Source organism: Providencia sp. PROV004, from assembly GCF_011045615.1.
Lineage (GTDB): Bacteria > Pseudomonadota > Gammaproteobacteria > Enterobacterales > Enterobacteriaceae > Providencia > Providencia rettgeri.
Genome location: NZ_CP042859.1, coordinates 920,852 through 978,522 on the forward strand (window position 1 = coordinate 920,852; position 57,671 = coordinate 978,522).

55 protein-coding genes (2 of these 55 running past the window's edge) are annotated in these 57,671 nt (G+C 40.4%); 22 read left to right on the plus strand and 33 right to left on the minus strand.

Annotated features, from left to right (window positions below):
• The 7 genes from FVA69_RS04010 to fbaA form a co-directional block, all read left to right on the plus strand.
• On the plus strand, positions 1 to 821 hold the 3' portion of the coding sequence (locus FVA69_RS04010; protein ID WP_164528450.1) for a TcfC E-set like domain-containing protein. 1,678 nt of this gene lie to the left of the window's left edge; the window shows 821 of its 2,499 coding nt (coding positions 1,679-2,499); its start codon lies beyond the left edge, outside the window; its stop codon occupies positions 819 to 821.
• A gap of 7 nt (positions 822 to 828) precedes the next feature.
• On the plus strand, positions 829 to 2,445 hold the full coding sequence (locus FVA69_RS04015; RefSeq protein WP_227024218.1) for a fimbrial protein: 1,617 nt from the start codon (positions 829 to 831) through the stop codon (positions 2,443 to 2,445).
• Complete coding sequence (locus FVA69_RS04020) at positions 2,432 to 3,154, plus strand: fimbrial protein (RefSeq protein ID WP_231136947.1); 723 nt, start codon at positions 2,432 to 2,434, stop codon at positions 3,152 to 3,154. The genes FVA69_RS04015 and FVA69_RS04020 overlap by 14 nt, the downstream gene beginning before the upstream one ends.
• A gap of 578 nt (positions 3,155 to 3,732) precedes the next feature.
• Positions 3,733 to 5,727, plus strand: a complete 1,995-nt coding sequence (tkt, locus tag FVA69_RS04025; RefSeq protein WP_164528451.1) for a transketolase — start codon at positions 3,733 to 3,735, stop codon at positions 5,725 to 5,727.
• 312 nt (positions 5,728 to 6,039) lie between these two features.
• On the plus strand, positions 6,040 to 7,059 hold the full coding sequence (epd, locus tag FVA69_RS04030) for an erythrose-4-phosphate dehydrogenase (protein WP_004914418.1): 1,020 nt from the start codon (positions 6,040 to 6,042) through the stop codon (positions 7,057 to 7,059).
• A 92-nt stretch (positions 7,060 to 7,151) separates the two neighbouring features.
• Positions 7,152 to 8,315 carry a phosphoglycerate kinase gene (pgk, locus tag FVA69_RS04035; protein WP_004914415.1) on the plus strand — a complete coding sequence of 388 codons (1,164 nt, stop codon included), beginning with the start codon at positions 7,152 to 7,154 and terminating at the stop codon, positions 8,313 to 8,315.
• Between the two features lie 59 nt (positions 8,316 to 8,374).
• Positions 8,375 to 9,451 (plus strand): class II fructose-bisphosphate aldolase, encoded by a 1,077-nt coding sequence (gene fbaA, locus FVA69_RS04040; RefSeq protein WP_109911909.1) that lies wholly within the window; start codon positions 8,375 to 8,377, stop codon positions 9,449 to 9,451.
• Positions 9,452 to 9,516: 65 nt separating this feature from the next.
• Here fbaA and FVA69_RS04045 read toward each other — a convergent pair whose 3' ends face one another.
• Entirely contained in the window at positions 9,517 to 10,398 is an 882-nt protein-coding gene (locus FVA69_RS04045; protein ID WP_164528452.1) for a LysR family transcriptional regulator, read from the minus strand.
• Between the two features lie 282 nt (positions 10,399 to 10,680).
• Here FVA69_RS04045 and FVA69_RS04050 point away from each other — a divergent pair, with 282 nt between their 5' ends.
• Both FVA69_RS04050 and FVA69_RS04055 read left to right on the plus strand, forming a co-directional pair.
• Positions 10,681 to 11,901: a sodium/glutamate symporter gene (locus FVA69_RS04050; RefSeq protein ID WP_164528453.1), complete on the plus strand. Its 1,221-nt coding sequence runs from the start codon at positions 10,681 to 10,683 to the stop codon at positions 11,899 to 11,901.
• A 50-nt stretch (positions 11,902 to 11,951) separates the two neighbouring features.
• Entirely contained in the window at positions 11,952 to 12,914 is a 963-nt protein-coding gene (locus tag FVA69_RS04055) for an agmatinase (protein ID WP_109911912.1), read from the plus strand.
• Between the two features lie 74 nt (positions 12,915 to 12,988).
• On the opposite strand, the gene FVA69_RS04060 is transcribed toward FVA69_RS04055, so the two are convergent.
• A complete protein-coding gene (locus FVA69_RS04060; protein ID WP_109911913.1) occupies positions 12,989 to 13,339 on the minus strand; it encodes a DUF4440 domain-containing protein in 351 nt (116 codons plus the stop codon).
• Positions 13,336 to 14,193: a LysR substrate-binding domain-containing protein gene (locus tag FVA69_RS04065; RefSeq protein ID WP_164528454.1), complete on the minus strand. Its 858-nt coding sequence runs from the start codon at positions 14,191 to 14,193 to the stop codon at positions 13,336 to 13,338. Before FVA69_RS04065 ends, FVA69_RS04060 begins: the two co-directional genes overlap by 4 nt.
• A gap of 84 nt (positions 14,194 to 14,277) precedes the next feature.
• On the opposite strand from FVA69_RS04065, the gene FVA69_RS04070 reads away from it, so the two are divergent.
• From FVA69_RS04070 to FVA69_RS04105, 8 genes are all read left to right on the plus strand, one after another.
• On the plus strand, positions 14,278 to 14,964 hold the full coding sequence (locus FVA69_RS04070) for an ankyrin repeat domain-containing protein (RefSeq protein ID WP_164528455.1): 687 nt from the start codon (positions 14,278 to 14,280) through the stop codon (positions 14,962 to 14,964).
• Positions 14,964 to 15,431 carry a nucleoside deaminase gene (locus tag FVA69_RS04075; RefSeq protein ID WP_004914393.1) on the plus strand — a complete coding sequence of 156 codons (468 nt, stop codon included), beginning with the start codon at positions 14,964 to 14,966 and terminating at the stop codon, positions 15,429 to 15,431. Before FVA69_RS04070 ends, FVA69_RS04075 begins: the two co-directional genes overlap by 1 nt.
• Complete coding sequence (locus tag FVA69_RS04080; RefSeq protein WP_123382483.1) at positions 15,428 to 16,609, plus strand: cyanate transporter; 1,182 nt, start codon at positions 15,428 to 15,430, stop codon at positions 16,607 to 16,609. The genes FVA69_RS04075 and FVA69_RS04080 overlap by 4 nt, the downstream gene beginning before the upstream one ends.
• Positions 16,610 to 16,705: 96 nt before the next feature.
• Positions 16,706 to 17,575 carry a helix-turn-helix transcriptional regulator gene (locus tag FVA69_RS04085; protein ID WP_004914388.1) on the plus strand — a complete coding sequence of 290 codons (870 nt, stop codon included), beginning with the start codon at positions 16,706 to 16,708 and terminating at the stop codon, positions 17,573 to 17,575.
• A 107-nt stretch (positions 17,576 to 17,682) separates the two neighbouring features.
• Complete coding sequence (locus FVA69_RS04090) at positions 17,683 to 19,821, plus strand: TonB-dependent siderophore receptor (RefSeq protein WP_109911919.1); 2,139 nt, start codon at positions 17,683 to 17,685, stop codon at positions 19,819 to 19,821.
• Positions 19,821 to 20,072 carry a hypothetical protein gene (locus tag FVA69_RS04095; protein WP_164528456.1) on the plus strand — a complete coding sequence of 84 codons (252 nt, stop codon included), beginning with the start codon at positions 19,821 to 19,823 and terminating at the stop codon, positions 20,070 to 20,072. The genes FVA69_RS04090 and FVA69_RS04095 overlap by 1 nt, the downstream gene beginning before the upstream one ends.
• Positions 20,069 to 21,502, plus strand: a complete 1,434-nt coding sequence (locus FVA69_RS04100; protein ID WP_117162843.1) for a PepSY-associated TM helix domain-containing protein — start codon at positions 20,069 to 20,071, stop codon at positions 21,500 to 21,502. Before FVA69_RS04095 ends, FVA69_RS04100 begins: the two co-directional genes overlap by 4 nt.
• Entirely contained in the window at positions 21,480 to 22,703 is a 1,224-nt protein-coding gene (locus FVA69_RS04105; RefSeq protein WP_117162842.1) for a RhtX/FptX family siderophore transporter, read from the plus strand. The genes FVA69_RS04100 and FVA69_RS04105 overlap by 23 nt, the downstream gene beginning before the upstream one ends.
• A gap of 17 nt (positions 22,704 to 22,720) precedes the next feature.
• Here FVA69_RS04105 and FVA69_RS04110 read toward each other — a convergent pair whose 3' ends face one another.
• The 29 genes from FVA69_RS04110 to FVA69_RS04250 all read right to left on the minus strand — a co-directional run bounded on the left by FVA69_RS04110 (position 22,721) and on the right by FVA69_RS04250 (position 50,462).
• On the minus strand, positions 22,721 to 23,113 hold the full coding sequence (locus FVA69_RS04110) for a hypothetical protein (protein ID WP_109911923.1): 393 nt from the start codon (positions 23,111 to 23,113) through the stop codon (positions 22,721 to 22,723).
• Positions 23,114 to 23,247: 134 nt separating this feature from the next.
• Entirely contained in the window at positions 23,248 to 23,775 is a 528-nt protein-coding gene (locus tag FVA69_RS04115; RefSeq protein WP_110732251.1) for a LemA family protein, read from the minus strand.
• 1 nt (position 23,776) lies between these two features.
• A complete protein-coding gene (locus tag FVA69_RS04120; RefSeq protein ID WP_181937081.1) occupies positions 23,777 to 24,820 on the minus strand; it encodes a hypothetical protein in 1,044 nt (347 codons plus the stop codon).
• Positions 24,821 to 24,849: 29 nt separating this feature from the next.
• Entirely contained in the window at positions 24,850 to 25,407 is a 558-nt protein-coding gene (locus FVA69_RS04125) for a LemA family protein (protein ID WP_109911925.1), read from the minus strand.
• 152 nt (positions 25,408 to 25,559) lie between these two features.
• Positions 25,560 to 25,823 (minus strand): helix-turn-helix domain-containing protein, encoded by a 264-nt coding sequence (locus FVA69_RS04130; protein ID WP_109911926.1) that lies wholly within the window; start codon positions 25,821 to 25,823, stop codon positions 25,560 to 25,562.
• A 59-nt stretch (positions 25,824 to 25,882) separates the two neighbouring features.
• Positions 25,883 to 27,328 (minus strand): O-antigen ligase domain-containing protein, encoded by a 1,446-nt coding sequence (locus FVA69_RS04135; RefSeq protein ID WP_238789283.1) that lies wholly within the window; start codon positions 27,326 to 27,328, stop codon positions 25,883 to 25,885.
• Positions 27,329 to 27,346: 18 nt separating this feature from the next.
• Entirely contained in the window at positions 27,347 to 28,399 is a 1,053-nt protein-coding gene (locus tag FVA69_RS04140; protein WP_109911927.1) for an adhesin, read from the minus strand.
• Positions 28,400 to 28,414: 15 nt separating this feature from the next.
• The gene (locus tag FVA69_RS04145; protein WP_004905345.1) at positions 28,415 to 28,924 is read right to left on the minus strand and encodes a fimbrial protein; all 510 of its coding nucleotides are present in this window, start codon (positions 28,922 to 28,924) and stop codon (positions 28,415 to 28,417) included.
• Positions 28,925 to 28,935: 11 nt separating this feature from the next.
• Positions 28,936 to 29,463, minus strand: coding sequence for a fimbrial protein (locus FVA69_RS04150; protein ID WP_164528457.1), 528 nt, complete (start codon positions 29,461 to 29,463; stop codon positions 28,936 to 28,938).
• A complete protein-coding gene (locus FVA69_RS04155) occupies positions 29,456 to 29,806 on the minus strand; it encodes a hypothetical protein (protein ID WP_102139510.1) in 351 nt (116 codons plus the stop codon). Before FVA69_RS04155 ends, FVA69_RS04150 begins: the two co-directional genes overlap by 8 nt.
• Positions 29,807 to 29,834: 28 nt before the next feature.
• Positions 29,835 to 30,563: a fimbria/pilus periplasmic chaperone gene (locus tag FVA69_RS04160; protein ID WP_109911929.1), complete on the minus strand. Its 729-nt coding sequence runs from the start codon at positions 30,561 to 30,563 to the stop codon at positions 29,835 to 29,837.
• A gap of 13 nt (positions 30,564 to 30,576) precedes the next feature.
• Positions 30,577 to 33,066 (minus strand): fimbria/pilus outer membrane usher protein, encoded by a 2,490-nt coding sequence (locus tag FVA69_RS04165; protein WP_164528458.1) that lies wholly within the window; start codon positions 33,064 to 33,066, stop codon positions 30,577 to 30,579.
• Positions 33,067 to 33,100: 34 nt separating this feature from the next.
• On the minus strand, positions 33,101 to 33,670 hold the full coding sequence (locus tag FVA69_RS04170; protein WP_109911931.1) for a fimbrial protein: 570 nt from the start codon (positions 33,668 to 33,670) through the stop codon (positions 33,101 to 33,103).
• Positions 33,671 to 33,712: 42 nt separating this feature from the next.
• Positions 33,713 to 34,264, minus strand: a complete 552-nt coding sequence (locus FVA69_RS04175; RefSeq protein ID WP_109911932.1) for a fimbrial protein — start codon at positions 34,262 to 34,264, stop codon at positions 33,713 to 33,715.
• A gap of 401 nt (positions 34,265 to 34,665) precedes the next feature.
• The gene (locus FVA69_RS04180; RefSeq protein ID WP_109911933.1) at positions 34,666 to 35,148 is read right to left on the minus strand and encodes a FidL-like protein; all 483 of its coding nucleotides are present in this window, start codon (positions 35,146 to 35,148) and stop codon (positions 34,666 to 34,668) included.
• Positions 35,138 to 35,956, minus strand: a complete 819-nt coding sequence (locus tag FVA69_RS04185; RefSeq protein ID WP_164528459.1) for a winged helix-turn-helix domain-containing protein — start codon at positions 35,954 to 35,956, stop codon at positions 35,138 to 35,140. Before FVA69_RS04185 ends, FVA69_RS04180 begins: the two co-directional genes overlap by 11 nt.
• Before the next feature lie 364 nt (positions 35,957 to 36,320).
• The gene (hpaC, locus tag FVA69_RS04190; RefSeq protein ID WP_109911935.1) at positions 36,321 to 36,839 is read right to left on the minus strand and encodes a 4-hydroxyphenylacetate 3-monooxygenase, reductase component; all 519 of its coding nucleotides are present in this window, start codon (positions 36,837 to 36,839) and stop codon (positions 36,321 to 36,323) included.
• 19 nt (positions 36,840 to 36,858) lie between these two features.
• The gene (gene hpaB, locus FVA69_RS04195; protein ID WP_004914324.1) at positions 36,859 to 38,421 is read right to left on the minus strand and encodes a 4-hydroxyphenylacetate 3-monooxygenase, oxygenase component; all 1,563 of its coding nucleotides are present in this window, start codon (positions 38,419 to 38,421) and stop codon (positions 36,859 to 36,861) included.
• Positions 38,422 to 38,943: 522 nt separating this feature from the next.
• Positions 38,944 to 39,834: a 4-hydroxyphenylacetate catabolism regulatory protein HpaA gene (gene hpaA / locus FVA69_RS04200; protein WP_004914320.1), complete on the minus strand. Its 891-nt coding sequence runs from the start codon at positions 39,832 to 39,834 to the stop codon at positions 38,944 to 38,946.
• 170 nt (positions 39,835 to 40,004) lie between these two features.
• On the minus strand, positions 40,005 to 41,372 hold the full coding sequence (gene hpaX / locus FVA69_RS04205; protein WP_004914317.1) for a 4-hydroxyphenylacetate permease: 1,368 nt from the start codon (positions 41,370 to 41,372) through the stop codon (positions 40,005 to 40,007).
• A 163-nt stretch (positions 41,373 to 41,535) separates the two neighbouring features.
• Entirely contained in the window at positions 41,536 to 42,342 is an 807-nt protein-coding gene (gene hpaI, locus FVA69_RS04210; protein WP_110732249.1) for a 4-hydroxy-2-oxoheptanedioate aldolase, read from the minus strand.
• Between the two features lie 9 nt (positions 42,343 to 42,351).
• Entirely contained in the window at positions 42,352 to 43,155 is an 804-nt protein-coding gene (hpaH, locus tag FVA69_RS04215; RefSeq protein WP_004914311.1) for a 2-oxo-hept-4-ene-1,7-dioate hydratase, read from the minus strand.
• Positions 43,156 to 43,347: 192 nt separating this feature from the next.
• On the minus strand, positions 43,348 to 44,811 hold the full coding sequence (locus tag FVA69_RS04220) for an NAD-dependent succinate-semialdehyde dehydrogenase (protein ID WP_109911937.1): 1,464 nt from the start codon (positions 44,809 to 44,811) through the stop codon (positions 43,348 to 43,350).
• Positions 44,808 to 46,034, minus strand: coding sequence for a Bcr/CflA family multidrug efflux MFS transporter (locus FVA69_RS04225; protein WP_164528460.1), 1,227 nt, complete (start codon positions 46,032 to 46,034; stop codon positions 44,808 to 44,810). The genes FVA69_RS04220 and FVA69_RS04225 overlap by 4 nt, the downstream gene beginning before the upstream one ends.
• Before the next feature lie 55 nt (positions 46,035 to 46,089).
• Entirely contained in the window at positions 46,090 to 46,473 is a 384-nt protein-coding gene (locus FVA69_RS04230; RefSeq protein ID WP_004914298.1) for a 5-carboxymethyl-2-hydroxymuconate Delta-isomerase, read from the minus strand.
• 9 nt (positions 46,474 to 46,482) lie between these two features.
• Positions 46,483 to 47,364 carry a 3,4-dihydroxyphenylacetate 2,3-dioxygenase gene (gene hpaD / locus FVA69_RS04235; protein WP_004914293.1) on the minus strand — a complete coding sequence of 294 codons (882 nt, stop codon included), beginning with the start codon at positions 47,362 to 47,364 and terminating at the stop codon, positions 46,483 to 46,485.
• Positions 47,365 to 47,587: 223 nt separating this feature from the next.
• Positions 47,588 to 49,054: a 5-carboxymethyl-2-hydroxymuconate semialdehyde dehydrogenase gene (gene hpaE, locus FVA69_RS04240; RefSeq protein ID WP_004905295.1), complete on the minus strand. Its 1,467-nt coding sequence runs from the start codon at positions 49,052 to 49,054 to the stop codon at positions 47,588 to 47,590.
• The gene (locus FVA69_RS04245; RefSeq protein WP_004914288.1) at positions 49,054 to 49,833 is read right to left on the minus strand and encodes a fumarylacetoacetate hydrolase family protein; all 780 of its coding nucleotides are present in this window, start codon (positions 49,831 to 49,833) and stop codon (positions 49,054 to 49,056) included. Before FVA69_RS04245 ends, hpaE begins: the two co-directional genes overlap by 1 nt.
• Positions 49,833 to 50,462 (minus strand): fumarylacetoacetate hydrolase family protein, encoded by a 630-nt coding sequence (locus FVA69_RS04250; protein WP_164528461.1) that lies wholly within the window; start codon positions 50,460 to 50,462, stop codon positions 49,833 to 49,835. The genes FVA69_RS04245 and FVA69_RS04250 overlap by 1 nt, the downstream gene beginning before the upstream one ends.
• A 430-nt stretch (positions 50,463 to 50,892) precedes the next feature.
• Here FVA69_RS04250 and hpaR point away from each other — a divergent pair, with 430 nt between their 5' ends.
• The 5 genes from hpaR (at position 50,893) to FVA69_RS04275 (ending at position 57,055) form a co-directional block, all read left to right on the plus strand.
• On the plus strand, positions 50,893 to 51,348 hold the full coding sequence (gene hpaR / locus FVA69_RS04255; protein ID WP_004905292.1) for a homoprotocatechuate degradation operon regulator HpaR: 456 nt from the start codon (positions 50,893 to 50,895) through the stop codon (positions 51,346 to 51,348).
• Between the two features lie 974 nt (positions 51,349 to 52,322).
• Entirely contained in the window at positions 52,323 to 54,143 is a 1,821-nt protein-coding gene (locus FVA69_RS04260) for a colicin-like bacteriocin tRNase domain-containing protein (RefSeq protein WP_164528462.1), read from the plus strand.
• 2 nt (positions 54,144 to 54,145) lie between these two features.
• Entirely contained in the window at positions 54,146 to 54,406 is a 261-nt protein-coding gene (locus FVA69_RS04265; protein ID WP_123382475.1) for a bacteriocin immunity protein, read from the plus strand.
• 118 nt (positions 54,407 to 54,524) lie between these two features.
• Positions 54,525 to 56,453, plus strand: coding sequence for a hemagglutinin repeat-containing protein (locus FVA69_RS04270; RefSeq protein WP_238789284.1), 1,929 nt, complete (start codon positions 54,525 to 54,527; stop codon positions 56,451 to 56,453).
• A complete protein-coding gene (locus FVA69_RS04275; protein WP_164528463.1) occupies positions 56,450 to 57,055 on the plus strand; it encodes a hypothetical protein in 606 nt (201 codons plus the stop codon). The genes FVA69_RS04270 and FVA69_RS04275 overlap by 4 nt, the downstream gene beginning before the upstream one ends.
• A 138-nt stretch (positions 57,056 to 57,193) precedes the next feature.
• On the opposite strand, the gene FVA69_RS04280 is transcribed toward FVA69_RS04275, so the two are convergent.
• A protein-coding gene (locus FVA69_RS04280) for a BCCT family transporter (protein WP_004914264.1) crosses the window boundary here: on the minus strand, positions 57,194 to 57,671 show its end. Its footprint extends 1,529 nt past the window's final position; the window shows 478 of its 2,007 coding nt (coding positions 1,530-2,007); the start codon falls outside the window, past its right edge; it ends in the stop codon at positions 57,194 to 57,196.

Here is a 57,671-nt window from a genome sequence, read left to right on the forward strand (position 1 = left end):
TATCAACATGGTTGAGTACAGGTCTTTCATCGAGCAATGGTAATGTGAAAGCCAATATTTATGCGAATAAGAGCTTTGATGATTCGGTTATTACAAGTGTCGGAGGTTCGGTGTCAAAGCTAGTTAAAGATAAAAATAACGGTGAGTCTAATATTTCAACAATGGGCTATGCCTCTTACGAGACTAAATATAACTCAGGTATGGTGACACTTAACCGGCCCGATAGTAATAGGCTTAATGGTAATTTGACCTCAAGAGGCTCAGTCGCTTATAGCAATGGAACTATTATGCCAAGTGGGCAGCAAGGGAAATCAGGCGTCATTATTAATTCGGATATTTATGGGGCTGGGAGTATGACAGCACGTGTTAATGGGCAAAATTACCCTATTAGTGGAGCAAATACCTTTATTCCATTATCCCCTTATTCGGATTATGACATTCAATTAATGAATGATGCGAAATCTAAAGACAGTTTTGACATTGTATCGGGGCGAAATAAGTCTGTCACATTATACCCTGGGAATATTGCTATTTATAAACCTGAAGTTAGGCAGCTCGTGACGGTATTTGGTCGTTTGAAATCGCCAACTGGCGAATTTATTAAATATGCGTCTATCCGTAACCATATTGGTCGCACAAAAACAGATCACAATGGTGAGTTTTCGATGGATGTCGATGTTCGCTACCCTGTTATTTCACTTCTACAAGAAGATGAGCAAACTATTTGCGAAGCTGATTTGAATCTAGAGGGAGCCAGAGGTGCGTTATGGCTAGGGGATGTTACCTGTGACCCGCAAAGAACAGTCGCATTAAGGCAATGAGAGTTTCATGATGAATAAAAAATATTTCTTACTATTTTTGACGAGTTGTTTGTTGAATGGCGTCTTTAGTTCTTCTGGCTTAGCTGTGGCTCTGAGTAACTCTTATGTATTTATTGAAAATGGTGTTGATAATGAGTTTTTTGTAACACCAAGGTCTTTAGATCCTCGATTCACTGGCGCAAATAAATTTTCCCGTTATTCAGCAAGAAACCAAGAAAGCTTAGGTTATATGGGCTACACCAATACCTCGATTCGGGCCAACCAGAATGTAGATATTTGGTTTGAAAATTCACCGATTGATAGCCCATTTATTGGTAACCGCTGTATGCGTAATTACTGTAATCGCGATACGGGTTATTGGCCTGCACAATATGTTGGTCGAAATGGCGCGTATAAAATTGTACAGGATAATACCTTGGGGGAAGGGGCATATGCGCGAGGTATTTTTAGTGAGTCAACATACCAATATTTTCAAAAACTGCCTATTGGTACAGTAGAAACTTATAGCTATCGTGCATGTATGACTGACTTGGATTATGACCCTGCAAAAGGGGAAAGTTGCCAAAGTGTTGGTGGACGAATTATCGCATCTCATGAGTTTACAATGACGAAATCAGGGCATATTAAACTGAGTTCAACAGGCGCAATGCAAGAAGTTTACATTGATAGTAATGGTAACCCAAGCCTAGGTCCCGGGGAGCAATTTTGTCGTATTGGTATTGTTGCCAACGTGAACGGTTTAATTTGCCAAGTGGTAAAACATGAAACATCGGGGGATATTTTTGCGAATGTGTTGCTAACATTAAAAGTAAATTCAACATTAATTCCATTTACCCCTGCTGCTGCGTCAATAAAAATAGGCCCTGACGACGGTTCTAATGTTTGGCAAAATTACAACTCATCTTATGCAGCGAACTCATATTTTAAAAGTTCAAATAACTATGTTTCTATCTTTTTTTCTAATACGTTTTTCAAACAATTAGTGACAAATAATATTGATTTCACCAATAGCCAAGACTTTTTTACGTTTTCGTTTACGAACCCTGCCGCTGCCCCACAGTCAGGCTATTATGAATTCACGCCATCGAACCAGTTAGTGATAAAGCCTAGGGACTACAGCATTAGTATTGTGCCTGCGGATTATATTCCTAACCCGTCAAAAACTGGGAAAATTGGCCCAGCGGAACCACCAATTGAGTTTAATTATATTGTGACGACAAGCGGCCCTCGACAAGCGGACGCGATCACTGCAAGAGTCGAGGGGCCGACAGTGAATGTTAACGGACAAAACTTTTGTTTGTTCAGCTCCGATGATGACAAATTTCGTGTTCCGTTTTCAGCTTACTTGTCATTTAAAAATGCTTCAGGTATCGAAGAGTCTTATCGCTCAAGTTGTGATGGTACGGAAATATCGATGGATAATGCCTTGTGGACGGAAACACCATGGGATATCCCTAACCAAGATTTAGGTTCTTTTTATCGCACTAATTTGGATTTACGTTTCCCAATGAATGATTCAAACTCATTATTTACGTTAGATGGCATCGATTGGTTAGGAACGGTGTCTGCGAGTGGAACGGTTGTCGTGAAAGCGATTTGGACGGGGCCAGATGTCCATTTATAAGGTTGGCGCGATTTATATTGATAAACTGAAGCGTATAGCGACTCAACTATTGATTAGCTCGCTGTTATTATTGCTTTTTTCATGTTTTGGTAAAGCCTATTCACTTTATTTGAGCTCAGATATTTCATCTTTAGAGCCCAATAAAAGCTTTTTTTCAAAGTCCTATATCAATGATACGAAAAAGGTGAATTTATATACATTTAGCGCATACCAAATAGATAAGCCTGATAATAAAGAACAAGGGAAGCCAATAGAAGAAGGGGAAATTATTTTTACCCCATTAAAAAAAATCGTATTACCCGGTGAGCAAGAGTATTTTAAGATTTTTTATCGCGGTAAAGCGGATGATAAAGAACGCTATTATAAGATTGTGATCAGTGAAACGGCACTTGATGTGGAAACTGACTCTTTTCAGAATCAGCAACCGTTATTTTACCCCACAGTTAGTTTAGAAACCTATTTTGTGGTTAGGCCGAAAGATATTGCATTTAAATATGCGATGGATGTGGATGCGGGCATATTAAAAAATACGGGCAATACTTATTTTAGGGTGTTAATTCATGAAAGCTGTGAAGTAAAGGATGATGAGCAGCCCTTAGTTCTTTATCTTTTACCACAACAAGAATTTCACCATGAAGCTTTAAAGAAAAAAAGCCGTAAATACATTGTTATATTTGATAAATACTATTCTATAGGCAATTGCGATTAGCTGATTTAAAATTTTATATTATATGATTAGCCAGTAATATTTGTTGTTACTGGTTTTTTTCAATTCATGTTACTTCTATCTATTAATAGTCATTAGAAAGGCTAGGTCTTTTACTCAACTCAAACAAAAATATTCGGGCATATTGCGCTTTTTTTGTCTAAAACTTTGCCAATTATCACTAATGTGGCAGCTAAATGTGCTAGAAGCATAAATCACCTTGATCCCAGACACTGAACTCAGGTTTAATAAGGTTAGTCACTTGCGCAAAAATGTAAGTCTTAAGGGATATTTTGCGCAATGGAATGGATTCAGCTTTGCGGCAGTTCAATTTATTAGCGATCTGCTGCCATGAACATAGCAAATATTGCGGTATGGGTAGAATTGGGTTACTTTCAATCGCTCTATTCATGAAATGCTCAGTTTGTTGTCGATGTGTTGTGGTTTCTTAGATAAGGAGACCGATGGCGATACCTCGGTAACTTGATACTTTCATGTTGCAGCGAAATTAAAGTAGCACTATCCGTATTGCGTTGTAAAAATTGGTTTAAGTACGTTTTTATCCTACCTGGAGTATACTGATGACGACTCGTAAAACCCTTGCTAATGCTATCCGCTTTCTAAGTATGGATGCGGTTCAAAAAGCAAAATCAGGGCATCCTGGCGCGCCAATGGGCATGGCTGATATCGCTGAAGTACTGTGGCGTGACCATATGAATCATAACCCAGCAGACCCTCACTGGGCAGATCGTGACCGTTTTGTACTGTCAAACGGCCATGGCTCAATGTTGATTTATAGCTTACTGCACCTCACTGGTTATGACTTACCTATCGAAGAGTTAAAAAACTTCCGCCAATTACACTCTAAAACACCGGGCCACCCAGAATATGGCTATACTCCAGGTGTTGAAACAACAACTGGTCCTTTGGGGCAAGGCATTGCAAACGCAGTGGGTTTTGCGATCGCAGAACGCACATTAGCCGCGCAATTTAACCGCCCTGGCCATGACGTTGTTGACCACCACACTTATGTATTCATGGGTGATGGCTGTATGATGGAAGGTATCTCGCACGAAGCATGTTCTTTAGCGGGTACACTGAAATTAAATAAACTGATCGCATTCTATGATGACAACGGCATCTCAATTGATGGTGAAGTTGAAGGTTGGTTTACTGACGATACCGCAGCACGTTTCGAATCTTATGGCTGGCATGTTATCCGTGATATCGACGGACATGACGCATCACAGATCAATGCGGCAGTGAATGAAGCGAAAAACCAAACTGATAAACCAACACTGATTATGTGTAAAACTATCATTGGTTTTGGTTCACCAAACAAAGCTGGTTCTGAGTCTGTCCACGGTGCACCTTTAGGTGATGCTGAAATTGCAGCAACTCGCGAAGCTCTGGGGTGGAGCTACGGTCCATTCGAAATTCCTAAAGATATCTACGAAGCTTGGGATGCTCGTACCGCAGGTAAAGAAAAACAAAGCGCATGGGATAAAAAATTCGCCGCATATTCAGCCCAATTCCCTGAATTAGCTGCGGAATTTACTCGTCGTATGAATGGTGAATTACCAGCTAATTTTGACGCGGATGCAAAACAATTTGTTGAAAATCTGCAACAAAACCCAGCAAATATTGCCAGCCGTAAAGCATCACAAAATGCATTAGAAGCGTTTGGTAAAGTGTTACCAGAATTTATGGGTGGTTCTGCAGACTTAGCACCAAGTAACTTAACCATGTGGTCAGGTTCGAAAGCGCTGAATGTTGACCCAGCGGGTAACTATATTCACTACGGTGTTCGTGAATTTGGTATGTCAGCTATCATGAACGGTATCGCGTTACATGGTGGTTTCATTCCTTACGGCGCGACATTCCTGATGTTTGTTGAATACGCGCGTAATGCGGTTCGTATGGCAGCACTGATGAAAGTGCGTAGCATCTTCGTTTATACTCACGATTCTATTGGTCTGGGTGAAGATGGCCCGACTCACCAACCGGTTGAGCAACTGGCAAGCCTGCGTGTGACACCAAATGTCAGCACGTGGCGTCCTTGTGACCAAGTTGAATCTGCGGTGGCGTGGAAATATGCTATCGAGCGTAAAGATGGCCCAAGCGCATTAATCTTCTCTCGTCAGAACTTAGAGCAACAACCTCGTAGCCCTGAACAATTAGGCAATATCGAGAAAGGGGCTTACATTCTGAAAGATTGCGCAGGTACGCCTGAGTTAATCTTTATTGCTACAGGTTCTGAAGTGGAATTGGCTGTTAAAGCGGCTGATCAATTAACATCAGAAGGCCGTAAAGTTCGTGTTGTTTCTATGCCATCAACGGATGTATTTGATAAACAAGACGCGGCATACCGTGAAGCGGTTTTACCTGCTAATGTGACAGCACGTGTTGCTATCGAAGCGGGTATTGCAGATTACTGGTTCAAGTACACTGGTTTAAACGGCGCCATCATCGGTATGCATACCTTTGGTGAATCTGCTCCTGCCGAAGTTCTGTTTAAAGAATTCGGTATCACAGTAGAGAAAGCAGTTGAAGCTGCGAAATCTTTACTGAAATAAAATAAGAAGGAATGAGTTCCGAATTTCGGTTCTCATTTCTAATTATCTTGCTGAACAACGCCTAGCGATAAACTAGGCGTTGTTTTTTTGTGCACCAATATAGGATTTTCTATTGCGTTCTATAAATATATCCCTTAATCTAATCCTAGATAAGCTGAACCGTTTCAGTTGTATGTTGCAGAATGAAAATATTTTTTAAAAATGTCGGTTGAAGCACACTTTTGATGTTTGACAGCTAAAATGAGCAGTAGAGTTGGTGTGAGTCAGTTATCCTTAGCAACCGTGTGATTTTGCTCAGATACAAGGTGTAGAATGGCAATCAGGGTAGCAATAAATGGCTTTGGCCGCATTGGTCGAAGTGTTCTAAGAGCGTTGTATGAGTCTGGCCGTCGGGCAGAGATTGTCGTGGTGGCGGTTAATGAACTTGCTGAACCTGAAGGGATTGCGCATTTGCTGAAGTATGATTCCAGCCATGGGCGTTTTGCTTGGGATGTACGACTTAACGGAACACTTTTACAAGTTGGTGATGATAATATTCGTTTATTTCACCAATCTGAGCTGCATGAGTTGCCTTGGAAAGAACTGGGGATTGATGTTGTTTTAGATTGTAGTGGGGTTTATGGTTCACGGGATGACGGCTTATTGCATTTAGCGGCAGGGGCGAAAAAAGTATTATTTTCTCACCCGGGTACTGATGACCTTGATGCAACTATCGTTTATGGTGTTAACCATGAAAGCTTAACCGCTCAAGACAAGATTGTTTCCAATGCTTCTTGCACCACCAACTGTATTATTCCTATTATTAAATTGCTTGATGAGGCATTTTCGATTGAATCGGGAACCGTGACGACGATTCATGCGTCAATGAATGACCAGCCTGTTATCGATGCCTATCATAAAGATTTACGCAGAACTCGTGCAGCGAGTCAGTCTATTATTCCTGTTGATACCAAGTTAGCGGCAGGAATTACGCGAATTTTTCCGAAATTTAAAGACCATTTTGAAGCCATTTCTGTCCGTGTACCGACGACGAATGTGACAGCGATTGATTTGAGTGTTACCGTACATAACGATGTTTGTGTTGATAAAGTCAACCAACTACTGCGAAGCGCGGCACAAGGCCATTTTCGTGGTATAGTGGACTACACTGAATTACCGCTAGTTTCGATGGATTTCAATCATGATCCACACAGTGCTATTATAGACGGTACACAAACGCGAGTTAGTGGTAAGCATTTAATTAAAACCCTAGTTTGGTGTGATAACGAATGGGGGTTTGCTAACCGGATGCTAGATACAACATTAGCGATGGCAGCGACAGGTTTAAACTAATTGGCGACTGACAGACAGCAGGGCATGATAACTTTATTGTTTTGCACAGTCGCTGATGGAAACTTTATAGAGAATCAACGAGAGGATTCACCATGTCTGTAATTAAGATGACCGATTTAGACTTAGCGGGTAAACGCGTATTCATCCGTTCTGACTTAAACGTTCCTGTAAAAGATGGCAAAGTTACTTCTGATGCACGTATTCGTGCTTCATTACCAACAATTGAAGCTGCTCTGAAACAAGGCGCTAAAGTCATGGTCACTTCTCACCTTGGTCGCCCGACCGAAGGCGAGTACAACGAAGAGTTTTCACTGCAACCTGTTGTTGACTATCTGGCTGACAAAATGGATTACCCAGTCCGCTTAGTTAAAGACTACCTTAACGGTGTTGAAATCGAAGCTGGCGAGTTAGTTGTGCTGGAAAACGTTCGCTTTAATAAAGGCGAGAAAAAAGACGATGAAACCCTGTCTAAACAATACGCTGCATTGTGTGATGTTTATGTTATGGACGCATTTGGTACGGCTCACCGCGCACAAGCGTCAACACATGGTGTTGCTAAATTCTCTCCAGTTGCTTGTGCTGGCCCACTACTGAGTGGTGAGTTAGAAGCATTAGGTAAAGCATTAGATAACCCAGCTCGTCCAATGGTTGCGATTGTTGGTGGCTCTAAAGTGTCAACGAAACTGACTGTATTAGATTCCCTATCTAAAATCGCAGACCAGCTGATTGTTGGTGGCGGTATTGCAAATACCTTTATCGCAGCGGAAGGCAATAATGTTGGTCGCTCATTATATGAAGCGGACTTAATCCCTGAAGCGAAAAAATTACTGGCAAACTGCCAAATTCCAGTACCAACGGATGTTCGCGTTGCAACCGAGTTCTCTGAAACTGCACCAGCAACTCTGAAAGCGAGTACTGAAATTAAAGATGACGAACAAATTCTGGATTTAGGTGATGAATCTGCACAGCGCTTGGCTGAGATCCTGAAAAATGCCAAAACCATTCTTTGGAATGGCCCAGTAGGCGTGTTTGAGTTCCCTAATTTCCGTAAAGGTACCGAGATCGTTGCAAAAGCGATTGCTGATAGCGACGCATTCTCTATCGCTGGTGGTGGTGACACCCTAGCAGCTATCGATTTATTCGATATTGCTGACAAAATTTCATATATCTCTACTGGTGGCGGTGCTTTCCTTGAGTTCGTTGAAGGCAAAAAGCTCCCTGCCGTTGTGATGCTAGAAGAACGTGCTAAAGCGTAATTAATTGTTCATACACAACAGGCAGCGTAGGCTGCCTGTTTACCACAGGACCTTTTCACATGTCTAAAATTTTTGATTTTGTTAAACCGGGTGTTATCACGGGTGATGATGTACAGAAAGTTTTCGCAGTTGCCAAAGAAAATAACTTTGCATTGCCAGCGGTGAACTGTGTTGGTACGGATTCAATTAACGCCGTACTTGAAACGGCCGCGAAAGTGCGTGCGCCAGTTATTGTTCAGTTTTCAAACGGCGGTGCCGCATTTATCGCAGGTAAAGGTTTGAAAGCAGAAGGCCAACAAGCTGCAATTTTAGGTGCAATTTCAGGTGCTTATCATGTGCATCAAATGGCAGAGCACTACGGTGTTCCTGTTATTCTGCATACTGACCACTGTGCGAAAAAATTACTGCCATGGATCGATGGCCTGTTAGATGCAGGTGAAAAACACTACGCGAAAACCGGTAAACCATTGTTCTCTTCTCACATGATTGACTTGTCAGAAGAATCACTGGAAGAAAACATCGAAATCTGTGCTAAATACTTAGCACGTATGGCTAAAATCGATATGACATTGGAAATCGAATTAGGCTGTACAGGTGGTGAAGAAGATGGTGTTGATAACACCGGAATGGACAGTTCCGAGCTGTACACTCAGCCAGAAGACGTTGCATATGCGTATGAAAAACTGAGTGCAGTGAGCCCACGTTTCACTATCGCTGCATCTTTCGGTAACGTTCACGGTGTTTATAAACCAGGTAACGTTCAGTTAACGCCAAAAATTCTGCGTAATTCACAAGACTACGTTTCAGAAAAATATAATCTGCCACACAACAGCTTAGACTTCGTATTCCACGGTGGTTCTGGCTCAAGTGCTGCTGAAATCAAAGAAGCAGTTAGCTACGGTGTTATCAAAATGAACATCGACACTGATACTCAGTGGGCAACTTGGGATGGTATTTTACAGTATTACAAAAAGAACGAAGGCTATCTGCAAGGTCAGTTAGGTAACCCAGAAGGTGCGGATAAACCTAACAAAAAATACTATGACCCACGTGTATGGCTGCGTAAAGCACAAGAGTCAATGGTTGTTCGTTTAGAGCAAGCATTTAAAGAACTGAACTGTGTTGATGTTCTCTAATTAACACGCATTAAGTTTCTTGTGATGAATCCCCCAGTGAGGTGACTTATTGGGGGATTTTTTGATCATGTAGATACCGGAGCTTCACTTAATTGTGAAAGTAGTTTTAAAAATAGTGCTTCACTTTGTGTTAGCGGTTTACTGGCCTCAGTGATCGCACATATGCGGTTATGAAAAACAGGGGAATCGTTCATTTCTACTAGTGAGTGGCGAAAATTAATATGAGAGGCATAGTTCTCGGGCAGAATTCCGACATAGTGACCTGAAGCGATAAAGGTAGCAACGGCCTCAAGGCCAGCGGCTTCAGGGCCTCGACTAAATTCACCCGATGCTAAAATACTTTCAGTGAATGGATGTGGCCGGTAAACCAATGCTAGATTATGCTTGTTGCTGGCGGTATTGGCAGAAACATAAAGCTTATGGTTTTCTATAAATAAGAATTGATAATTATAACGGTTATTTTCGTGATACTGCCCCCGAATACCAATTTGAATTGTTCTGTCGCTAAGTGCTTTATTTAATTGATTATGGTTGAGTATGCTTAGCTCTAATTTGACATTAGGTGCTTCTTGGGTAAATTGAGTGATTGTTGCTGATAGATGGCATAGTGGATCCGTTAAAATATGTTCAATAACACCAATAACTAATGTGCCAGATAAAACCCCATGGCGTTCATCAACTTCAGTTTTGATATTATCTAATGCTTTCAAAGCGGTTTTGGCTTTTTCGATAACAAATAAACCTGATTCAGTTAGCTTAAAGCCTGAAGGCCCTCTTTCACATAATTGGACACCGAGTTTTTCTTCAATTTCACGAATATGGCGGCTTATTGACGCTTTTGACATATTTAATTTTTTTTCTGCAATGGTAAAGCCACCGACTTCTGCAACAGAAGTAAAAACACGTAATGATTTTAAGTCTTTTTCCGTTAATTTTTTATTATGCATATTTATACCTATTACGTGAAATGAATCACTAAATGCTAATCTAGCTTAATTTTTGTTGGGATACAAACGACACAAATAATGTTGTTTTATTTTAATTATTAAAATTATTTTTGTTTTCTATAAAAGGTTTCATTTTATGAAACCATAGGATCAAAAATATCACTTTTATTCCTATCAGATACGTATATCTTAAAGTTGTAGTTGTTAATAGATTATTACCAAAGTGGCGCCACAAAATAATAATTAATCCAAATATATATAAATACAAAAGGATTCTAATTTATGGTCACAGATGAATTGTTAACAATAAAATTAGATATGATTACATTTACAGCATTAGGGGCTTTATTATTAATCGCTAGCAATGTAATTATAAAAAAATTCCCATTTTTTATGAAGTATTCAATTCCTAGCCCTGTTATCGGCGGGTTTATGTTTTCTATTGTAATGTGGTTAGCTTATCAATTTAATATTGTAGAACTTAATTTTGATAACACATTATATGACTTATCGATGTATATATTCTTCGTCACAATTGGTTTAATGACAGGTGTTAAACTATTAGTGAGTGGTGGAAAAATATTACTGATTTATATGGTAATTTGCTGGGGACTGGCATTTATGCAAAATGGCGTCAGCATTGGTTTATCATATGTTTTAGATATTGAGCCATTAGTTGCCATGATGGCAGGCCAAGCCTCGATGCAGGGTGGTCATGGTATGGCGGCATCTTTAGCACCACTGATTGAATCCTTTGGTCATGACCAAGCACTGAATGTTGGGTTAGCGGCTTCAACGTTTGGTTTGATTGCAGGGTCAATTCTAGGGGGGCCAGTTGGGAACTGGTTGATCCAAAGAAATAAATTAAAAATTGAAACTGACCATGTTGATTTAGAAAATTTAGCAGAAAGTAACAGCAAAGAAGATAAAATTACAGCCCAACAATGTATTATTACAGGAGCGATTATTTTAAGCATACTCGCTATCGGAATGCCGACAGCGAAATGGATAAGCACAGCAACAGGCTTTACCATTCCCGGCCATATTTTTAGTTTATTTGTTGGTGTTGTATTTCATTCAATTAATGAAAGAAAACCGATAATTAAAATATCTCGTAATACAGTGGTGTTAATTTCTACTCTATCACTAGAAATGTTTTTAGTGATGGCAATGATGAAATTAAAACTTTGGGAATTATATGAGTTAGCATTACCACTAACGATTATATTAATATCTCAGGTTATTACAACAATATTAGTTTCTATATTTGTTGTTTATCGCGCATTAGGTAAAAACTATGATGCTGCTGTTATGTCCGCTGGTTTTATTGGACATGGTTTAGGTGCAACACCAAATGGCTTAGTGGTTATGGACGCTATTTGTAATAAATATGGTTTATTCTCACGAAAGGCATTCATTATTATTCCAATCGCCGGAACGGTATTAACGGATATTGTTGGTGTTCCTCTATTTGTATTCCTAGCTAACACATTTGGTGGCTAAGAAATAAAAAATAAAAGAAATAAAACTAAATCTAAGAAGGAATAGTTTGTATGAAAAAATTAACGACACCCCCAAATGTTGGGCATAAAACATTTTTATATTCAGAATTAGTGACTGAATTGACCGACATTGAAGCGGATATTGCCATACTAGGGATGCCATTTAGTTCTGCTTATAGTGCTCACGCATTTACCAATGACCAATCTCGAGCTCCACAATATTTACGTGATATGAGTGACCGAATTGTTAGGCATCCAGATCATTATGATTTTGATATTGATGGGCCACTATTACAAGGCCGAAAAGATATTAAATTTGTTGACTGTGGTGATGTTATTCCTGATTTATCAAAGCCTTTGGGGGAACATCATCAACGTGCGGCTGAGGCGGTTCGGCAATTACTAAGAGCTAAAGCACTTCCTATTGTTTTAGGGGGCGATCATGGCATCACAACACCTATTTTGCAGGGATTTGATGAAATAGGACCGATTACACTTGTGCATATTGACGCGCATTTAGATTGGCGTGAAGAGGTTAATGGTGTCGATACTGGCCTTTCAAGCCCGATCCGCCGCGCTTCAGAAATGAAACATATCGGTGAAATTTTCCAAATTGGTTTACGTGCGCAAGGTAGTGGGCGCCCAGCGGATTACCAAGCGGCTAAAGACCATGGAGCGCATGTTATTCCAGCCTACGAACTGCATGAGGTTGGGATGCAAGCCATTTTAGACCGGATCCCTGATAATTCGAACTACTATATTAGTATTGATGCAGATGGGATTGACCCAAGTATCATGCCTGGAGTTGATGGCCCAGCTCCTGGTGGGGTGACCTATTTGCAAGCTCGGAGCCTAATTCACGGTTTAGTGAAGAAGGGTCGCGTTGTTGGTATGGATATTGTGGAAATTACCCCAGCCAAAGATATTCCATCTAAGCTAACGGGGGTGACTGCTGGGCGCTTCGTGGTGAATCTTATTGGGGCATCTATCCGAGCGGGTTATTTTGATAAGTAATCGTCAATAAAAAACAGCAGTCTTCAAATGGAGGCTGTTGTTTTTCAGTAGGCTTCAAATTTTTTAGTAGAGAGTTATATTGGGGTTCCTTGATGAAACCGCAGCTGCCATTGGTTTTCTGAATTTTTTAGCCAAATAGATGAACGATGGGTGGGTTTGATTTTTTTACCATAGTGTAATTCAAAACTGGTATAGGTCATTAACACGGTATTATCGCTCAAGAATGAGCAGTGATAATTTTCTGAATAAATAGATGTTTCCATTTCATTTGCTAATGACAAAAGCGTATCTCGCTTATCACTGGTTCCTCCAGAACGAGCAAATTCAAAAAAATCTGCATGCAAAATCTCACGAAGAAAATGGCTATTCTGTCGGTTAGTACTGTTATGTAATTTTTTTTCTAATTCAATCAGTTTATGTATCACTCGCGTTCCTCCAATTTTTGTGCCAGTTTCTCGGCTAGCTGAGTAACAATATCCGAAGTATTTGCGTGGAAATGCATGGCAATTTCCATTTCTTGAGCGGCTGGGAAACCTTCTTCTTCTGTTAAAATTCGATGTTGAGGTAGTTTTGCTCGCAAAGGTAATAAGCTGACCCCTAACCCGTCAGCGATAGCACTTTGAATGCCCGCGAGGCTAGAACAAGTATAAGTTATGTGCCAAGGGCGCTGTTCATTGTCTAATAACTTAAACATATCATTACGATATAGACCATTTTCAGGAAAAACTACCAAGGGTACGGAATCATTATTGAAGTGTTTATATTGGTTGCTAATTAGCCAACATAATGGTTCAGGCCAATGGTAATCGCTTTTAAATTCGCCTTTTTTCTGTTTCACAATAATTAAATCTAACTCACCATGTTGGTAGCGCTGATGAAGCTGGCGGCTTAGGCCACTCGTGACTTCTAGCCGTATATTGGGATTAGCTTGCATAAATGCAGCAAGTGTTGGGGTAACTTGGCCAGAAGCGAGATCTTCTGGAAAACCGAGCCGAATAGTTTGAATTACCGCATTGCCAGTGATTTTCATAAAGAAGGTATCATTAAGTACTAAGATATTTTTTGCATAACTCAACAAAACCTCACCAGTTTCGGTTAAGGTAAGTATACGGTGTCCCCGGATGAATAAAGGCTGGCCGACTAAAGTTTCTAGCCGTTGAATCTGCTGGCTCAATGTTGATTGCGTTGAATTTAAATGCTGTGAAGCCACGGTGAAATTCCCTGTTTCAGCAACAGTGACAAAGGTTTTCAACAAAACAAGATTGAGCAATGGATTCATTTTATAAATACCTATCATTTAGTTATTTAATTTTTAAATAGCATACTTTTTCAGTAGATTAAAGAGTCATCGGGGAGATTAATCATGAAAACATTCTTTTTACGTGGGAAATGGTTGTTTCACTTAGCTAGCATTCTTATAGTTTCATTGGTATTTATGGTGAAAGGTATGGCGAATTCACAACTTGATTCTTTGGTGTCATTGGCTGAACAAGGTAATCTACAAGCTGTTAAATCCTTGGTTGAGCAAGGCGCGAATATTGAACAACGCGATTTACGCCAACGTACTGCGTTGATGGCGGCAACCCATGAAAACCGTGTGGATGTGGCGCGCTATTTAATTGAGCGCGGTGCAGATGTGAATGCGAAGGATAACATGCAAGATTCACCGTACCTTTATTCAGGGGCGCGTGGGCTGCAAGATATTTTATTATTAACCCTGAAAAATGGGGCTGATTTAAAAAGTACTAACCGCTACGGGGGAACTGCGTTGATCCCTGCGGCAGAACGCGGACACGTAACGACGGTCAAAACCTTGATTGATGCAGGGGTTGATGTGAATCACGTTAATCGGTTGGGTTGGACTGCACTGATTGAGGCGATTATTTTGGGTGATGGTAGCGATAAGTACGCACAAATTGTCACTGAATTAATTAAAGGCGGCGCAGATGTCAATTTAGCGGATGGCTCGGGGATATCACCGTTGACGTTGGCAAAAAGCAAAGGTTACCGTAATTTGATTGAAATTCTTGAGAATTCGGGAGCGAAATAATGTCGGATACGCAATTTTTGCAACAAGCTATCAACTTAGCAATGGAAAACGTGCAAGCTGGCGGACGACCTTTTGGCGCAATTGTTGTCTGTGATGGGCAAGTCGTTGCAAGTGGCGTCAACCAGATGCTTGAGCTCAATGACCCAACTGCCCATGCAGAGCTGATGGCGCTGCGTCAGGCAGGGCAAAAATTAAGCCGCGTGAAATTAGATGACTGTGTGGTTTATGCGAGTGGACAGCCTTGTCCCATGTGCCTTGCTGCCATGCGAATGGCGGGTATCTCTCGGGTCGTTTACGCCTATTCAAACGATGATGCCGCACCTTTTGGGCTTTCTACGGATGCCATTGCAAAAGCGCTGAGAGTCGCGCCTGAACAACAATCAGGTTTACGGTTTGAGCAATTAAAGCCCAACGGTGAAATGCGCAGCACCCTGTACCAACAGTGGTGGGAACGGCAATCTAAATGAGTAAAACAGCACCATCTTCGTTGGCGTTGATACTGACCATTGTCTTAGTCGGGTTGAATTTACGGCCCTTTATGACGGGCCCAGGGCCTGTTATCGACAATATCATTCAAACGACAGGGATGAGTTATCAAAGCATTTCGCTTTTAACCTTGTTACCCATGTTGTTGATGGGGGTTGGGGCATTGGTTGTACCGATGTTAAACCAACGTATAGGCGAGCGTGCAGGGATCAGTACTGCAATGCTATTACTGCTAGTCGGTTCACTCGCTCGTTACTTTGTTGTTGATGGTGCGGCTTTATTATTAACGGCTTTTTTATGTGGTGTGGGGGCGGCTTATATTCAGTCGGTATTTCCTGGGCTCATTAAAGCGAATTTCCCCCAAAAAATGGCGATGATGACAGGGTTGTATTCCGCCACGTTAATGGCGGGGGGAGCAATTGGCGCACAGCTCACCCCTTTAGTTGAGGAAATGACAGGCCATTGGCAGAGTGCCTTAGCGTGGCTTGCCTTCCCAGCTTTGCTGGCGTTGTTGGCTATTTGGGCGAATGTACATACAGAGCGGAGTTCAAAAGTAGAATCAGTTTCAGTATTGGTGTTCTTACGAAAGCCGAGAGCATGGTTATTGATGGCAGGTTTTGGGCTGATTAATGCGGGTTATGGTACCGTAGTGACTTGGTTGGCACCTTTTTTCCAAGAGCAGGGAATGAGTGCTGCACAAAGTGGCACGTTTGTTGCCATATTAACGGTGTTTCAGGCGTTATCTGCGCTAATGATCCCTGTATTTGCTTCGCATAATATTGATCGTCGCTTTTGGTTGATAGTCACGCTCAGTTGCCAAGCACTTGGTTTTTCTGGGCTGATGCTGTTTGCCAGCGATGTGCCACTTTTGTGGGTGGCGCTATTAGGCATGGGGTTAGGCGGCTGCTTTGCACTCAGTATTATTACGGCTTTAGATCACCTTCCTCATCCCGTTAGCGCAGGCGCATTAACGTCGTTGATGCAGGCTGGTGGCTTTATTATTGCTGCATTTGGGCCATTAGTGGCGGCTTGGTTACATCAAGTCAGCCAGAGTTTTACATGGGTATGGGCAATGCATGTGGTCTTTGTATTAGTAACATTGATTCTTTATTTGCGTTTGAACCCTAAAAGCTATAGTCAAATCTTCAATTTAAGATAATTAATCTCCTCTTTTTTATTGCGAATGATAATTATTGTTATCTTGGTGTTTTTTTGCCACTATAACTGTTTATTTATTCGTCTAGGTAAGAGCCCTATGCAGCAGCGTATTGAAGATAAATTCACACAAGCACATTCAGCCCGTGAAGAACAATCTGTTGGTGAATTTATCCGGATCCGCCGCGGTGAGTTTCTGATTAACCGTGATTTAGGTATTGAAGAAGAACAAGCCGCTGGGCTCAAAATTGTGGCTATCCATCAAGGAGCAATGGGTTGCCGTAGTAGCGCGGGACAAAATGTTGAAGTCAATTCACCTTCTTTGATTTTATCGAGCAGCTCGCAAAATTATCTATTGAATAATCAATTTTATGGCCAGCAAACCATGAAATACACCATGATAGATATTTCTCCTGAATGGTTGGAAATGCAACAATTAAGTTTACCAGATACTTGTTATCATCCTCGTTCCCCAAAGCTATTACAGTTGGTTATTCCACCGAGTGTACTGGCGATCACTCATCAGTTATTTGCTTGCCCAACTCATTCGTCATTACGCCAACTCTATTTAAGCGCTAAAGTGTCTGAAATTACGGCACTGTGCTTACATCATTCGCTATCTCATACAAATACGCCTGTTATGAGCGTACTACGCCAGAGAGATATTGATATCTTGCATATGGCAAAAACTATATTGATTCAGGAAATGGAATCCCCACCCAGTTTAGATGAATTGGCTAAACGGTTAGGGGTCAATACCCGTAAACTCACGCAAGGCTTTCGCCAATTATTTGGCAATAGTATTTATGGCTGGTTGCAGGAGACCCGTTTGGAAACAGCTTTCCAGCTATTGAGTATGAATGATGCAAATATCTCAACAGTGGCTTACCAAGTCGGCTATACCCCCGCTCATTTCTCCGTTGCATTTCGCAAACGTTTTGGCATTTCACCTAATCAACTCAAAAAATAACAGTGTGTAGCCGGATAACGATAGACAAATTCCGGCGGTCGAAAGTATCCCATTACATTAATTGTTAAATTGATAACAATTATCATTTAACTTTTTTAGGGTGGGAAATGCTGTCCGTTTATAACATTAAGTCACGCGGAAAATTCCGCTTAACACCTTGTGCCCTTTTGTGTGCAACAGTGAGTTGCTCTGCGATGGTGAATGCAGCACCTATGCAACCGAAACAGGATGTTATACAAGTGACCGCATCTTCAGAGATTGATGATGACTATGTTGCACCGGGGGTGACAACACTCGGAAAAATTGCACTCAAACCACGGGAAGTGGCGCAATCTGTTAGCGTGATTGATAGAGAGCAAATTGAAAAACAAAACCTACAAACGCTTGATGATGTAATGCAACGTGCAACAGGGGTAACCAGTGCGCCCTATGTGAAGTTAACAACGGCTTATTATGTGCGCGGCTTCCAGATTGATTCATTTGAAATTGATGGTGTGCCAGCTCTATTAGGTAACATGGCCAGTTCTCCTCAAGATATGGCGGTATATGAGCGGGTTGAAATTCTTCGCGGGTCGAACGGCCTTTTACATGGTATGGGAAACCCCGCCGCAACCGTCAATATGGTAAGAAAACATGCGCCAAAAGAAAATATGGCCAAGTTGAGCTTAAGTGCGGGAAGTTGGGATCGTTATCGTGGAGAAGTGGACGTTGGGGGCCTACTGAATCAATCAGGTTCAGTGCGTGGGCGGTTTGTCATGGCATGGGAAGATAAAGACTATTTTTATGATATCTCTGACCAACAAACACGGTTGATGTACGGTACTGTTGACATCGATGTTACCCCAGATACTTTACTGCGTATGGGGGCACAATTCCAAACAATTGATTCTGTTACCAATATGGCAGGTGTTCCTTTCGGTAAAGATGGCAGTGATTTACATTTACCACGTAAAACCTATTTAGATGTGGATTGGGACCGCTTCAAGTGGGATACCTCCCGTTCATTTGCGGGTATTGAACATAAAATCAATGATGATTGGCAATATAAGCTTAACGCAGAGTATCAACATGTAAATGCCCGATTATTGTACGCAGGAGCATGGGGAAATATCGACCCTGTAACCGGTGATGGTGCAATGTTAATGGGGGGAGCGTATAAATTCCGTAACGAACAAACCAGCTTAGATACCAGTTTAAACGGTAAGGTAGACGCATGGGGGTTAACCCATGATGTAGTTGTCGGTGCAAGTTACTCACATGCCAGTGAAAAGCAATATAGCGCAGATTTAGACCCCGCCTTAAATGTACCAGTGAACGTGTATCGTTGGGACCCTCACAGTGTACCAAAACCTAATGTTGGCGCTTATAGCTCCGCAGGGCCAACCAAAACGACGCAAAAGGGTCTATACGGGATGGGACGTATCAAAGTGATCGAACCTGTTACTGTTATTGCGGGGGTGCGTGATAGCTGGTGGGATGTCAAAACACCAACAGCAAACTTCACCGAAAATGGCCGCCTTACTCCCTACGGTGGTGTGATTTGGGATTTTACGCCGCAATGGTCATGGTATAGCAGCTATTCAACAGTCTATCAGCCACAAACAGGAAAAACGTGGAGCGGAAAAATGCTCAAGCCTGTTGAAGGGCAAACGCTTGAAACGGGTGTCAAAGGCGCGCTATTCAACGGCGGATTAAACCTATCAGGTGCTATTTACCAAATTGATATTAAAAATAACCCACAAATTGACCCTGCACACCCAACAGGGGGCTTTAACAATTATTTCATTAGTGGTGGTAAAGTTCGTAGCCAAGGTTTTGAGCTTGAAGGTATTGGCTATCTAACACCTTTCTGGGATGTATCGGTGGGTTATACCTATACGGATACGAAATACCGTGATGACAGCCAGCACCAAGGGGAGTCTTATAACACTTTAACCCCTCGTCATATGCTACGCGTGTGGTCTAACTATGACCTACCTTGGAATGAGCGCAAATGGAGCTTGGGCGGTGGTATGCAAGCGCAAAGCGCCTACAGCACTAGCAATGGTAATGTAACCTTGCGTCAAGGTGGGTATGCCATTTTTAATGCCCGCTTAGGTTACCAAATCGATGAGACATGGACGGCAGCGGTTAATGTTAATAACTTGTTCGACCGTCGTTATTACTCAGGACTCTTCTCTCCACAATGGAATAACCGCTATGGTGATCCACGTAATGTAATGTTTACATTGAAGGCTGATTTTTAATGAAATTAGTCAGTTGCCTAGCAGTTGTTGGCACGTTGTTCGGTGGGATCGTGCTATCAATGTTGATAGCACGTTTTTATCCATCAGCAGATCCGCTCGAACGCGTATATGGTGCAATATTTCTAAGCGTTATCATCACGATGGGATTATTAGTTTATAACTTCAGTGCACTAAATTGGCGAAAATTATTAGTACGTAGCTATAGCTGGTGGCTATTGCTGCTTTTTTTAATGATGGCGGGGTGGGTATGAAGCATAAACAGCCTCTCACTCGTCGTTTAGACCAATTACATCGCAGTGCGGGGGCGCTATTTGGCGTTTTTCTGTTTGTGATCCTATTCACAGGGTGTTGGAGCTTAGGTAGTGATGCATTGCGGTTATGGTGGAACAATGTGCCACTTTCAGGTGAGTTATTACCACTCGAACAGCTTCTTGCGTTGCAACCAAGTGCAACCATGATCCAGCTGCCTGAGCAGCATAATCCTGAGATCACTTTTTGCCAAGGTATGGGAAGATGTGAATTAAGCTATAGCGCGATTAACGGTGAATTGGTTGCCTTAAACAGCCCGACAATGTGGCTAGTAACATTACATAAAAACTTATTTATGGATTTTCCTGGGCGAGTTTTTATCAGTTTATTTGGTTTTGCATTCGCCGTTTTGTTAATCACAGGGCTAGTGATACAACGCCGCAGAATATCCACAATGGTGCGCTTGCCGCGTGTTACACACTTGAGAGTGTTTCTCCATGATTTACATAGCTGGCTTGGCCTATGGTGTTATCCGTGGCTGGTTTTATTTGCGTTTACCGGAGCATTATCAGGCCTAGGGGCGCTAGGAACGGTTTCCCTTGGTGAAAGGGCTGCACCGGATAATCCACAAATTATCATGAAAACCTTGATGGGCGAGTTTAAACCACTGAAAACACCGGTTCCCGTGGCTGAAAGCTCGATTACTGCGGCAATCAGCGCATTACAGCAAACAGTCCCTAGCTTTATCCCTCAAATCTTGTTCAAGCAAGGTGATACGTGGGTGATTGGCGGTGTGCGTAATGGACAGTTATCTACCTCTAACTTTGAACAATATCAATTTGATAGTAAAAAGCGCCAGTTAGTTGCAGTGCGGGATTCTGCACAGCAAGGTATTTGGACACGTGCTTTTATCGCCATCCAACCTTTGCACTATGGGCAATATCAATGGTTACCTAAAATAAGTAATACATTGAGTTATCTGCATTTTATCGCAGGGGTGAGTGGGCTGATATTGGTTTCTGTCGGCCTCGCCATATGGTGTTGGAAAAGAAATTATAGCCTAGCGGCAAGGTTCATTGTGGGCAGTTGTGGTGGATTGCTGTTGTCCGCATGCGCACTATTAGCGCTAATACCATGGTTCACTGCTTTGCTACCAATGCACTTTTTTATGGGCTGGGGGATAGCCTGTATAGCGAGTTTACTCTGCAAAAATGCACAGTTGAGCTTGCAGGCATGCCTTTTATTCTCCGCTGTTTTGTTGCTATTCGCATTTATAGCCTCCTATCTGTTTAGTTCGTTGCCTTTTTCTCGTATCAATCTCGTTTTGTTATGTGGCGGAATAGGGCTTTTATGTATTTTATTCGGTTGTCGAAAATTGTCAGGCACAGCAAAACGTGCGCGGAGTGAGTATGAAAGATCTATTACAAAATAAACAGTTAGTGGTGACGTTGGGGTTACTTTATCTTGCGCAAGGGATACCGATGGGGATAGCAATGGATGCATTACCTACTTTTTTACGCCATGACGGAGGCGAACTGAAAGCATTAGCTTTTTTGCCATTAGTCGGTTTGCCATGGGTGGTGAAATTTTTATGGGCTTCGTTTGTTGATAACCATTGGGGGAATCGTTTAGGTCGCCGTAAAAGTTGGATTATTCCAATGCAAATTATTGTCACGATAACGATGTTCGCACTAAGCACCATCGGGTTATCGGTTGAGAATGCTTTACCCTGCATTGTATTGTTGTTTGCCGCTTCCCTTGCCAGTGCTACCCAAGATATTGCAACAGATGGTATGGCTGCGGAGCAGGTCAGTGGCACAATGTTATCAAAGATCAATGCGGTACAGATAGCAGGGGTGATGGCGGGCTTTTTTATTGGTGGCGCAGGGTTGATGATCATGAGTGAAAGTTTAGGCCAACACCTTGCTTTGGGGGTTTTAGCCTGCGTGCCGTTACTCAGTTTATTGTTTATTAGTGTCTGTCCATTAAAAACGCCATCAATAACACAGGATATGAACGAAAAAGCGAGCCTATTAAAAACGGTAAAACGTCGTGGTGCTCCGCGTTTATTGTTATTAACTTTGCTTTCTGCGGTGACGGCTGTTTCCGGTTTTGGTTTAGCCAAACTATTCCTAAATGATGCGGGTTGGTCATTAGCGCAAATTGGTAAAATGGGCATGGCAGGGGGGATAGTCACACTAGTACTGGGCTGTGGTGGTGGGGCGTGGTTAATCGGTAAAACCGGTGTGTGGCGCGCTTTCTCATTTGGTCTGTTATTTGCTTTGTTATCTTCATTGTTATGGCTGTTGCAATCGGCTAATGGTGTTTCTATTTCTTTAGTTGCACTGTGTATTACATTTGGTTCGTTATCTGCGGGGATTACATCAGTCGCGATAATGACGGCCGGGATGCAATTTGCATCGCGCTATCAGCAAGCAGGTACTGATATGACAGCAGTACAAAGTACCCGTGATATTGGTGAATTAGCCAGTTCAATGATGCTTGTAGGTTTAACCGCAGCGGTAGGCTATTCCGGTGGGTTTATATTAGGGGCGTTAATTGCCTTTATTGCGCTGTTAGTGACATTTTCGCACTACCGCTATATGCAGCGATTAGAAACAGAGCGAGTTTAAGATAAATAGATCCGGTACTATTTTTTACGTTTCTTATTTTGTTTTTTGACTTCTTTATTCGCTTTCTTTGCAATGGAATTGAAGTAGATATCTAAATAGTGTCGGTTGCTTAAAAATGAAATTAAGCAACTGGCAACGATCACCAACCAGACAAGTTGCAACTTAATTGAATTTTCAATACTAAAAAGCAGTAACAGTGGGATCATGACCATCATGCTAATGAAAACGGAACAAAATAAAGCACCTGCAATGTAGAGCGAGTACTTTTTTAACCCGAATATATTGAGGATGATAAGGACGGCAACCGTTAAAAGTAGTGTACCGAATGTCGCAAACATAATGATAAGCCCTGCCTCTTGCTCAATGAGCCAATCGGTGAAACCAAACCAAGAGAAAGGGATACTTATCATTATAAACGCTCCTGTTTGCCATATACTCGTCATACTTCAAGTTGCAAGGGTGTTGACTACACTCAGCTAGCCGAATCACATACTTATGTATGCTCATCGGCCTATCTTCCTTTGTCGCCTACCTGCAACTCGAATTATTTAGAGTAGAGTAGGGGGATATCTTTAAAACGAAATAATCTGGCAAAAATCAGATTGGGGAAAACATGAATATCTGTATTGTAGAGTGTGACGGTTTGGTTGAAAAATTCACGTCGGTCTGCAATTTGGTCTTCAATATGTTTTACTTGGGTTTGTAATTCCCTTAGGACTGCTTTACTAATTAGTGTTGGGTAGTTTTCTGCAACCGCGAGCAGTGGCTTTATTTTCGCTGTCAGTTGATTCGCAATATCGACCTTGGTTTCGATCGCGCTGCTGGATAAATAGCGCTGGCGGCTGGCAATCAATTCACTAAACAGCTGCTTTTCATGTGCCATCGCTTTATCTGCAACGTGAGTTAATACCGGCACTAATTCAATTTGCTTCTTTAGCAATACATCAATATTAGCAAACGCTTTATGGCAATTGTTTTTTAAAAATACAATATTATTATAAATATTAATAAGATAGCGTATAAAAATATAGCTAATAACCGCAATGATGATGAAAAAAATAAGCTTTTCCATGTTAGTCATTACCATCAAATAATGCGATCTGGTCGAAATGCATATTTAGCTGCCCGTTTTGATAATCCATTGGCGTAACTAAAATCACACCAATCAGAAAAAGTGCAATCATGGCGGTAATAGCTAAATTTCGACGTAATGGACCTGTTTTGTTCCAACGAACGACATAGTCCGAGGGGGAGACGCCTAATAGCATATGAGGTGCTTTACGTATAATAACCGATTCGCCTTTTTCGTTAGCGTCTGCTGTACCAATTAATAAATAACTGCGGTTTGCTTCAAGTAAATACTCTGTGTAACGGCGATTACCGCTTTCAACATCCATATGCGGCTCTAAGCCCGGGTAAACGAAATAATCAGGGTCACATTCTACCTTAACAGAGCCCGTATCATCCGTTAGGGTAAAGCTGTGCATGTTGCACTTACTACTTTGTAAGGTATAGCTTTTTTTACCGTCTTTATCTTTTGATATGGAATATTCAAAATAAAAGGAGCCATAGCAGGTTTTATTACCTAGCTGGCTTTTAATGGACGTGCCCGCCGTGATTTTCCCTTCAACTTCCACAAGTCCCATCGCCATTGAGCGTATTTTAGAGGTGGCTAGGTTTTTCTGAAATTTTAAGAAGCGCTTGGTTGGTGTATTTTCAATTGCTTTAAATACGAAGGCTAAGACAAATGCGATAAAAAATACGCGTATGTCGATAAAGAACCCAGCAAATAGGCAAGTGGCGATCAGCATTCCCACAAGGACTCTAAGAAACGCACTAAACTTTGATGAGCCTTCATTTTGTAAGCGCTGATAACGTTGGTAGGCTACTTTGCTAGAATTGACGACACTACGAGTAATAAAAAAGGTGATGACCAGTACAACGACATAATAAATGATACTGACATAATCACGGGTAGAAGGTGAGAGTGAGTACCACATACCACAAGCAACACCGACGAAAGGAATGATCCCCCAGTTTACTTTTTTATTTACCGAGAATTTATTATCAATAAATAAAATTAAGGCACCAATGGCGGCTCCGAGTAAAAAATACATATTCACGCATTAATACCTTTAGGCTTACATTATTTAAACTGGACGCCTTGATATTTTTTTTCATCTTCAGAAATATCAAGTAATGGCAGTGCTGAAAAACGAAAGGCATTGGCAATTAAGCTATCAGGGAACATTTGTATTGCAGTATTATACTCTGTTGTTGCGTCGTTAAAGCCTTCACGTCGTTGGGCTATTTTATTTTCAACATCACTTAAAGCGATTTGTAATTGGGTGAATTGCTCACCAGAAATGAGGGTGGGGTAATTTTCCGCAATGGCTACAAGGTTACCCAGTGCACGGTTCATTTCATTCGATGCTGCGATTTTTTCATTCATATTTTGGGCATTGAAATAGCGTTGGCGTGCATCACTTAATGAGGTAAATAACGTTTGTTCATGTTCAATCGCTTTTTCCGTAATAGTGACTAGCTGAGGAATCTGATCTGCTCTTTGCTTTAAAATAACATCAATATTGGCAAATTGATTGCTGACTTGATTACGGGTATTGACCAGGCGGTTATAGATAGAGATCCCCCAACCTATGGCCAATAAGAGTAAAACAAATACAACGATAAGTGTGATGGTCATATTGGTACCTTTTAACCCATGATCAGTGATTTGAGTTAAAAATATAAGAGCCTTATCGCTTATGCAATCAGAAAAGAATGAAAGTGAGGTTAGAATAAAGAAAATCTGATCTTGCTTTATGACAAAATCAGATTTTACTGTTTAAACAGTGCTTAAAGATTTATATCGACAAGGGAATGGTTCTCATAGATATTCTGTTCAAGAAAATAATCTAGGTCACACTGCAGTACATTAGCAAATATACATAGTCGATGAATCGTAAAATTCTGCGTACCGCGTTCATAACGGGAAATTTGTTGTTGGCTTAATCCCGACTTTTTCCCTAAAGTGTGTGCTGTCCAGCCCATTTGCAAGCGGCGCTTACGAAGTTGTAGTCCTATATAGGTGTTTGAAATTTCAGTTTGATATATTCTCATAATACTGTCCTGATTAATATAACACTACTTGAGTGAAAATTAGGTTTATTTATGTTTTTTTATACGTTATTTTTTTCTAAGCTAATTGAACTCGATACTCGAATTGCTATGCTTTCGTTATGATAACTACCCTGTGCATAAAAAGATTTCTCTCCATTAAATAGAAATAGCCCAATAATAAATACACCCAATCCAATAATAAATATAATAAAGCTGAATAAATAAGATAGTTGCTTGTTAATATAAAATAGGGATTGTTCTTCTAATGCGAAAGCGGCATCTGAGAATGATAGAAATAATATGACGATCCCCCAGTGTAATACAGAAAGTAAAAAAGGGTATTCAACATGATTATGTATAATAATAGGGGTTATTGATAGAATGATTGCCAATGGGTAACCATTTCCGTTAATTTTATATTTTATAAAAGATTGAAATACGACATAGATACCTCCGGTTAATAATAAAGATAAAAAAATCAAATTAGTGAACCCTCCAGTCATCAGCCAGAGTAATATTTCATTATGTGGATGAGGAACAATATACATTTTAGGGCTGAAAAAAGGAATTGCTGTTCTTTCATAACTGTTTTCAAATAAAAAAGACTGCTCCCATGCATCATAAGGTTTCTCTAAGAATAAAGTAATAGAAAAACGCAACATTTGTTTTAAATGGAATTGGTTCATAATTTCAGTTGCAATATACTGAGGGCATAGCCTTATTAGATAAATTCCAATAAAAATTGCTATAGCAATAATAAAATAACTAGCGCTAACACGTAGAGGGTTTTTCTTGTAAAAAAGGCAAATAAAAATAAATGCACAAACAGTAAAGCTTAGCCAAGCAATAACAGACTGCAGAACAACTAAAGTTAATGTGAAAAATAAAATACAAGTTCCAAGTAATACAACCCTAATTTTTTCATAACGCTCAGATAACAACGAAAATTGTGATAACACAAGAGTCATTAGAGATAATAAGCATGCAGCCGCCATGTTAACTGATAATATATTGACTTGTTGTGATAATCCATTTGACCTCATACCAGATGCAAGATAAAAAATATCGGCTTCAAATATATATTGATATGCAGTGATAAAGGCTTGAGCTACACTAATAGTGATATAACAGTAAATACAAAATGATTGTATTAACCATTTTTTTCTCACTTGTAACCCTGCAATATAGAGTAATACGCCAACAGTAATACCAGAACAATACCAAAAATCAATACTATTATTTTCTCCCTGATAAGATATTAATCCCATCATTAGAATGGCTAAAGAGAAACAGTAGCAAATAGCAGGTAATGTAATGATTATTTTAATTTTCCGATAGAAAACAGTAAATGCAATAATAGATATTGTCAAGGAAATAGATAACCAACTAATAATGTTTTGTGGTAATGATTGTCTTAGGCTTCCTAGGCTATCGATATAAATAAGACTAGCAAGGTGCCAAACAATAAAGATACCAATAAATAGTGCGCGGGATATTATTATCATAGTACACTTACCGCTAAATTAAATAAATGTGGCGATTAACCAAGCATTACCTTTGTAGTCTCCTGGTTCGGCGTCATAACCAGAAACTTTACTTTCAATCATAATGTTTTTTACTTTATCAATTGTTGTTTCAAATGTTTTTCCACTTTGATTATTTTGTTCATCATAAATTGTAAGCTCAGAATAAATAGTGTTATTTCCTGATTTTAAAGGGAGTCTTTTTTGTGGATCGCTATCTGTGGCATAGTCTAAAGTTAATTTTACTTTAACTGGCTGCACTCTATCGCATGTATAGGTAACAGTACGAGTTTCTTTACTATTAAATTCATAAGCATCCAGTGTTTTATGATCAATATTTAAATTATCAATATTGGAACGGCAATTTGACGGATAATTGATAACTGATGTAGCAAGGTCTAATTTAACGGTGGCTTTATCAATAGGTACATAAATATCTGGTGTTCCATAGTCTTGGAATAATCGTGTATAACCTGCGATCATTGCGTTTGGAATAACAATTTTTCCATCAACAGGAATATCTTTGACATAAACTCTAACGGTAAAAGGAAAATGAACAGTAAAAAATGATGTTGCTAATGGCCCCATTTCTTCATTAGAACATCCTCTCCCTGAAATATTTCGCCAGCCACTGGTTATTCCATTCTCAGAATAAAGAGTAAAAAATGTATTGTTGTTTATTTTATATGCGGTCAGCCCACCAATAGTAAAGCCTGCCTCTGGCATATAGGCAAAGACACGGTGGTAGGCGTAGCTCCAAGGAAGACCAGCGGAATAATTACCTTGTAAGAAGTTCACAGTACAATATACAGAGCCATAAGGCTGAGATGTACTTTCATTAATAACAATACCGGAGCTATTTGCTGGAGCGATTAAAAAATATTTATTGTTATCACTTCCAATTGCTGGGGTGTTAGAAACAACGGAGTTGTTAGATACTAAACTCATTTTATAACCACCACCACTTCCTGAATAGCGGGTCGCACTATAGGAATTTAAGCTAATTAAGAGTAGTAACAAAAGTAATGGTGAATATATTTTTATATTTTTCATAAAGACTTCCCAATATTACAGATAATCAACCATCACTGATAAAGCGGCACTAAATGGCCCTGCAGTGAGATTTTCAATAGCTTGATTAGTGACTAATTGTGATTGAATAACAACTTTCCCTGTATCACCACTTACGGATGGAGCAATCCTTTCCCATTTATTAAGGTTGAGCGCATTACTTTTATTTTCTTCTGAAAAACGAATACCCAATCCATTAATAGAGGTCGCAAGCACGGTTTCATTGTTTATTGTTAAAGTACTTCCTTCTCTAGGAGATAGGTAAACTTGTAAATTTTTTCGAAGTTCACATTGTTTAATGAGAATACCAAAGGACTGTTTTTCTTCAGTTAGTCTGTCTAGCGCCACCTCTCGAAAATTAATGACTAATTCTTTTTCGCCATTTTCTGCTGTAAGTACACATGGCGGTCTAACCAATTTAGCAGAAAGAGAAATTAGCACATCCGCTTGAGTACCTAAGGAAACTAATAAGCTAATTAAAGGGAATGAAAAACAAATGAATTTCATTTCAATTCTCCTTATTGATAATCAAGGTTAAAAGTAACAGTTGAGGAAAACCCCCCTGTTTTTAAACGAGTACTAAAGGGTTTTTGAGCATAAACACCAAATAAAAGTGTATTAACGGATCCTTTACCTGATTCAGTAACTGTGCTGACATCAATTGTTGTATTAAGCTCCAGTTCTTTACCACGACTATCAGTCAGAGCTAATAAAACATTAGATTCACCTGTGGTTTTTAAATAATTAATACCATTATGTGTTTCAATATTTTGGGTATTTAACGTTATTTTGATCGTTTTATTCAAAGCCATTGTAGAACAGTCCATGATATCCAACTTAAATGGCTGCATATCTGAACGTCCTAATGTTTCGATTGAAGAAAAACGTAGCCCAGAAAGATATATTTTTTTTTGTGTATCATCATCACTCAGCCGACAACCAAGAGGCACTAGCACACCCTCAAAGTAAACGGTTAGGCTATTGGCAAAGCTGGTATTCCATGTTAGGAATAAAAGGCTAAATAATAATGTTGAGTATCTAGTCATAATTTATTTCCACACGTTGCATCTTATTACTAGCAGGAATAGAGAATAAAATGGTGTTATTGCGTCGTGGTTGTGTTAGCACGTATTGGTTATTGCCTAATTTCAGTGTAAACGGCGCCCAAGCTTGCTTTTGTATTGGTTTGCTACAATGAGAAAAATGCATTTCCACGCTATAGGTTGCTGCAATTAAAGTACTTTCATTTAATTTTAATGAGATATCAGGTAGACAAGGAGCAGTAACAATACGCGCATTGATATATATTGTGCCTGTTGTCACAGGCACAGCAGATTCAGCAAAAATAGGTATAGCAAAAGCCCATAGTGCTAGGTAATTCAATTTCATTGTTCTGCTCCTATCTATTTTTTACTCATTATTCCGTCACACTGCACTTTGAAGCTTGGCATTTGAAAGCAAGTGAAGGCTTTCCACCATAATCATTGATATATGTCAGGTAAGGTGTTGAAAATTTGGAGGATTTAATCATTTGATTAGATTTTGGCGGTACCATAACCGCGTCAAAATCACTTTCTTCAGATTGTTTTTGGCTGTTCCCTAAACCAATTACAGTTAAATAAAATGGTGTTGGATTATTTAACGTATAGCCCGATGATGTTGTTGTTAATGTTATATGTTTCGTCCAATCTGTTTTGCTTTGTGCAACAATGTTTTCAGGGCGATAAAATAGTTTTACACGGCTTTGTAATGCAATTTGCAACACACCCGCTTCTGATGATTTAGGCGGGATTTCACGCAGGTTGTAATAAAACAGGGATTCCCTGTCTTGCGGTAACTTTGCAATGTCAGGTGCGGTGCTTAGGCGAACTAGGCTAGTTGATTTGGGCTCCATGCGCTGAATCGGCGGAGTGGCAATAATAGGGCCGGTTTCCAATTTTTGTTCTAATGCATTTTCCAACCAAGACTGGGCTAAATAAGGTAGCTCCGGGTTATCATTACGGATCGTAATATTAATAGACGATTGATTTCCATCGAAAATTATACGAGTGCGATCAAGTGTAACCGCAGCATTCGTAACTGAAATTACACTCATAGTCAGCGTGAATACGCTAGTAAGTAATAAAAAAGGGGAATTCAATTTCATCTTAGTTCTCTTATTAACGGCAAATAATAGTTGGGTAAATCTCCTGAGGATTAATCACATCAGGCACATGGGCGCTACACTGGTGTTTATTTCCCCAATAGAGATTGAGTAAGTCTTTAGGTTGGATACCAACAATCCACGTAATACCTTGTTCACCAACAATTCCGAGTTCAATATTGTTGCTATTACGCACGCTAGTGCCAAAAGGTGGATAAGTGTCATCAGCCAGCTTTAAGCGAGCGAACGTTTTTTCACCTTGAATAACGTTGAGGCGACGATATCCGATTGCTCCACGAGTCAAAGTTGCATCGGTGACAGTCTCTAATGCTTCAACATCCTTTGGTAATTTACTGGTATTAATAGATGCACTGGTTTTCCGATAACTACTCACATTTGGCAATACAGCGAGTCCAAAGTGATTAGTTTGATAAACGCCACCACTCAGAGGAACGTTAGCTGCTCCAGGTGTTTCTACAACGAGTCGAGTACCGCCATAAGCGGCTTGGTGCATGGCAATGCCTTCTTTAATTAAGGTAATTCCACCATTAATTGATCCCCCAACACTGTGATATTCGTTCGGGACATAACTTGCGTTTCCCGAAATGGAGGCATAAGGAAGATTTTGGTTTAAATAACCACTAAAGCTGGTTTGGTCATCCTGATGGCTTCCTGTTTGATAACCGACATTTAAGTTATAATTGCGCTGCTCACTATATCCGCTATAGCCGATATTATGTGTTGAGCTGTGTTGGCCATTTTGGTTGCGGGTATAACCTTCAGAAAAGCTGACGCTACTTCCTTGACTTAAAGGAATAGTGAAATATAAGCTGATCGCATCATCTTGATATCCTGCTCTTTTTGAACGAGTTGCAGACGCTGTCAGGTTAATATTTTTTAGCCCAATAGCCGCCCAATTTAAAAGAGTACTTAGGTATAAGCTGTATTGTTCTTCTGTTTCACTATTCCAATAAGTATTATATTGATAGTTTCCACCCAATGAGAAATCATCAAAATATTTATTAATATTAACTTGATAGCTTTCTTTTTGAGCTTGGCTTTCATTACCAGTACGTCGTTCATCCAACGTTTGTTGCAAAGAGCGATAGGTTTCATCAGAGAAACGATACCCTGCGAATGTAATGTCAGTTCTGGCTTCATCAAATGATTTTGAATAACTAAGTCGATAACTTCGGCCAGTTAATGTTTTATCAAGCAATTGAGCATGTGACTGAGTCGCATCGAACGAAAGGCTACCGAATGAAAACAGGTCACGGCCAAAGCCAGCTGAAAATGCCTGATAATTTTTTGATAAAACGGATCCCCCATAGATAGACCAAAGGTTATTTAACCCGTAAGAGAGTTCTCCCGACGCAGTTAAATCACCTTCGAGCTGGCGGCCATTAAAACGTGGTTTACCCGCTGCAAATTTATAGCGGATTTGCCCTGGTCTCGTTAAATAGGGTAATGCTGCAGTGGTAATGCTAAATTGTTGCTCTTCACCATTTTCTTCTCGCACAGTCACATCTAATGTTCCACGAATGGAGCTATCTAGTGTCTGGATACGAAAAGGGCCAGCAGGTACGGTTGTTTCTAAAACTATACGGTTATGGCTTTTGACAATAACAGTGGCATTAGTTTGAGCAATACCAATAATTTCTGGTGCATAACCCGTTAATTTAGGGGGCATCATATTTTCATCGGTTTCAAGAGATACCCCGGTGTACTGCCAAGAATCAAAAATAGCAGAGTAAAAGTAGTTCTCACCTAACGTTAAAATAGATGCAATAGATTTTATTGAGCGATATGCAAATAATCGGCTAAATGTGGCATCGCTATATTGGTTCTTGAAGCTTCCTGTCGATTTTCGATAGTTTGCTTGGTAATCACCGCGTAAACGCCATGCACCAAAATTAAGCCCTGTTGTTCCGTTAGCAGAAAGGTACGATTCTCGTGAACCTGAATCTCGACGCGTTAAAGAACCTGTTAGGTTGTAATCTAATAAAAACCCATTTACCCCCTCCTCCCAACGTGAAGGAGGAACCCAACTGGGATCGGTATATTCTAAATAGCTTTGTGGAATTAAAATGGATAGCGTTAATGTTGATAAATCTACATTTAATGAAGCACCTTCAAGCGGAGATAAATCAAGGCATTTACCCTCATCACGATATTTAATTAATTTAATTGCGTCTTGAGTAAGCCCTAAACGATCAAGAATAGTAACGGGAACACAAACGGTATCGAATAAATTATTGTTTTGGGATTGTGGCGCTATCACAGTGATATCTTGTGCACTACCCATACTCTCATTATTGACTTTGAGGGTTAAATGATAAATACCAGGCATAATAAATCCAGCCTGAGAAAATTGGCTAAAGTCAATATTTTGAGTGTCTTCCGTATCTAACATATCGGTATTAAATTCGACAGCATAGGCTAACGAAGAGATTGAAGATACAAAAGAAGTCACAATGATGTAAGAGTAAATATTAAATTTAACCATGATTTTTTCATCAAATTAATTATGAGTTTATTTACTAATCGTAAGTAACGTTGAATTTAATTGTGGTAAAGTAATCGCCAGGTGTAATTTCGTTATTACTTGCACCCAATTCTGTTTCATATTTTAAAAAGCTCTCTTTACTCTTTTTATCAAAATAAACGTAATTATTAGAAATAGGATAGAGTTTATTTGGCATTAATAAATTATTATTAATATCGTATATATATAGGACAACCCCAGGCTTTGGGCCTGATAGTTTTATTGCATTAGAATACGTATCTTGCGGTGCAAAAAAACGAATTTTAATACCTTTATGATTACTGCTGTCATATTCACTAATACAGTTATTTAATTTTATATAGAAAGGTTTTCGCATTAATTTTTCATCTTCTATATTATTTATACTATAGTTAGAAATATAATCGTAATTTATATATTGATATTGACTATCAGTTTCAATTGAACAAGGTGCCGCAACGATATAACCTTGCATTACTGTTTCACCTCGAAGACCATCTTGAATATGTCCAAGGTTAGAGCTAGTCGCATTAGAGTTAATCGAGTTAAATAATAAGGCAATCCATAGATAAGTATTTTTTTTCATAATGAGCCTTTTATGGGGAGAGATTTCTCTCCCCTAAAAAAATTACTCGTATGTGATTTTAAAATCAGCAATAGAACTAAATTCACCTTCGGTAACGGGTGTTGTACCATCAACACGTTTAGCTAATGCAGTAAATTCTAAAACGTTTTCACCTTGTTTATTACGAATTTGATTCATAACAGATTTGGCTTCATCAAATTTGAAATCTTTGATTTGAATACCGATATTTGAAGCTGTACCAGTAGTACCTAAGAATTCTTTATCAGTACCGACATAGTTTTTACCACCAAAGGTAATTTTAATATCTTTAACAGCAACCCACTTACCTTCAGTGTCTTTGCTAAACTCATCAAAATTACATTCTTTTAATTTAATTGCGATATCTTTCTCTGCTGCATTACCCGCTTCTAAAGATGCACGAGAAAGTTGACCGAATGGAACTTCTTGTTTTGTACTTTCTGATTCAATATTACATGGAGCATTAACAACTTGGCCGCTGAAATGTAATTCACCGCTATTACCACTAGCAAAGATAGAAGTTGAAATAGCAGAAGTAGCGAATAAAACAGCAATGGAAAGTTTATTTAATTTCATATCTTACATCCTTAAAAATAAGTAAATATTTGATCCCTAGTAAGCCTTTATATAAGTACTGGCATAGGAATAAAGTTCAGTATCCATCAATGGATTTTCAAATGTCCTAATCACAGAACGCTTAACATAATTGTTTTTAGCGTGGGTCATTTCGACGGAGGAAATCTTATCCTTCTCAGGTGTAAAATGGAATAAAATTCTTTAATTTTAATTAAATTCAAAGTTATAGTTTGATATTTAGTTTTTTTTAATGTCTATTAATGTTTTTATATTGATTTAATTTGCTGTGAAATGTTTAATGTTTGTGCTTTTAAGGTGTTTTAAGGTTGGAGATGTTTAGAAATAAAAAAAATGCATCAAAATATTAATATTTGATGCATTTTTTGTGGTTTTTTTTGAATTTACAGAGTGCAAATAAAAAGTGGAGAGAAATTTTCTTCAAAAATATAACTTGTATCGGTTAATTTTTTTATTTTTAAAAAATAAAGTTGATTCATTTCAGGGACTCCCCGAATATTGATTTTTCCTTGAGCCTGATCACCTGGGTCTATAAATATATTGTCAACACGTAAAAAAAAATGGTCGCCTAAGTATTCATGTTTCATCAGAAATTTTCGTGAAATAGTATAGTTTTTACCATTTTCATTAATATTTCCATTCATGATGAACGTGTGTTGGTCAGGTTTGTTTTCATTAGGAATAACACTTAGTAGGTAAAATCCTTTTAAGGTAGAACGGTGATCAGAGATATTTATTTTTAAGGTTGTCTGACAATTTGGAATAACAGGAGTATTAATTATGTGATGAACATATAAGCTAATAAAAACTAGAGTTATAGATGTAATAAACAAAAAAAGCATTCTTGCTGATACTTTATTTGACATAAAAATTCTCACAGCTCACAGTTGTGCTCTCTTTCGGTATTGTTGGGCAATACGACAAAAATAGGAAATTGTCATATAAATTTTTATCATTCGCAACGATACCAACGTTATAATAAAAAACAGTTGCTGGCTTTTTACAATCAAGGTTTAATTTTGTTAGTTCATTTTGAATTGTCGCAAAGCTGATGGTTGTTGTATCGGGTTTATGGTAACTATTAATGTAGCGGATACTGCATTGATCGATACGACCAACTTCAGGATATTCTGTTCGGCTTGCAAAGAAATAACTTTTAAATAGGTATAATAAGCAAAAAATAATGAGTCCAATAAGTGAGATTTCAACATACCGGTTATTCAGTATGTAGTTTTTTTTATTTTCGCTTGCTTGGGGGGGAATCCCTTCGGGTGCTTTTGATGAAGAACCTAGTTCAACCTCAGTAGTGAGCAATTCTTTGTCATTATTATCCTTTATTTCCTCACGCTCATTCTCAAATTTCAGGTCAGCAGAAAACTTAATCCCAACTTTAGGTACTGTTGTGATAATTTCTTCATCAGAAAAGGAAGATAAATGGCGTCGTAGTACAGACACACTACTATTCAGGTTATTATCAGAGACGACTTGGTTATGTTCCTCCCAAACCCTGCGTAATATGGTTTCTCGGTCAACGATATCATGGTTGTTTTGCACTAAGACTAATAACAAGCGATTTAAAGTAGTTGTTAATTTTAATGCATTATCAACATTGTCGGTATATAACAGCCCCTGATGACTGTCATAATTAATATGATTATTAATCAAATAGTTCATTTTTAGATTGATTGTATTTATAGGAAAAATATTTATATTATTTGAGTTTATACCTGTTATTTATGTTATGTCAATTAATCATATTTAGTGTAATTTTAAAAACCCTTAAAAATCAGGTGGTTGGGTTTTTGTTTACGCATGTTATGTTTAAAGGTGGGAGGCTAAAGGAGTATTTGTTTTTCCAGAAAAACACTATCCTTTAAAAATTATACAAAATAACTAATAATTTATATGTATAAAAAATTTCAGACTGAAACATTTTATGGGGAGTAAGTCTGTTGCTAGCTATTATTTTGACTAAACGATGAGATATAAAAAAATAGCCTCAAGTATAAGAGGCTATTTAATATAAATACTTTACCAATTATGCGGTTGGTTCAAGGATTTGGTGCATTACAGGGTGGAATTTACGTTTAAAGTAAACGAGACCATGCCCTGTATCGTTAACAATGATTTGTTTCATTTCAACCATGTAGACAGAGTGCGTACCAATATCTTGCACTTGTGTAATTTCACCTTCTAAATTAGCAAGAGAACCTTTTAATTGAGGTTGTTGTAAGAGGCCTTTTTCCCACACATTCCAGCTAAAACGCTCTTCCATTGTGGAACCTTTCATCCCAGCAAAATGGCACGCTAACTCTTCTTGGTCATGGCTCAGCACGTTCACGCACAGGCGGCCATTCTTTTGAAAAACCGCATTCATTGCACTGTTGCGGTTGACACAGACCATCAAAGTGGGTGGCGTATCTGTAACTGAACAGACTGCGGTAGCTGTAATTCCACAGCGACCCTCAGTCCCATCCGTGGTGACGATATTGACTGCTGCACCAAGACTTGCCATCGCATCTCTGAAACGCAGGCGATGTTCATTTTCTAAAGACATTTTGACCTCCTGCTGCCGACTATTTCAGCAGCGAATCTAACTGATTAATATCATTGTTGTTATGCAGGTGTGGACGTTTCCATCCATGTTGATCGTAATCTGATAAGCAACGATCAACCATATCTGTCATGGCTTTCATATTGCCAGAACCTTGTGCATGACGCAGACATTGCAGACGAATTTCGTCTTGGCTTCCTGCGTAGTTAATTTCATACAATTCATGGCGCCCACCAAATTCACTACCAATAGCATCCCACATTAACTTAAGGATCTTGATGCGTTCAACGTGATCCATTCCGTTCGAACCGCGAACATATTTAGCTAAATACTTATCAATTTCTGGATTATTCATATCACGAACGCTTGATGGCAGATAAATCAAACCACTTGTTACGTTACTTTCAATGATATTCTTGATTTTGGTGTAAGCCATTGGTGCCATAACTCGATAAGTTTGGATAGCTTGGGTATCCGGTAAGAATGCACCGCCTTCCCAGGCTTTGGCTTCAGAAGTCATTGCGTCAGTCAAGGACCAGAACAGGTTACGCCACGCAACCACTTCACCTAAATCTGCTTGTACACCACGAAAATCAATAACACCTGTACATTCTAAACTTTTTTGTAACAATCCGGTAATGAAGTCTAATTTAACCGCTAAGCGGACACAAGCTTGTAATGGGAATAAACGTGCGAATCCACCTTGGACAGCCCAATTACGTGCACGGTCAAAGTCACGGTAGATCAGGACGTTTTCCCATGGAATTAACACGTGATCCATCACCAAGATGGCATCATTTTCATCGAAACGGCTGGAAAGTGGGTAATCAAATGGTGCGCCTGTTGCGCCAGCCACTAATTCATAAGATGCACGTGAGATTAATTTCACACCGTCTGCGTCCATTGGGGCAACAAACATCAGGGCAAAATCAGGGTTATTTCCCATTACTTGTGCAGAGCCAAAACCGATAAAGTTATAGTGTGTTAATGCGGAGTTGGTCGCAACGACTTTAGCACCACTGACGATAATCCCTGCATCTGTCTCTTTTTCGAGTTTGATATAAACATCTTTCACTTCATCAGCGGGCTTATGACGATCAATCGGTGGGTTAACGATCGCATGGTTAAAGTACAGACCGCTTTCTTGAATGCGTTTGTACCAATTGCGCGCGTTATCTGCAAATTGGCCATAATATTCAGGGTTCGCTCCTAAACAGCTGGCGAATGCCGCCTTATAGTCTGGAGTGCGTCCCATCCATCCGTAGCTCTGGCGTGACCAATCTGCGATGGCATCACGCTGTTGGCGTAATTCTTCTGGGCTGGTTGCGAAACGGAAGAATTTGTGAGTGTATCCACCGTTACCTGTGTCGGTGTTCCAACAAAGTTGGTCATGAGTCGTTTTATCATGAAGCGCATCATATAACTGTCCTATTGAAGCTGCAGAGTTACGAAAAGCTGGATGAGTAGTGACATCTTTCACACGCTCGCCATAAATATAGATTTCACGGCCATCTTGTAGGCTTTTTAAGTATTCTTGGCTATTAAAAGGGCGTTTAGCATCTGAACGAAAATCTTCTGGTTTCATGTCTACCTCGTTATCTCACAATGAGGGCTTGCATTGATAGGGTATAAAGGTTGCAAGCGAATATGTTAATTTTATGTTTATTTTGTGTTTCTTAATTGAATCGTTTTTCGAGGGGGTTTTAAAGAGATTTTCTAAAGGTTCGCTGGTACTTTTCGTTGAAAATTGTTCTTTGTGAAAGAAATGTGATCACTTCGATGTTTTGATATTAATGTAATGCTTAATTTTATTTGTAACATATTGATTATTATTCAATAATAAAATTATTTCTATATTAATGTTAATTGTATTATTTTTTGTAATTGTTCTTTTTTTGATCTTTGCATTCACTTTTGGTTAAGCATTATTGGTATTTTTACAAAGTTAAAACGAAATTTATAAAATATCAAAAATGTTTTTAAAATGTAACGTGATTTGAGGGCGTAACAGTTTATCGAGATAAACTTGAAGAGGATTTGAGATACAGCTAAGGAGCTATTGATGATTTTTTCTCAGAAATAAGAATAAAATCACTAAAGCTCCTTTTTAATGAAGGTTTTGTTCCCGCCATAGGCTAGGAGAGCATCCGACTAATCGGTTAAAAAAACGAGCAAAATAGGCGGGGTCTTTGAAACCGAGCTGGTAGGCAATCTCTGAAACGGGGCTATCGGAAAACAGTAACATCCGCTTGGCTTCTCGCAATATTCTGTCAAAAATTAACCTTTTCGGTGGCCGGTTAGCGAACCGCCGGCACATATCTTTAAGGCGTGACTCCGTAACATCAAGTTTTTTGGCATATTCAGGCACTGCGAGGTGTTCATGATAGTGTAAGTCAATAAGCTGATTAAACCGCTGGAATAGGCGGTGTTCGCCTCTAACCCCTGTTGTTGGGTGCTCATCAAGTGGAATAGAGCGCAGTAGAAAGGTAAATAGCGCTTGGGCTAAAGAGGCAAGAACTTGGTCTTTGCCTGTATGGTTATTAGCCGATTCACGAGCCATTAATGCCCAGTAATGGTTAAAGGTATCGATATCATCAGGCTTATCGGCAACAGATAAACAAATAGCAGGAATATCGACCAAATCTGGATTGGCAGGGTACAGTGAGCCAAGAAGCGGGGTGATCAGGTCTTGCCGTACGGTGAGTACGTGGCCGTCAGTGTCTTCTTGAGTGAAAAATGCATGTGCAACCGAAGGGGGCGTAAGAATAAATAACGGGGCTTGAACAGAATAGCGTGACTCATCGAGCTGCAAAGTAATATGGCCGGTAACCAAATAGTGCAACTGAAAGAAACCATCATGGCGATGAGCTTGCATGTCGCGACCAAAGAAGGCGGCCATGTTGCCAAAGGTTTGGTAGTGGACGTCGTCGGTGCCTTGGGTTTCGTCGTAGTCTGTACTGATGTCTATATTGGTAATTAAAGTTGAGTTACCCTTCATTCTTCGGCTCGCAGCGTTGTTGGCCTCACAAGCCAACCCTAGTCATATACTTCAGTATGCTCCTAGGGATTAACTTGCTTGCCGCCTAGCTGCAAGCAAGTTATTTTGGGTAACACCCTTTAATAATTATTTGCAGCGTAAGTTATTAAAACATTTAAAACATCAAAACATTAAGGTGTTGCTCTTGGTCTTGAGTTTTTCATTGGGATAGCAATGACTAACAGCGCGCCGACCACCAGCAGACCAGCCACAAAATACAGGCCTGAGTTAAAGCTACCGGTTTGGTCTTTTAGCCAACCAATTAACAGTGGACTGACGGCAGAACCTATATTACCTGTTGCGTTGATAACAGCAATACCGATAGCACGAGCACGTAGACTGATTGATTGGTCTGGCGTTGTCCAGAACACAGCCATCGCAGTAAATGAACCTGTTGATGCCATGATGATACCAATTAATTGGATTACTGGATGGCTAGTCATCGCCGCGAGCACCCATCCCGCTGCCGCAAATAAGTACGGTAAGGCGGTGTGCATTTTCCGTTCTTGTAACCGGTCAGAGCGGCGGCTCCAATAGATCATCCCAAGGATAGTACAAAACTGTGGGATGGCAGTTAACAGCCCAATCATGGCATTACTACTGCCTTGATTGAAGCTTTGCATAATCTGTGGCGTCCAAATATTGATGGCACTTAATGTATTGGTTAAACAGAAGTAGGCCACGGTATACATCAGAATGACTGGAGTGAAGATTTCTTTCCATAAACTTTTATTTTGCATTGCTGTATGGCTTTTTGAACCATGAGGTTGCACAAGCTCTAGTTGGTCCTGGTCCATCATTTCTTGCAATGTGTCTTTATCTTCTTGGGTCAGCCATTTGGCTTTCTTTGGTGAATCATCCAAATAGAACCAAACCAACACACCGAGGATCACGGATGGGAAACCTTCTAGCAGGAACAGCCACTGCCAGCCTTTTAGGTTTAAAATGCCATCCATGCCTAAAATATAACCAGAAGCTAGTGAACCGAATGCCATGGTGACTGGCATCGCAATCATAAATAAGGCATTAGCACGAGCACGGAAATAGGCAGGGAACCAGTAAGTTAAATAAACTAAAATCCCCGGTAAGAAGCCAGCTTCAGCGATACCCACTAACATCCGTAGGACGTATAAACTGGTTGGCCCTGTGGCAAACATGGTGGCTGTAGAAGCGATACCCCAAAGTACCATGATGGTGGCTATCCAGCGGCGAGCCCCAACAATCCCTAACATGATGTTACTTGGAATACCAAAAATCACATAAGTGGCATAGAACAAGGTGGCTGCTAAGCCAAACATGGTGGAAGTTAGGCCGATATCTTTCCCCATAGTTAGACCTGCAAAGCCGATATTAATACGGTCTAAGAAAGAAAAAACAAACAGCACAAATAAAAATACAATGAGACGTTTAAATAGTTTATTAATCACCCGCTGCTGCGGTTCGGTTAAATTTTTATGTTGTTCAGCAGGGTTAGTGCTTGCAAGTTGTTGATTACTCATATTGTAGGGCCCTCAATTCTTTCTTTTGCAGATTATTATAGGTACAAGGGACTAGTAGGCAGTCATGGTGCTGTCTGCCCTATATTGCGATATTGATTTTTTATTTATCTAATTAAGTTATTTGTCTGTAGGGTTAAAATTAACTTATTTAGAGATAGCTTTATTAATAAACACTGGGTGCACTCGAGGTCACCTCTGAAACTGTTTTACCAAACTTTGCTGCTAGTGCTTCTGCGGTACGTGCCAGTAGCGTGGTATCGACCCCGACGGCAACAAATAGTGCGCCGAGTTTAAGATAATGTTCGGCAACATCTGGGGCTGCCATTAAAATACCTGGTGCCAAGCCAGCCTCACGAATTTGGACAATCGCTTTTTCTATCGCAGCTTTGACTTCTGGGTGGTTAGGGTTGCCTGAAAAGCCCATATCTGCACTAAGATCCGCAGGGCCAATAAACACGCCATCGACACCTTCAACTTTTAAGATCTCAGGAAGATTATTCATGGCTTCACGGGTTTCAACCTGTACTATCACGCACATTTCATCATTGGCACGAGTTAAATAATTAGGTACTCGGTTCCAGCGAGAAGCGCGAGCTAAAGCACTGCCGACACCACGGATCCCTGCGGGTGGATAACGCGTTGCGCGTACCGCTTGCTTGGCTTGCTCTGCATTTTGCACCATTGGCAGCAACAACGTTTGTGCGCCAATATCTAGCAATTGCTTAATGATAACTGGATCATTCCATGGCGGACGAACGACGGGTTGTGACGGATAAGGGGCAATAGCTTGTAACTGAGATAAGGTCGTTTGCACATTATTTGGTGCATGTTCACCATCAATTAATAACCAGTCGAAGCCTGCACCGGCAAGTAATTCAGCACTATATGGGCTGCACAAGCCAAGCCATAAACCAATTTGCGGTTGGCCACTTTTTAAGGCTTTCTTGAATTTATTTTCTAACAGATCCATGGGGATTCCTTATACAAATCGGCAGCTAATGGAACCCATATTGCCGTAGTCAACATGGAATACATCGCCTTTACGAGCAGGGACAGGGCGTGTAAATGAACCACCTAAAATAATTTGGCCCGGCTCAAGTTGTACATTATGCGGTGCTAATTTGTTCGCTAGCCATGCCACACCATTCGCTGGGTGGTTGAGTACAGCCGCTGCTACGCCAGATTCTTCAATGACACCATTGCGATAGAGCAGGGCGCTGATCCAGCGCATATCCAAATCGCGTGGCTTGATTGGTCTGCCACCTAAAATTACTGCGCCATTTGCTGCGTTATCTGAAATGGTATCGAACACTTTGCGTGGGCGATTGGTTTCAGGGTCAACGTTGTGGCAACGTGCATCAATTAGCTCAAGTGCTGGGATCACATAATCAGTTGCGTTATACACATCAAAGATGGTGCAGTTTGGCCCGCGTAATGGCTTTGCGAGTACGAAAGCTAATTCAACTTCAATGCGTGGCACGATAAAGCGGTCTGTTGGAATATCACAGCCGTCATCAAAAAACATATCGTCAAGAAGCGCGCCGTAATCAGGTTCATCAATCTGTGAACTGGCTTGCATTGCTTTAGACGTCAGCCCAATTTTATGGCCTTTTAACACGCGTCCTTCAGCAATTTTCACGCCAACCCACTCTTTTTGAATAGCATAAGCATCGTCGATCGTCATTTCTGGGTGATCGAGTGAGATCTGACGAATTTGCTCACGTGATTTTTCAGCCTGATTTAGGCGCTGTGCGATTTGCGATATGACATCTTTTTGTAACATCTTATTTTCCTTTTGCACCTCAGCTCGTCATATTTCGAGCTATAACTGCGTTAGCTTCACGATAGGCTTGCGCCTATCCCCTAGTCACACGGGTATGCTCCTAAGGGATTAGTCTCATTTACTGCCTTGTTCTAACTCGAATTATTTAGAGCTAAGATTTTAAAAGCGAAGACCGCCAGCTAATGTGTCTTTCTAATTGGAAAGACCACCAAAGCAGAGGTATTTCACTTCCAAATAATCTTCAATTCCGTAGCGTGAACCTTCACGCCCCAGACCCGATTGCTTAATACCACCAAATGGGGCTACTTCATTTGAAATAATGCCTTCATTAATACCCACCATGCCGCTTTCTAATGCCTCTGCAACACGGTAGATACGCCCGATATCTTTTGAATAGAAATAAGATGCCAAGCCAAATTCAGTATCATTGGCAAGATCAATCGCTTCTTGCTCATCCCGGAATTTAAATAATGGTGCCAGTGGGCCGAACGTTTCTTCTTTTGCGACCTTCATGGACTCAGTCACACCTGTGATAACCGTCGGTTCAAAGAACAAGCCACCTAATTGGGCTGGTTTACCCCCTGCAATCACTTTTGCACCGTGTGAAACGGCATCTGCAATATGTTCAGTGACTTTATCGACCGCAGCTTGGTTAATCAGAGGACCTTGTTGGGAGTCTGCTTGTGTGGCAGGGCCGATTTTCAGTTCATTCACCGCTTTTGCCAAACGAGCTGCGAATTCATCGTAAACCCCTTCTTGGACTAAAATACGGTTAGCACACACACAAGTTTGCCCGCTATTACGGAATTTAGCCGCTAATGCACCTTGTACTGCTGCATCTAAATCAGCATCATCAAACACGATAAATGGCGCGTTACCACCGAGTTCCAGAGACATCTTTTTCACCGTATTGGCACACTGTTCCATCAGCAACTTACCGACTCGCGTTGAACCCGTGAATGTGAGTTTGCGAACAATTGGGCTGGAAGTCATAACGCCACCAATAGCTTTAGCATCAGTACCTGGAACAATGTTAAACACGCCAGCAGGAATGCCAGCTTCTTCCCCTAACGCTGCCAATGCTAATGCTGATAATGGCGTTTCTGCCGCAGGTTTTAATACCATCGTACAACCAGCTGCAAGCGCAGGGCCGACTTTGCGAGTGATCATGGCATTTGGGAAGTTCCATGGCGTGATAGCCGCAACCACACCCACGGGCTGTTTTATCGTCACCAGACGACGTCCTGGCAGAGGTGATGGAATGGTTTCCCCATACACTCGTTTACCTTCTTCAGCAAACCACTCAATAAAGCTGGCACCGTAGGCAATTTCTCCCATCGATTCAGTGATCGACTTACCTTGCTCAGCACTGAGTAATTCGGCCAATTCCTTTTGGTTATCCATCATTAAACGGAACCATTTGTTTAAAATTTGGCTGCGCTCTTTGGCGGTTTTAGCACGCCATGCCGGCAGGGCTTTTTCTGCGGCTTCGATAGCTTGTTGAGTTTCTAAAGCACCGACATTGCTGACGTTAGCGATAACCTCGTTATTTGCTGGGTTAGTGACCTCAAATACACTTTTATTTTGGGCATCAACCCATTGGCCGTTGATATAAGCTTGTTGGCGAAATAATGTAGAATTGGTATTTATGCTCATTTTTCGTTGTTCTCCGAAGACACTGATTGGACTTGTGGGCGGATATTTTTAGCTGATAGCTGTTGGCTAGCAAAACTTAACCCGGCACAAAGCGCCATAACAAGTGCCATAGCGAATGGGGATTCATCTTGTAATACAGAAACTGCAACGCTGGCGACAGCCGCTAAGGCAAACTGAATAGAAATGGCAAGTGCACTGGCACTTCCTGCAATTTTCCCGCGATGTTGCAGTAATAGTGACAAACTGTTCGTGCCGATAGCATTGACCATCGATAAGAACAGTACGACTAGAATAACAATTATGGGCAAACTTTGTTGGTAAAATATGAGTAACAGCAGACCAAACGCTAATTGAAACCCACTTTGCATAGTCAGTATGCGCGTTAAACTATAGGTTTTTAGTAGTTTAACGTTCAACAACAGCATGACAATCATCCCCAAGATGTTACAGCCGAACAGCAAACCATAATGTTGTTCAGAAACACCGAAATAATTGATGTACACAAACGGTGAACCACTGATAAAGGCAAACATACCGGCAAAGGAGAAGGCCATGGTGCCAATAATACTCAGTGCTTCTCGGTCTGTGAGCACCTGTGCATAATTCTTGAAAGCGATACAAAGTATATTTTCAGAACCGCGCTGGTGGGTTAACGTTTCAGGGAGTAAGAAAAAAATTGCACACACCGAAGCCAAGCCAATTACTGCCAGCAAATAGAAAATCACTTGCCACTGAAAATGAACGAGTAAAAAACCACCTAATAGCGGTGCCAGTAATGGCGCTATCATGGTCACAAGTGTCATTAATGACAGTACTTTAGGTAACTCATGAGCAGGGTAAACATCCCTAGCGATAGCCCTTGCCATCACAATGGCCGCTCCACTGCCAAAAGCTTGCAGCGCTCGGAATACAATCAAAGTAGTTGCATTAGTGGCTTGGGCGCACAACAAACTGGCGACAGTAAAAATGGCAAGGCCACTTAACAACATTTTCCGCCGACCTAGAAGGTCACTTAGTGGGCCATAAAACAGCATTCCAATGCAGAATCCGGCAAAAAAGGCGCCAAGAGTGTACTGCATTTGTCCTTGAGTGGCGTGTAACGCAATACCCATTTGAGGGAGGGCAGGAAGGTACATATCGATAGACAATGGACCGAATGCCACTAATGACCCCAGTAATGGGATCAAATAGTGCGGTATGTGTTTATCGAAATTTTTAACCATCTTGCCCTCTCAATAAAACGATAAATAAAGATTTAAACCATTAACCTTTAAACTGTTAACCCTTAAATAAGGCATGAACATTGTTTTGCTTATAATTTAAAACTGGATCAAGCTCTTCCATGGTAAAAGATAATGCGAGGTAGCGTTTTGCCATCAAATCGGCAAAATGTTTTTTGATCAGCTCAAAAATCATTTCCCCCGTTTTTTGCCTATCTTCAAGAGAACGCCCAGCACCTATCTTCAACGTCATATGGACAAAAGCATAATCGTGCTTGCCATCGGCCATTTGCCAAGTATCTAGCCAAATAGCACGACTACGAATGCCACCTAATGGGAAGATACCTGTTCCCGCAAGGGCTTCATTCACTTTGGCGAAGAGCTCAGGTAGCTGAGCGTCATCACGAATGTTTTCTGTACATTCTGCATAAAAATGAGGCATAACAACTCCTTACGCAGTGGTGGCTTGTTTGTCAGTAATATAACTAGGCAGAGGGAATACCGCGTTTAATTGCCCTGTTCCAGAGCTTGCGAACAAGTCAGTTAAAATTTCCACTTTTTCGGCGTATTTATCCCAACCCAGCATACCTAATAGCATCACGGTGTCGTGCATATGGCCTTCGCCATAGCAGTAGTCGGCATATTCAGGTAACATTTTGCAGAATTCTTCAAAACGTCCTTCACGCCAAAGTTTGACGACGCGTTTATCCATTTGCTCATCAAATTCACGTGTGTAGCTGTTCATGCCATCTTCAGCACGTTGGTCATCAATAAAGCGGTGAGATAACGAACCACTTGCTAGTACCGCCACAGTTCCATCGTATTTTTCAATCGCAGTCAGTACGGCTTCGCCTAACTTACGGCTGTCTTCAAAACTATGAGAAGTACAGAAGGCTGAAATCGAGATGACTTTAAAGTGACGATCGCTATTCATATAGCGCATAGGGACTAATGTGGCGTATTCGAGGGTTAAGCTTGGAATTTCATGTGCTTGAGCACGAACGCCTAATTTACGTGCTTCCTCACCGATCATTTGGCCCAATACGGAGTTCCCATCATATTCATATTCCATATCACGAATAAAATGTGGAAGCTCATTACTGGTATAAATACCTTTGAAGTGGTCAGCACAGTTAATATGATAGGCGCTGTTAACTAACCAGTGTGTATCAAAAACAATAATAGTATCAACGCCCAACTCACGGCAGCGGCGACTGATTTCTTTGTGCCCATCGATAGCGGCTTGGCGACATCCAAAGTTTTTACCTGGTAGTTCTGATAGGTACATGGATGGGACGTGTGTTATTTTTGCTGCGAGTGCCAACTTACCCATTTCCTTCCTCCTTCGCTTATCCGTCATACTTCGCGCCGTAGCGTTGTTGGCTTCATAAAGTTACCCTAGTCACATACTTCAGTATGCTCCTAGGGATAACTTCACTTACCGCCTAGCTACAACACGAATTATTTAGGATAAGTAGCCAAATTAATTATCATTGATTCAAAATTACTTAGAATAAAGAATGGTGTAGCTTGCTACGGAATAATTTTGCTTTTTATTACACACCCCAGCGAGGGATGTTGTGGTCTCCGTAGGAGATACAGACGTTCTTCATTTCCGCGAAGACTTCGAAGCTATACTCGCCACCTTCACGGCCTACACCCGAAGCTTTTACACCACCAAAAGGCTGGCGCAGGTCACGCACGTTTTGGGTGTTAACAAACACCATGCCAGCCTCAATGCTGCGTGATAAACGTAAAATCTTGCTGACATCTTGTGTCCAAATATACGAAGCAAGACCGTACTCAATATCATTTGCCATGCGTAAACCGTCTTCTTCAGACTTAAACGGAATTAAACAAGCAACAGGCCCAAAGATCTCTTCTTGGGCGACACGCATGCGGTTATCGACATCAGCCAATACGGTAGGACGCAAGAAATTACCACCTTTGAGGTGATCAGGTAGATCAGTCGGTTTGTCTGGACCACCCGCTAACAAGGTTGCGCCTTCTTCCATACCTAAGCGAATATAACCCGAAACTTTGTTCCAGTGCTGCTGGCTGATCAATGCACCCACTTGGGTTTTGGGATCGTTCGGGTCACCGACGATCAGGCGATTTGCCCGCTCAGCAAAGCGTTTAACAAACTCAGGGTAGATGCTTTCTTGAATGAAAATACGTGAGCCAGCCGTACAGCGTTCACCATTAATGGAGAAAATAGTAAACAGAGCTGCGTCTAGTGCACGCTCAATATCGGCATCTTCAAACACCAACACTGGTGATTTACCACCTAACTCCATAGAATACTTTTTCAAGCCTGCATTTTGCATAATGGTGCGGCCAGTAGCCGTACCGCCGGTAAAGGAAACCGCACGGACATCATGATGCTTAACTAACGCATCACCCGCAGTGCTACCGTAACCTTGAACCACGTTCAGAACACCTGCTGGAATACCGGCTTCTAGTGCCAGTTCACCGAGGCGATTTGCCGATAATGGTGATAATTCAGACATTTTCAGAACCGCAGTATTACCCAGTGCTAAACAAGGGGCGGTTTTCCATGTGGCGGTCATAAATGGCACGTTCCATGGGGAAATTAGCGCACAGACACCCACAGGTTGAACCAAGGTGTAGTTCATCATCTTGTCATCAACAGGGTATGTACGGCCGTTCATTTGCTGGCAAATTTCAGCAAAAAATTCAAAGTTATGTGAAGCACGTGGGATCAACACGTTTTTAGTTTGGTGAATAGGTAAACCGGTATCTTTGGTTTCCATTTCCGCGATTTGCGGGACGTTTTCGTCGATCAATTCACCAAGGCGACGCATTAAGCGAGCGCGCTCTTTCATTGGGGTATTGGCCCACTTTGGAAAAGCGTCTTTCGCTGCGGCAACGGCTTGGTTGATTTCATCTTGTCCACCCGCGGCGACTTCTGCTAATACTTCACCCGTTGCAGGGTTGGTGGTTTCGAAATAGTCTTTGCTGGCAACGTTTTTACCGTTGATCCAATGATTAATCTTAGTCATTACACTCGTTCCTCATAGTCTTTTTCGCTGATAATGGTGTTGACCAGTCGGCCAACGCCTTCAACTTCAACAATGACTTCGTCGCCCGGTACCACGTCAGACAGCCCTTTTGGTGTCCCCGTAGCAATCATGTCTCCCGGTTGCAATGTCATAAAGTCACTGAGGTAAGCAATTAAAAAAGGAATATCGAAAATTAGATCGGCAGTGGTGCCTTTTTGGCGTAATTCACCATTAACATAGGTGTACAAAGCCAAATTATGCGGATCTTTAATGGCATCTTTATCGACAATCCAAGGGCCAATCGGCGTTAAAGTATCACGACTCTTAACACGTAAATTTGGGCGATAATAGTTCTCTAAATAGTCACGGATCGCATAGTCATTACACACGGTGTAACCTGCGACATAGTCCATGGCATCTTCCCTTGAAACCTTGTGAGCTGTTTTACCAATCACCACCACTAATTCAGACTCATAATGCATATATTCCACATTATCAGGGCGAACAGAAACTTGGCGATGACCCGTTAAGCTGCTTTCTGCTTTTAAGAAAATTAAAGGCTCTTCAGGTGGCTTAAATTCTAATTCGGCAGCGTGGTCGGCATAGTTCAGGCCTAGGGCAAACAAGGTTCCTTGCGCAGGAGGTAACCATTCAACATCAGGAGAATCACCCGCAATCACGTCCCCGTTAGGTAACGTAATGGCTTCGTTATCACCGACGGTGACGGAATATTCAGTGCCTTTAAAAAGGATTTTTGCGTGTTTTGTAATCGTAGACATTATTTTCCTCCTGCTGCCACAACGGTATTTTTCAGGCTAGGAAAGCCTTCCGCTTGAATAACCACTTCGTCACCGGGTTTGATGGTGACACGTTGTTGTGGTGTGCCGAGCAGGATCACATCCCCTTGCTTTAAGGTGGCGAAGTCACTTAATGCAGCAACTAACTCACTCGCATCACGGATCAGATCTTTTGTTGACCAGCGATCCACTTCTTTACCATTTACTAGGGTGATGATATCGACAGGATTATTTAGCGAAGTTGCAACCATTTCACCAATTGGACAAAACGTGTCGCGGCATTTTGCTTTAATGGCAGGGCGATAGAAGGTGTCTTCTGGCAAGCTCACTTCATTTGCCAGCGCAAACCCAGCAATAAACTGATGTGCATCTGTCTTACTGACTTTACGTGCATTTTTACCGATCACCAAAGCAAGCGCAGCGCCACTTTGCACTTCTTCACCAGCGGGATGCAAAATTTTCTCGCCTGAATTGATACGCGTATTACGCGGCTTAATAAACCACACTGGGGTTTTTGGTGGGGTTTTATAAGGGGCTTGCTGGAATGCCTCAAGCCAGTGGCTAAGCTGGCTTTGATGATTGAGGGCAACGGCAAATACAGTGCCTTTCATTGACAACTCCTTAATGAAAAGAATTCAACTTTCGAGTAATTATTAATATATTAATAAAGTATAATTTTGAAATTAGCAATAGGTTTATGGAAATGTTAATTTTAATTGTGATCTCATTAACATAATTAAGTTATCTTTTTGTAAGTTAATGTTATAAAAGAAATTATTATTTTTTAAATTTTTTTTGATTTACAAAAAATTAACTTAAAAGTGAGTTTTTAAATTATTTACTCATTAATATTTTAGGGTTTTTCTTTGAGATTGTTATTTGACCGTGCTACTCTTAAATAAGGCAAACTGGTGATGTGAAAGCTCATAGTTATGGTATGTGATTTCATCAAAGTACAGGGCCAACAAAGCGAAATGGCAACTGCCATAAAATGCCAAAATTGGGTTAAGTAACGTTAATTAAGTGGTGAGTTTTAATCTTATGCATGAATCATTGACAATTGCATTATTGCAGGCAAGAGAAACCGCAATGGGTTTTTTCCGGCCGATATTAAAGTCGTATAATTTGACTGAACAGCAATGGCGTATCATTCGAGTTTTAGCTGATAAGCGTTCAATTGATTTTCATGAATTATCAGTTCAAACCTGTATTCTGCGCCCAAGTTTAACGGGGATCCTAACCCGTATGGAGCGCGAAGGTTTAATTTTCCGCTTAAAACCGTTGAATGACCAACGTAAATTATATGTCTCTTTGACACCTGCAGGGCAAGAGCTCTATGACAAAGCACGGCAGGAAGTGGAAGAAGGCTATCAAAAAATAGAGCTGGCATTTTCACCAGAGAAAATGCAGCAATTAACTGCGTTGTTGGATGAGCTAATCGCTTTAGAGAGCCCAGATTATAGTAATATCGCTGCTGATAAGAGAAAGAGCGCCTAAATTTTCGTCATATTTCGAGCTCTAGCTGTGTTGGCTTCTTTCGGCTATTTGGGTCATATATTGATGTATGCTCCCCAAACTATCCTCAATTGCCGCCTTGCTAGAGTTCGAACTATTTAGAAATTTAATCATTGGCCATATTTCGGTTATTTGGGTTACATACGTGAGATGAATAAGCGGAAAAGTGCCTAAATTTTCGTCATATTTCGAGCTCTAGCTGTGTTGGCTTCTTTCGGTTATTTGGGTCACATACTGATGTATGCTCATCTGACTATCTTCAATTGCTGCTCCTACAATTCGAATTATTTAGAGTATAGTTATCACTTGAATAATTCCCTTTCCCTGTAGATTCACTGCAATCGAACTTTACTTATACTCATTAGATAAACGCTAAATTCCCCACTGTCATATCCTTTTTTGCAATTGTGAAATTACCTGTAGGGCTACTTGTGACAAAGTCTTCAGCAAAATTATTTTCTAATAAAATCAATCGATTGATTTTCAGTGTGTAATATTAAATATTATCTTTAATGAAGTATTAACCGAAATAATGGAATGAAATAAACACAAAAAACCGTATTAAACAGGAAAGTGTTCAATTTTAGTCATAGTGAATATTTTTTATCTAAAAACAGTTAATGAGAATAAGTTACATTACTATTAACTGACTGTTAATGACAAAAACTTAAACAACATGACAAATAATCAAATTATATGGCGTTTATTATATTTACCGTTATTCATGATTTCGCCTTATGGCTACACAGAAAATCAATTGCTACCTTCTGCAGGATGATTTATTTCATGAAGAGTGGATGAGGGAGCAGGAAAGCGAAGGTAAAAAGTAATGCAAACAAAAATAATATTCATTAGTATTTTTTCTTATTCATGAATTAGGTTTATATTTAATTTAACTTAACTGTGTATTTACACAGTGCCATGAAACGGATTCTTAATAAAAAAAGGAAATTTTTATGGGTGTACATGCTTCAGATGGTTCAGGATGGAGTTCTGAGAATGATCCGTACGGTGGAAATGATAACAGCGGAAAAGGCACTGGTCCGGAAGGTAATGGGGATGGCGGTAACTCAGGCGGTGGAGGGAATGGTTCATCGGTGAATTTCAGCAAAACGCCGGAAAAACAAGCTATTGCCTCAGCCATGTTAATGACGATTCCGTCCCAAATAGCGATAGTTGAGGGAACGTGGGGTATTACAATTAATACGACTGCACTCACTTCGCCTTTTGCCCGTTTGGCTGGGTTATTGGAGAGTAGCTTACCGATGGCTGGTCGTTTAACTGCCGTTGGTGCTTTACTTACACCTACCCCTATTGCTTTAGATACAATGGACCCTGCTTTTCGGGAACATCAGCAACAATTAGCCAATTTAGTCGCTAATCAGAAATTACAGAGTCAAACATATTCATTAACGGCTCTTCCTGTCAGCATCGTGACAGATATGCCCGTTAAAGATATTTCTCGTCAAAAAACAGTGCCGGCTAAGGTTGTGGTTGAACAGGTTGTTTCGCCAGAAAAGAATAAAGTTACGCCCGCAATGACTAAAAACCCGCAACAGGTCAATGTTGTTCAAGCTAAAAAAACTGGGCGACCAGGTGTATATTCTGTTGAAATTGCACCAGGTAAACCGGCATTACAGATTGAAATGACGGATAAAAAGCCGAGTGCATCGTTTAAAACACCATCTTATGACAATGTTAAGCCAGAATCGGTTATTCCGAGTGTAACGTCTGAGACATATCAGGGGATTGTTGATTTTGGTGGCGACCATGCGCCAATTTATATTTCAATATCGAAGAATCCAACGACTGCACAAGAAAAACAACTAATTGAGGAAGCTAACCGAGATTGGCGTGCTTTATATCCAGCTGAAGCTGCGGAATTAGATTGGAAGCAAGCAAGTAGCGAGTTATCACAAGCAGATGTAGATGCCCAGACAGCAAAAAGAGAACTCGATAAAACTAAAAGCTCTCCGGAAGGCGGTGCTTTAACTGATGTGAGTAAAAATCCTTTACAAATTAAACAGTCAAGTCAGGTAATTTCTAGCGTATTTGGTATTGAATATATTGAAAAAATTGATAATCAAAAAGCATTGTCATATTTACTCAATCGTAATCCTGAAGATTATGTTATTAACATTTTGAGTATTGCTAGCGTATATGGATATGAGACTGATGATGGTAGCGAACCTGAAGTTCTAATTGATGATCCGGAAATTTATGAGTCTATTGTAGAGCGTTTCACATTAGCAAAAGAGCGACTTTTAGACGCTGAAAAAGCAATTAAAGAAGCAGAGAGAAAGCTGGGCATAGCTTTAGAGAAAAAGAAAAAAGCCGAAGCTAAAGAAAAGAAAGCGAAGGATAAAAAAGAAAAAGAAGAGAAGCGTAAAAAGCCTGGCACTGCTACAGGAAAAGGCAAAAAAGTTGGCGATAAATGGCTTAATGATGCCAGTAAAGAAAATGGTGCTCCTATTCCTGAGCAAGTAGCTAATAAATTACGAGGTAAGAAATTCAACAGTTTTGATGAGTTCAGGAAGGCCATCTGGAATGAGATATCAAAATTTCCAGAATTGATTAAAAACCTTAGTAAGAATAATAAAACTCTTGTTTCTAAAGGATACTCGCCTTTTGCTAGGAAAAAAGATCAAGTTGGTGGTAGAAAGGTACATGAGTTGCACCATGACAATCCAATTAGTGAAGGGGGAGAAGTCTATGACATGGACAATTTAAGAGTTACGACCCCGAAAAGACATATTGATATCCATAGAGGTAAATAAGAATGGAACTAAAAAATAATATTACTGATTATACAGAATCTGAATTTTTAAAGTTTTTAACAATTATTTGTAATGCAGATACAGCAAGTGAGGAAGAACAAATTAAGTTTGTGACCCACTTTGAAAAAGTAACAGAGCATCCAAGCGGAAGTGATCTTATTTACTACCCAGAGGATGGAGCCGATGATTCTCCAGTTGGTATTTTAAAAACAATCAAAGAATGGCGTGCTAAAAATGGTAAGCCTAGTTTCAAAAAAGGCTAAGAACTACTACTTAAGAACTACTATTAATGGAATAGCTGAACATAAAGCATCAATGACTTAAGGATGAATCATTGATGCTTATCCACCAATTGTTATTCGTCGCGATGAACTCAACTTAATGAAACTCGCGGCCTCAGAGCCTGCTGCCAATATCAATGCGTTACTTACCAAAACAGGAAATTGGGCAAGTTCAGGGGAAATAAACCTCACCGCAGGCAAAAGTATTGAAGCGCATGGCATTGCCTTCAACAGTGGAAAATCACTGACGTTCAATGCAGGCCAAGATATTTTGTTAGGCTTAAAAGCGATTAAAGATGTCGACAATGTATTCAAGACCAATCGCTACCCAGAGCTGCGCTCTCAACTCATTGCGAATGGTAATATTACGTTAAATGCGGCCCGTGATATTGACTTGCAGTCGGCTAACCTTCAATCCACAGAAAAAATTATTGTACTTTCAGGCCGTGATACTAAATTAACGGCTACCGCTTACTCTGCCATTCCCAACCCCAACGAAGATAACCAAGATGTACGTTATGTCACTTCGACACTTTCCGGTGATAAAGGCGTCACGCTGGCCTCCAATGGCGCACTTACCGCACAAGGTAGCACAATCAAATCCCTAAATGACATCACACTCTCAAGCGGGGGAAATGTACGGTTAGAGTCGGTTAAAACGAATTATCGAAAACAGTCAGGGAAAACATATGAAGAGTTATATCGCCAAATTGGCACTGAAATTAACAGTGGTAAAACGCTGACCATTTTGTCTGAGGGGAGCATTCTTTTCCAAGCGTCTCGTCTCATTGCCAAAGGCGCGATGGATATTGCGGCAAAAGGTGGGTATCTCTATGCCCAAGCCATGGAGGAAAGCAGTTACTTCGAAGAGTATAAAAAGAAATGCAATAGATGGACGCTTTGTATCACGAAAAAGGAAGTGAGAAAAACACGCAGTGATAAAACCAATAAAGTCACTGAATTTACCGCAGGTGGTGATATTAACCTATATGCCAAGGATGATGTCACCTTAGAAGCCACCAAAATTAATACGGGCAAGAATGCCAAAATCACCAGTCAAACCGGTAAGGTGAATTTTAAGGCTGTCAAAAACTCGCAATTTGAACAGGTGATTACAAATTCTAACGGGTTTTATATTACACAGCGCAATAAAGGGTATACCTCAGATAAATGGATTCTACCCAGCCTTCATATTGGTGGCAAGTTGACGGTTGATGCGAATAAAGGGATCACTGCGGATGTCAAAACCAAAGAAGGACAGTCATTCGAGCAGGCGCTAGCCATATTAAGTCGCACTCCGGGGTATGAGTGGCTCGGGGACGTTAAAAATAACAAAAACATCAATTGGGCTGTTGTAAAAGATGCTTATAGCCAGTGGGATATAAAAACTGAAAGCCTTAATCCAGTCGTAGGTGCTGTGATTGCCATTGCTGTAGCGGCTGCTACTTATGGAACCTCTACAGCCGCTGGCTTTAAGGTTGTAGCGAACTCTGAGGAGGCACTTAAATCATTAAAAAATGCAATACCAACTACCTCAAAGGAGTTATTAACATCTGGCAAACTTAATACCTCTAAATTAATCCCCATCATAGAAAAAGAGCAATTACATGCCTCTGCGACTAACAAATTGGTTGCGGAAATTAATAGACTCCCGTCTAAGACGCAGGCTGCAAATACAGCCACCATGATAGGTGCATATGATCCTGTAACGGGGAAGATAGCTATTGGATACAGCGATGGTAAAATTTCAGCTGAAATGCTGAACAAGGACACTGTAATTTATGTTGAGAAAAAACTTGGTGTTAAAATAGCTGAATATACAACATTTTGTAAAAATAAAGTGGGCGCCTGTGCTGAGGTATCAGCAGCAGACTCGTTGATCCGCCAAGGAGTTAAGCCAGAAAATATCCGATTTACCCAAGCGGTCAGGCCTAGAGAGGTTTGGGGAAAAGATACAATTTCGCTAAAAGCAATAAAAGAAACATGTGACAATTGCCTAGTTACATGGCCAACAGGAGTAGATAGATGAGTATGTTAGATATTAATTGGGAACCTAGCTTTGGTTCGGTTTTTACTTGGTTTGCCATGGATAAAAACGGAAAAATTGCTGTCATGATTAATAATGGTTTTGGTGATTTACCTAAATCGTTATTGGCGATTAATAATGTTACAGAGCTTTTGAATGATTTAAATGAATACATGTGGGAAGAATCAGCAACCTTTGTAAATTATCCCCTCAATAAAGGTGGCTCAGCTATTTTAGATTTATATTCATCATGTCTTTATCGACATCTATCTTCGAAAAAAGAAGTTGAAGAGTGCATAGAAAATGAGTTAATGACTTCGGGACATTACAGTGATACTAATCTGACAGTCAATAAAGGTTTTTTTATTTATCAAGCGATAGAAGGCAATAACCCTGGAGATGATTACCCTGTCGGCTATGAAGGTGAAACTAAGATGGGGGATTATTTTCGTTATTTGATGCCGACTATTTATGCTTCAATTGAAGACTTTCCTGAAGAATTGCGCCATGGAATTGCGATATCTGATACCATTGATTTCACAAAAGATAGGCTACTGGATAACGATAAAATTAGTGAGTATTTTCCGCGTATGTACCATGACTAAGGTTATGGGCTATTAAGCGAAAAAATAAAACAAGGCAAAGCTAGGAAATAATCATAAATAACCGCCATCTTTACGTAACGATGGCGGTTACTACTGTGTAAACTTCAGTCTTTAATATTCAATCTCACTCTTTTTGGGCTACTTCCCCAACAAGTGTAAAAAGTGAATATGTTTTTCGTACTGATCAAGAATATCGTGAATGATCTGCTCTTTTGCCCAGCCCATCACATCGTAGTCTTGCCCACCTTCTTTTAAGTGAATTTCAGCGCGGTAGTAGCGTTGTTCTTCACTCTTTTCATCATCACTTTCTGTGCCCATACCCGCTAAGGCAAAAGAGGGCTGAATATAGTAACGGAGGCGAACTTCGTATAAAAAGTTCATATCGTCGCCTAAATCGACCTCAAAACCTATTCGGTCATCTTTGTCAGTATGGATATGGCATACAGTACCTTGTTTGGCCAGTTCTTCCGATACCATTTCCATTGATGGCTTCACAGATTCTTCCATAAAGCGTTTAACATGCGCGCGTTTAGGGAAATATACGATGTTACGTAAACGCCTTTGCCATGGAATAGGGTTACGACTGGCGGTTGGGGCGATGGTCGCTAATTGCTGG

Coding starts and splice junctions, on each gene's coding strand:
- FVA69_RS04015 (WP_227024218.1), top strand. CDS start 829: ATGATGAATAAAAAATATTTCTTACTATTTTTGACGAGTTGTTTGTTG.
- hpaE (WP_004905295.1), bottom strand. CDS start 49,054: ATGACTAAGATTAATCATTGGATCAACGGTAAAAACGTTGCCAGCAAA.
- tkt (WP_164528451.1), top strand. CDS start 3,733: ATGACGACTCGTAAAACCCTTGCTAATGCTATCCGCTTTCTAAGTATG.
- hpaR (WP_004905292.1), top strand. CDS start 50,893: ATGCATGAATCATTGACAATTGCATTATTGCAGGCAAGAGAAACCGCA.
- hpaB (WP_004914324.1), bottom strand. CDS start 38,421: ATGAAACCAGAAGATTTTCGTTCAGATGCTAAACGCCCTTTTAATAGC.
- FVA69_RS04140 (WP_109911927.1), bottom strand. CDS start 28,399: ATGAAAAATATAAAAATATATTCACCATTACTTTTGTTACTACTCTTA.
- FVA69_RS04020 (WP_231136947.1), top strand. CDS start 2,432: ATGTCCATTTATAAGGTTGGCGCGATTTATATTGATAAACTGAAGCGT.
- hpaH (WP_004914311.1), bottom strand. CDS start 43,155: ATGTTACAAAAAGATGTCATATCGCAAATCGCACAGCGCCTAAATCAG.
- FVA69_RS04090 (WP_109911919.1), top strand. CDS start 17,683: ATGCTGTCCGTTTATAACATTAAGTCACGCGGAAAATTCCGCTTAACA.
- FVA69_RS04270 (WP_238789284.1), top strand. CDS start 54,525: ATGAAACTCGCGGCCTCAGAGCCTGCTGCCAATATCAATGCGTTACTT.
- FVA69_RS04175 (WP_109911932.1), bottom strand. CDS start 34,264: ATGAAATTAAATAAACTTTCCATTGCTGTTTTATTCGCTACTTCTGCT.
- FVA69_RS04100 (WP_117162843.1), top strand. CDS start 20,069: ATGAAGCATAAACAGCCTCTCACTCGTCGTTTAGACCAATTACATCGC.
- FVA69_RS04065 (WP_164528454.1), bottom strand. CDS start 14,193: ATGAATCCATTGCTCAATCTTGTTTTGTTGAAAACCTTTGTCACTGTT.
- FVA69_RS04185 (WP_164528459.1), bottom strand. CDS start 35,956: ATGAACTATTTGATTAATAATCATATTAATTATGACAGTCATCAGGGG.
- hpaC (WP_109911935.1), bottom strand. CDS start 36,839: ATGTCTTTAGAAAATGAACATCGCCTGCGTTTCAGAGATGCGATGGCA.
- hpaI (WP_110732249.1), bottom strand. CDS start 42,342: ATGGATCTGTTAGAAAATAAATTCAAGAAAGCCTTAAAAAGTGGCCAA.
- FVA69_RS04225 (WP_164528460.1), bottom strand. CDS start 46,034: ATGGTTAAAAATTTCGATAAACACATACCGCACTATTTGATCCCATTA.
- hpaA (WP_004914320.1), bottom strand. CDS start 39,834: ATGAAGGGTAACTCAACTTTAATTACCAATATAGACATCAGTACAGAC.
- FVA69_RS04170 (WP_109911931.1), bottom strand. CDS start 33,670: ATGAAAAAAAATACTTATCTATGGATTGCCTTATTATTTAACTCGATT.
- FVA69_RS04055 (WP_109911912.1), top strand. CDS start 11,952: ATGAAAAAATTAACGACACCCCCAAATGTTGGGCATAAAACATTTTTA.
- FVA69_RS04265 (WP_123382475.1), top strand. CDS start 54,146: ATGGAACTAAAAAATAATATTACTGATTATACAGAATCTGAATTTTTA.
- FVA69_RS04250 (WP_164528461.1), bottom strand. CDS start 50,462: ATGAAAGGCACTGTATTTGCCGTTGCCCTCAATCATCAAAGCCAGCTT.
- epd (WP_004914418.1), top strand. CDS start 6,040: ATGGCAATCAGGGTAGCAATAAATGGCTTTGGCCGCATTGGTCGAAGT.
- FVA69_RS04260 (WP_164528462.1), top strand. CDS start 52,323: ATGGGTGTACATGCTTCAGATGGTTCAGGATGGAGTTCTGAGAATGAT.
- FVA69_RS04120 (WP_181937081.1), bottom strand. CDS start 24,820: ATGTATTTTTTACTCGGAGCCGCCATTGGTGCCTTAATTTTATTTATT.
- hpaX (WP_004914317.1), bottom strand. CDS start 41,372: ATGAGTAATCAACAACTTGCAAGCACTAACCCTGCTGAACAACATAAA.
- FVA69_RS04150 (WP_164528457.1), bottom strand. CDS start 29,463: ATGACTAGATACTCAACATTATTATTTAGCCTTTTATTCCTAACATGG.
- FVA69_RS04070 (WP_164528455.1), top strand. CDS start 14,278: ATGAAAACATTCTTTTTACGTGGGAAATGGTTGTTTCACTTAGCTAGC.
- FVA69_RS04130 (WP_109911926.1), bottom strand. CDS start 25,823: ATGAGAATATATCAAACTGAAATTTCAAACACCTATATAGGACTACAA.
- FVA69_RS04180 (WP_109911933.1), bottom strand. CDS start 35,148: ATGTCAAATAAAGTATCAGCAAGAATGCTTTTTTTGTTTATTACATCT.
- FVA69_RS04230 (WP_004914298.1), bottom strand. CDS start 46,473: ATGCCTCATTTTTATGCAGAATGTACAGAAAACATTCGTGATGACGCT.
- FVA69_RS04125 (WP_109911925.1), bottom strand. CDS start 25,407: ATGACCATCACACTTATCGTTGTATTTGTTTTACTCTTATTGGCCATA.
- FVA69_RS04050 (WP_164528453.1), top strand. CDS start 10,681: ATGGTCACAGATGAATTGTTAACAATAAAATTAGATATGATTACATTT.
- FVA69_RS04135 (WP_238789283.1), bottom strand. CDS start 27,328: ATGATAATAATATCCCGCGCACTATTTATTGGTATCTTTATTGTTTGG.
- FVA69_RS04115 (WP_110732251.1), bottom strand. CDS start 23,775: ATGGAAAAGCTTATTTTTTTCATCATCATTGCGGTTATTAGCTATATT.
- FVA69_RS04245 (WP_004914288.1), bottom strand. CDS start 49,833: ATGTCTACGATTACAAAACACGCAAAAATCCTTTTTAAAGGCACTGAA.
- FVA69_RS04110 (WP_109911923.1), bottom strand. CDS start 23,113: ATGATAAGTATCCCTTTCTCTTGGTTTGGTTTCACCGATTGGCTCATT.
- hpaD (WP_004914293.1), bottom strand. CDS start 47,364: ATGGGTAAGTTGGCACTCGCAGCAAAAATAACACACGTCCCATCCATG.
- FVA69_RS04275 (WP_164528463.1), top strand. CDS start 56,450: ATGAGTATGTTAGATATTAATTGGGAACCTAGCTTTGGTTCGGTTTTT.
- FVA69_RS04095 (WP_164528456.1), top strand. CDS start 19,821: ATGAAATTAGTCAGTTGCCTAGCAGTTGTTGGCACGTTGTTCGGTGGG.
- FVA69_RS04105 (WP_117162842.1), top strand. CDS start 21,480: ATGAAAGATCTATTACAAAATAAACAGTTAGTGGTGACGTTGGGGTTA.
- FVA69_RS04085 (WP_004914388.1), top strand. CDS start 16,706: ATGCAGCAGCGTATTGAAGATAAATTCACACAAGCACATTCAGCCCGT.
- FVA69_RS04155 (WP_102139510.1), bottom strand. CDS start 29,806: ATGAAATTGAATTACCTAGCACTATGGGCTTTTGCTATACCTATTTTT.
- FVA69_RS04080 (WP_123382483.1), top strand. CDS start 15,428: ATGAGTAAAACAGCACCATCTTCGTTGGCGTTGATACTGACCATTGTC.
- FVA69_RS04220 (WP_109911937.1), bottom strand. CDS start 44,811: ATGAGCATAAATACCAATTCTACATTATTTCGCCAACAAGCTTATATC.
- FVA69_RS04075 (WP_004914393.1), top strand. CDS start 14,964: ATGTCGGATACGCAATTTTTGCAACAAGCTATCAACTTAGCAATGGAA.
- FVA69_RS04165 (WP_164528458.1), bottom strand. CDS start 33,066: ATGGTTAAATTTAATATTTACTCTTACATCATTGTGACTTCTTTTGTA.
- FVA69_RS04045 (WP_164528452.1), bottom strand. CDS start 10,398: ATGCATAATAAAAAATTAACGGAAAAAGACTTAAAATCATTACGTGTT.
- FVA69_RS04145 (WP_004905345.1), bottom strand. CDS start 28,924: ATGAAATTCATTTGTTTTTCATTCCCTTTAATTAGCTTATTAGTTTCC.
- pgk (WP_004914415.1), top strand. CDS start 7,152: ATGTCTGTAATTAAGATGACCGATTTAGACTTAGCGGGTAAACGCGTA.
- fbaA (WP_109911909.1), top strand. CDS start 8,375: ATGTCTAAAATTTTTGATTTTGTTAAACCGGGTGTTATCACGGGTGAT.
- FVA69_RS04160 (WP_109911929.1), bottom strand. CDS start 30,563: ATGAAATTGAATTCCCCTTTTTTATTACTTACTAGCGTATTCACGCTG.